We start from the raw sequence: 56,619 nt of genomic DNA, 5'->3' as shown, positions 1-56,619 counted from the left end.
AATGTCAAACAATGTGAGGGGTTGTCGCGCTCGTGCACCCCGCATAGCGGGGCGCCTGGTTAGTGGGGTGGCCTGCTCAGGGGGACTTCTGTGCAATAAATTGCAAACTTCAGGGCTGGCGCTGCAGCAATTTGGGCAGTTGCTGCTGCAGCTGGGCGAGGTTTAGCGGCGCCCGGATGAAGCCCTGCTGGCGGCCGTCCGGGCCGAGCAAGGCCAGGTTGCCGCTGTGGTCCACGGTGTAGTTTTCCTGGCTGCTGTCGCCGGGAATGAAGGGAATGCTCAAGGCGTTGGCCAGTTGCTGGATATCGTCGAGCTGGCCGGTCAGGCCGATATAGTCGGGATCGAAATAGGCCAGGTAGTCGCGCAGCTGCTGGGGGGTATCACGCTGCGGATCGACGCTGACCATCAGCACCTGAACCTGCTGGCGCTGCTCGGCGGGCAGGCTGCCGAGCAGCTGGCGCAACTCGGCCAGGGTGGTCGGGCAGATATCCGGGCAGAAGGTGTAGCCAAAGAACACCAGGGTCCATTTGCCCTGCAGGCGGCTGACCGGCAGCACTTCGCCGTGCTGGTCGAGCAGCGGCAGGTTCGGCCAGGCGCGACTTTGCGGCAGCAGGATGATCCCCGCCGCATTCAGTGCGCCCTTGTCAGGGTGACTGGCGGCCTGGCGGGCGGCCTGAAACAGGGCCAAACCGACCAGCAGGGTCAGCGTGGCGGCAATCACGAGGGCGATCTTATGGGTGCGGGTCATGGTCTGGCTGCGTAATGAACAGGGAAAGTGGCACTTTACCAGCCGACCGGGCTTTGTGCCTGTGGCCTGCTGTCACTGGCCTGATGGCGCGAGCAGGTTATAGCCAGCGCACGCCAGGATAGCGGGCAATTATGACAAAGCTGTCTTTGTCGGCAGGAAAAACCGGCTAAGGTTTAGGGCGACTGCCTATGGTTGGGAGACATGATGAATACCGCTGCCTTGCGTTCGCTGATTGAACAGGCCCTGCTGCTGGAGCAGCGGGATGGCCTGTTGGCCGCTCACCTGCAGGCCTTGCCAGGCCTGCACCGTAGCCTGCGCTGCACGGGCGGCACCGTTCAGGCCCTGCAGGGCTTTGTCGAAGGTTACGTACGCGCAGTACCCGAGCTGCTCGACAGCGTCGCCGAGATGGCCCGGCGGACGGGGCGCAGCGCCGCGCTGGCGCCGCTGTTGTGTGCGGCCAGCCAGTTCTTTGTGCGCCCGCCCGCCTTGATGCAAGGCCAGTCGTTGCTCGCCGAACTGCTCGACGAAGCCTACCTGGCCCATCGGCTGGTCGAAGAGCTGAATGACCGTTACATCGCCTGCTTTGCTGAGCCGTTGCTGACCCTCGATACCACCCGCGCCAACCTGCTGGCCCACCAGTTGATCGGCGAGTCCTTCGCCAACCAGCTGGATGCCTTGCTCGACGAAGTCTTGCCAGGCGTGTTGGCTGGTGCCTTCAGCGCCGCCAGTGAGCCGGGCACGGCACAGGTGGAGTCGGTCTGGCGGCAGTGGCCCTGTTTGCTCCAGCAGCTGGGGCTGGAGATGCAGCTGGCTGCCGCCTGAGCGATCAGCCAGGCTTGTTCAGCTTGGGGTTGGGGAAGAACTGCAGGGTCTGTCCCTGGCTCAAGGGTTTGCTGGGTGCCGGACGACTGACCCGGGTGGGCAGCTCGTTGGGTACCGAATTGCCCTGGGCATCCAGGGTGTCGCTGAAGCCACAGGCCACGCATTCACGGTGCGGTGTGTCGTCCAGCGTCCACATCTTGATGGTGTCCATGGCGCTACAGGCCGGGCATACCGCCCCGGCGATGAACTGTTTCTTGATCTGCGGCTCGTTCATGCGGCTTGCTCCTCCAGCCCACTGTGGCGCAGCAACGCATCGATGCTCGGCTCGCGGCCGCGGAAGTCGACGAACAGCTGCATGGCTTCCCGGGAGCCGCCACGCGCCAGGATCGCCTCGCGGAAGGCGCGACCGGTCTCGGGGTTGAGCACGCCCTGTTCCTCGAACAGCGAGAAGGCGTCGGCCGAGAGCACCTCGGCCCATTTGTAGCTGTAGTAACCCGCCGCGTAACCGCCGGCGAAGATATGCGCGAAGCTGTTGGCGAAGCGGTTGAAGGCCGGCGGGCGCATCACCGCTACCTGATCACGTACGCTCTCCAGCACCTGCAGTACGCTGCGGCCATCGCCGTGCGTGGCATGCAACTCGAAGTCGAACAGCGAGAACTCCAGCTGGCGCACCATCATCAGCCCGGACTGGAAGTTCTTCGCCGCCAGCATTTTGTCCAGCAGGTCCTTGGGCAGCGGCTCGCCCGTTTCGAAGTGGCCGGAGATCAGCGCCAGGCCCTCGGGCTCCCAGCACCAGTTCTCCATGAACTGACTGGGCAACTCGACGGCATCCCAGGCCACGCCGTTGATGCCGGACACACCGGCATGTTCGATACGGGTCAGCAGGTGGTGCAGGCCGTGACCGAACTCATGGAACAGCGTGGTGACCTCGTCGTGGGTCAGCAGCGCCGGCTGGCCTTGCACCGCAGGCGTGAAGTTGCACACCAGGTTGGCCACCGGGCTGATCAGCTCGCCAGCGGCCGAGCGGCGCTTGTCGCGCGCGCCATCCATCCAGGCGCCGCCGCGCTTGTTGGCGCGGGCGTAGAGGTCGAAGAAGAAGCGTCCGACGTGCGCACCGTTCTCGCGGATCTCGAACAGCCGTACATCCGGGTGCCAGCTGTCGAAATCCTTAAGTTCATGAATCTCGATGCCATAGAGCTTCTGCACGATGGCGAACAGGCCGGAGAGTACCTTGTCGATCGGGAACCAGGCGCGCACCTGCTCCTGGGAAAGGCTGTAGCGACTCTGGCGCAGCTTCTCGGCGTAGTAGCCGGTGTCCCAGCTTGCAAGGTCCGCGCAGCCCTGTTCGGCGGCGAAGGCGCGCAGTTCATCGAGGTCGCGCTGGGCGAAGGGCTTGCTGCGCACCGCCAGGTCACGCAGGAAGTGCAGCACCTGCTCGGTGGAGTCGGCCATCTTGCTGGCCAGGGACAGCTCGCCGTAGTGGGCGAAGCCGAGCAGATGCGCCAGCTCCTGGCGCAGGTCGAGGATCTGTTCCATCAGCGGGCCGTTGTCGAACTGCCCGGCATGCGGCCCCTGGTCGGAGGCGCGGGTGCAGTAGGCGGTGTAGACCTCTTCGCGCAGGGCACGGTCGTCGGCGTAGGTCATCACCGCGTAGTAGCTGGGGAATTCCAGGCTGATCAGCCAGCCGTCCAGGCCCTTGGCCTTGGCCGCCTGGGCCATCTGCGCCTTGGCCGAGTCCGGCAGGCCGGCCAGCTGGGCTTCATCGGCGACTGCCTTGGTCCAGGCCTGGGTAGCGTCGAGCAGCTGGTTGGAGAAGCGGCTGGTCAGCTCGGAGAGCTTCATCTGGATCTCGCCGTAGCGCTGCTGTTCGGCCGGCGGTAGGTCGATGCCGGACAGGCGGAAGTCGCGCAGCGTATGTTCGAGGATGGTCTTCTGCGCCACCTCGAAGCCGACTGCCGCGGGGCTGCTCGCCAGTGCCTTGTAGGCTTGGCAGAGCGCCTGGTTCTGGCCCAGCTCGGTCCAGTACTCGGACAGCTTGGGCAGGCAGGCCTCGTAGGCGGCGCGCAGCTCGGCACTGTTGCATACGGCATTGAGGTGGCTGACCGGGCTCCAGGCGCGGCCCAGGCGCGCATGCAGCTCGTCCAGCGCCAGCACCAGGCCGTCCCAGCTCGGCTGGGCCTGCTGGGTTTGCAGCAGGCTGGTGATGGCGGCGCGGTTGTCGGCGAGGATCTGCTCGATGGCCGGCTCGACGTGCTCGGGCTTGATCTGGGAATAGGGCGGCAGGTCGAAGTCTTGCAGCAGCGGGTTGGTCGCAGTCACGATGGCACCTTGAATCGTATCGGCGCAGGGACGCCGGAATCACCGGGAGTTGCCGACAGGCGGCGACAACCGGCCCTGGGAATGCCAGCATCTTATTACAAACCCTGGGTCGACTGACTTTGGAGATCACTATCGTGGCCATCAGAACATTTCAGGACATGACCCCGCAGCTGGGCGAGCGGGTGTTCGTCGACCCCAGCGCGGTGGTGCTGGGCGACGTGGTAATGGGCGATGACTGCTCGGTCTGGCCGCAGGCGGTGATCCGTGGCGACATGCAGCCGATCCGCATTGGAGCGCGCAGCAGCGTGCAGGATGGCAGCGTGCTGCACATCACCCACGCCGGGCCATTCAATCCGCAGGGCTGGCCGCTGCAGGTCGGCGAGGACGTCACGGTCGGCCACAATGTCACCCTGCACGGCTGCACCCTGGGCGACCGGGTGCTGGTGGGCATGGGCGCGATCATCATGGACGGTGCGCAGGTCGAGGACGAGGTGATCATCGCCGCCGGCAGCCTGGTGCCGCCAGGCAAGCGTCTGGTCAGTGGCTTTTTGTACCTGGGTAACCCGGTACGCCAGGCCCGTGCGCTGACCGAGCAGGAGCGCGGCTTCTTCCGCTACAGCGCCAACAATTATGTACGTCTCAAGGACCAGTACCTGCTGGAAGACCTGGGGCGCTAAGGGAGGTGATACGCATGCGGCGTCTTGCCCGGCTGATTGTACCCGCCCTGCTGTTGCAGGCCTGTGCCGCCCCGCTGCCGCCGGCGCTGCCCGGCATGGCCTGGGTCAGCGTAGCGGCACGTCCGGGCGAAGTGCTGATGGCGCAACGCCTGGACGGCCAGCGGGTGGCGGATGGACGCTTTTTCCAACTGTCTCCGGGAGCGCACAGCCTGCTGCTGCGCTTTCAGTTTGAGCAGCACGGTGGCGGCGAGCTGCGTGAGCCACAGTGGCGAACCTGTGAATTGCAGCTGCGCTATGCCGACTTTGCCGCCGACCAGCGCTACCAGGTGCAGGCCTGGCAGCATGGCGGCTATCGCGTAGCCGGCCAGTTACGCGATGCCGATGGCCGGGTGCTGGCGAAGGCCCGCGTGCTGCGCTGCGGGACCTTCTGAGCCGGGGCGCCGCGTGCGTGCAAGCCTGGTCGCTTAGAAGGGCTGGTGGACGTAGAGGATTTCCTTGCTGCCCATTTCGCAGCGGCCGACCACCTGCGCGCCGATCACCGTGCCCTGTGCAACGATTTCCAGGCTGTAGCCGGTGACGCCCTTGGCATCCAGCTTGGCGGCGATTTCCGCCTTGAGTTCTTCGCAGTCCTTGCCGGCGGCGAGGGCCTGGCCAGCGAGCAGGCACAGGCTGCTGGCAATGATCAGTGTGCGCATCGGGTTGCTCCTTGGGTAGGTAATCAGCTGTCGGCCAGTCGGAAGCCAACCTTGAGGGTAACCTGATAATGGCCAACCTTGCCGTCAACGATATGACCGCGGGTTTCCACCACCTCGAACCAGTCCATGTGCCGCACGCTCTTGGCACACTCGGCGAGGGCATTGCCGATGGCGTCCTCGATGCTGAGCTTTGAGCTGCCAACCAGCTCGATCTTCTTGTAGGTGCGATGGTCGGACATGCGGGGCACTCCAGGTAAGGGTTTTTTCAGCGTAGTGGCCTGTGCGGCGAATTCAACCTGTGACAGGGCGTCGCATTCGAATGCATTGCAAATGAGAATAATTATATTTAATCTCGCCATCCGTTATTGATCCTGAAGCGATAACCGCATCCAGGTGCTTTCCCCCAGCCAGCCAGGGTCTGTTGCCCAAGCCAGCCGCGAATCAGTCCTCCCGAGGTTGGATATGCGTAAGCCGGCGTTAACTCTTGCTTGTCTGATGGCGTCCATGGCCCAGGCCGCCCCCGTTACTGAACTCAATCCCCTGGTCGTCACGGCTTCGCGCAGCGAGCACAGCCTGGCCGATGCTCCGGCCTCGGTGAGTGTGATCACCGCCGAGCAGATCAAGGCGCGTGGTGCCGGCAACCTGCTGGAAGCCCTGCGTGGCGTGCCTGGGTTGAGCCTCAACGGGCGCCAGGTGGGCGGGCGCAAGACCCTGAGCATCCGTGGTGCGGAAGACCGGCACACCCTGGTGCTGATCGATGGCCGGCGTATTTCCTCCACCGACGACACCATTGGTCATTCCGACTACCAGTACGGCTGGGTCGCCATGGAGCAGATCGAGCGTATCGAGGTGGTGCGCGGGCCGATGTCAGCGCTCTACGGTTCCGAGGCAGTGGGTGGGGTGATCAATATCATCACGCGCAAGGGTGGCCAGCAGTGGCATGGCGGCGCCAGCGTGCGAGGTGAGCTGGGCGAGGGGCCGGCCGGCGACGGCCATCAGATGTCGGCCAGCGCCAGTGGCCCGCTGGGCGAGTGGTTCGATCTGGCGCTGGGTGTGGAAGACCGACGTCGTGCGCCCACGCCGCGTCCGGAAAACAAGGCGACCAGCGATATCGAGGGGCAGGACCGACAGAGCGGCAACCTGCGCCTGGGCTTTACCCCCGGCGAAGGTCAGCGCCTGCAGCTGGACATGCTGCGCAGCGAGGAAACCCGTCGGCGTCACGAGCAGAATACCCGGCTGCCGGCTCGTCCCTACTACCTGGATACCTACGATCTGCAGCGGCGCCAGGATGCGCTGACCTGGCAGGCCGACTGGTCGCTACTGCGTAGCGAGCTGCGCTACAGCGAGGCGGAGTTCGAGGTGAACAACAAGCGCAGCAACAACATCGCGCCCACTCGCCCGCAGCGTCTGGAAGACCGGGTGTGGGACGGCAACCTGGCGTTTGCCCTGGGCGACAGCCACAGCCTGACGCTGGGTGCCGAGCGTCGCGAAGAGTTTCTGGAAAATGCCGGCCTGACGGGCGGCTCTGACAGCGCTCTGCACAAGGCGCTGTATGTGCAGGACGAAATCGCCCTGGCCGATGACTGGGCGCTGACCCTGGGTACGCGCCTCGATCACCACGCGATCTTTGGCAGCGAGTCCAGCCCGCGTGCTTACCTGGTATGGCGGGCCAGCCCCGAGCTGACTATCAAGGGTGGCTATGGTGAAGCCTTCCGTGCGCCCACCCTCAAGCAAATCTCCCCCAACTATGTCGGTGCCGAAGGCCCGCACACCTTCCTCGGCAATGCCGACATCCAGCCGGAAACCAGTCGCTCCTGGGAGATCGGCGCGGACTGGCGGGATGAGCAGAGTGCCTACACGGCTACGCTGTTCCGCAGCGAGATCAAGGACCTCATCTACTACAACCTGCTGCGTAGGGTCGGGCCGCGCAGCATCTATCAGTACGACAATATTTCCGAGGCGCGTATCGACGGGCTGGAGGTCGCCTTGCGCCGCGCGCTGGGTGGCGGTTTCAGCCTGGCCAGCAGCATGACCTGGCTGGATGCGCGAGATCGTGACAGCGATGACAAGCTCACCGGGCGTCCCGAGTTCAGTGCCACGCCGAGTCTGGCATGGCAGCAGGGGGCCTGGGGCGCCGAGCTGGAATGGCAATACATCGGCCAGCAGACGCTGCAGAATGCGGCCGGCCAGCTCAAGCGTGCTCCCGCCTACAGCCTGGTCAACCTGAGCGGCAGTTACCGGGTCGACGAGCACCTGACCCTGCGCGCCGGGCTGAACAATGCCGGCGACCTGCGCCTGGAGGACAAGTCCGAGCTGTTCGGCTATGTCGAAGACGGGCGTACCTTGTGGCTGGGGCTGGAGGCCAGTTTCTGATGAGCATCCGGCACAGACTTCCGTGGTACCGGGCGATCAGGCGTTCCTGGCTGTGCACGCCGCGCCGCCTCGCCCTGTGCTGGCTGTGCCTGCTGCTGTCCTGCGGGACAGCCGTAGCTGAACAGCGCCTGCTGTTTCTCGCCGCGGCTCCGGTGCAGGCCGGCAAGTTCGAGAAACTGCGCCCGCTGGCCGAGGCGGCGGGTTTGCAGCTCGACTACCGCATGCTCGACGCGCCCGGCCTGCTGCCCAGTCGCGAGGCGCTGGCCGAGTATGACCTGCTGATCATCGATGCGCCCTATGGTGCTTCTCAGGCCCTCGCCCAGCAGCGTGCCGCGCCGCTGCTGGAAGGGCAGGCCTTGCCCTGGCTGTGGTTGCGGCGTGATGGTAGCCGCAGCAACCAGCTGCCTGGCGAACTGGTTGAGCAGCTGGACCGTTACTACAGCAACGGCGGCCCCGGCAATTTTGCCGGCTTCTTCTGTCGCCTGGCGGCGCAGCTGCAGGCACGCACGGCACAGGACTGTGCCGCGCCGGAAATCCACCCGCCGTTTGCCATCTACCACCCGCAGGCCCAGGGACGCCTGTTCACTGACCTGGACAGCTATGCGCGCTGGAAGGGGGTTGGTCTGCAGCCTGCGACGCCGGTGATCGGCGTGCTGTTTCACAAGGCCTACATGGACGCCGGGCTGACCGGCTTCATTGATGCGACGATTGCCCGCCTGGAAGCCGCCGGTGCCCTGGCGGTGCCGATGTACACCAGCGCCATGGGCAATGGCGAGATCAGCCAGTTGCTGGCCTACCAGGGCAAGCCGCGCGGTGATGTGCTGATCAACATGCAGATCATGCTCAATGCCAACGGCCGCAAGGCCGAGTTCGACGCGCTGGGCATGCCGGTTCTGCAGGCCATGCCTTACCGGGCTGGCGAGGAAGCCGACTGGCAGGCCGATGCACAGGGCATCGAGGTGGTCGACATCCCCTTCTACCTGGCACAGGCTGAATACGCCGGGTTGATCGATCCGCTGGTGGCTGCCAGCACGCGCCAGGCGGATGGCGACATCCTGCCCATCGACCGCCAGCTGCAGGCGGTGGTGGACAAGGCGCTGCGCCTGGCACGCCTGCAGCGCCTGGCGCCGGCCGAGGTGCGCAGTGCGTTGTTGTTCTACAACTACCCGCCGGGGGAGAAGAACCTCGGGGCGTCCTTCCTCAATGTGCCGCGCAGCCTGGAGGCTTTGCTGGCCGCCTACGCCGAACGTGGCTACGACGTAAAAACGCTCGACGAGCAACAACTGATCGAAGAACTCAGCGGGTTGCTGGCACCCTTCTATCGCGATGACCAGTTGCCGGGTCTGCTGGCGCGCGACCGCGCCGGGCGCCTGCCGCTGGCCGATTATCGGGCCTGGTTCGCCAGCCTGCCGGCCGCGCTGCAGACGCAGATCGTGCAGCGCTGGGGCGAGCCGGAACAGGCCGGCCTGGTACTGCGCGAGGGCACGCAGGCCTTCTTTGTCATCCCCCGGCTGCAGTTGGGCAAGCACGTGCTGATGCCGCAACCGCCGCGGGGCGAGCGCCTCGACGACCGGGAGCGTGCGCTGTACCACGACACCAAGGCGCCGCCATCGCACAGCTACCTGGCGGCCTACCTGTGGCTGCGTGAGCAGCAGAAGGTCGATGCCCTGGTGCACTTCGGCACCCACGGCAGTGCCGAATGGCAACCGGGCAAGGAGCGCGGCCTGGATGTGCTGGACTATCCCTACCTGGTGCTCGGCGACATTCCGGTGCTCTACCCGTACATCGTCGACAACATCGGTGAGGCCTTGCAGGCCAAGCGCCGTGGGCGAGCGCTGATCCTCAGTCACAACACCCCGTCGTTCGGCCCGGCGGGCCTGCATGGCCGCCTCAACGAGCTGCACGACCTGCTGCACCAGTGGCTGACCATGACGCCGGGCGAAGTGCGTAGCGCCACGGCCGCGCGCATCCGTGCGCTGGCCGGCGAGCTCAAGCTGGACCTCGACCTGGGCGTCGAGCTGAGCGCACCGGGGCTGGACATGCAGGTGCTGGTCGACGATCTGCACCTGCACCTGCACGACCTGGCCCTGCAGCAGCAACCGCTTGGCCTGGCGCGCTTCGGCGTGCCGGCGGACAGCGACCTGCGCCTGTCCACCGTGCAGCAGATGCTCGGCAAGCCCTTGCTGCAGGCCCTGGCGCCAGATGATCCGGAAGAGTTGCTACTGGTCGACTATGCACAGCTCAAGAGCACGCCGCTCTGGCAGGTGTTGGATCGTCATGTGCGCCAGGGCCAGCCATGGACGGGTGACCCGGCGCTTGCTGAGTTGCTCGAGCAGGGCCGCAGGTATTGGCAGCAACTGGCCAACGACCAGGAGTTGCATGGCTACTTCCAGGCCTTGCAGGGCCGGCATATCGCCAGTTCCTATGGTGGCGACCCGATCAAGAACCCCGACAGCCTGCCTACCGGACGTAACCTGTATGGCTTCGATCCGTCGCGTATTCCCACCCGCGAGGCCTGGCAAGCGGGGCAGCTGGCGGCTCAGCGCCTGCTCGACCAGCACCGCCAGAGCCACGGGGAATATCCACGCAAGCTGGCCTTCACGCTGTGGTCGGTGGAAACCATGCGCCACTTCGGCCTGCTGGAAGCCCAGGTGCTGGCGCTGATGGGCTTCCGCCCGCAGTGGGATGCCGGCGGTCGGGTGATTGGTATCGAGCTGATTCCAGCCAGCGAGCTCAAGCGTCCGCGGGTGGATACGGTGATTTCCGCCACCGGCCTGTACCGCGACCAGTTCCCCCAGGTCATGCACTGGCTGGCTCAGGCGGCCGCCCAGGCCAGTGATCTGGACGAACCGGACAACGCCCTGGCAGCCAATAGCGCGGCGATCGAACAGCAGTTGCGCGCGGCCGGCCTGTCGGCCGAGGAAGCGCGCCTGGCGGCGCGTACGCGGATCTTCTCCTCGGAGTCCGGGGCCTATGGCACCGGCCTGGAGGAGGCGACCCTGGCCAGTGACAGCTTTGGCGAACAGTCCGGAGGCGGGCAGGATCGTGCCGGCGGCGACGCCAAGCTGGCGCAGCTGTATCTGGAGCGTATGCAGTTCGCCTACGGCCCGGACAGCGCGCGCTGGGGCGAAAAGGCCCAGGTCAATCTGTATGCCGAGCAGCTGCGCGGTGTCGAGGGCGCCGTGCTGTCACGTTCCTCCAACCTCTACGGCATGCTCACCACCGATGACCCCTTCCAGTACCTGGGCGGTATCGGCCTGGCGGTGCGTCATCTGGATGGCCGCTCACCCGAGCTGTACATCAGCAACCTGCGCGATGCCGACAACCCGCGCAGTGAAACCGCCGGCGCTTTCCTGGCCCGCGACCTGCGTACCCGCTACCTGCATCCCGGCTGGATCAAGCAGGTTCAGGCAGAGGGCTACAGCGGCACCCTGGAAGTGCTGGGCAGCGCCAACAACCTGTGGGGCTGGGAGGTGACGGCGCCGGAAACCGTGCGTGACGACCAGTGGCAGGCCTACAAGGAGGTCTATGTCGACGACACCTACCAGCTGCAGATCAATGAGTGGTTCGAACAGCACAACCCGCAGGCCCAGGCACAGTTGATCGAGCGCCTGCTGGAGGCCGCGCGCAAGGAGTACTGGAGTACCGACGCACAGACCCTGCAGGAACTCGCCGAGCGTTACCAGGCCTTGGCCGAGCGTTATGACGTACGTAGCGATAACGCGCGCTTCAAGGAATACCTCGGCGCGGCGGCCGCGGGTTTCGGCCTGCAGCCTGCGGCGGCTCCGGCAGCCGAGGTAAACGCTGGCGCACAGGCGGAGGCCACCTTGCAAACGGTGCAGGGACCGCGTCTGGAAGAACAGCCGGCTCCCCAGGCGTCGCCCAGTCCGCTGGATTTCACGGCGCTGCTCGGCCTGTTGCTGATTCTGCTGGCCATGGCCGGCGGCGCATTCCGTCAGGCGCACCGTCGCCTGCCAACCCTGACCTACTGACCCCCGGAGACTGTTTAGATGTCCCTGCAACTGATGATCGAGAGTGCGCTGTACAGTGCCAGCCAGCTGTTCATGCTGCCGGTGCTGCTGGCCGTGCTGCTGATGTTTTTCTACGCCTTCTATGCGCTGGGCGCCTTCCTCTGGCAGAGCCGTCAGCGGCGGCGCGGCCAGGCGCCGGCCTTCGACCTGCTGCAGAGCTGGCGAGCCGCACCGACGATGACCGCGGTGGAGCTGGAAACCCTGGCCTTCAAGCGCCTGGAAGCACCGCGTATCGTGACCCGCGTGACGCCGATGCTCGGTCTGGTGGCAACCATGATCCCCATGGGCCCGGCGCTCAAGTCGCTGGCCAGTGGCGAGCTGGCGCAGGTCAGCGACAACCTCACGGTGGCATTTTCCGCGGTGATCCTCTCGCTGCTGGCCGCGTCGCTCACCTACTGGGTCGTCAATGTGCGTCGGCGCTGGTACGCCGAGGAGCTGGTGCTGATCGGCCAGGCGCAGCGCAGCCAGGGCCTGGCCGCCAGCGAGCCGCTGGCCGCGGCAGCCCATGAGCTGGCTACGGAGGCTGCCTGATGAGCCTGCGCCTGCTGGAGGAGGCTGAAGCCGACGATCCGATTCTCTCGGTGGTCAACCTGATCGACGTATTCCTGGTGATCATCGCCGCACTGTTGCTGGCGGTGGCCAACAACCCGGTGAATGCCTTCAGCCAGGATGACTACACGCTGATCAAGAACCCCGGCGAGGCCAACATGGAAGTGCTGATCAAGCAGGGTGAAACCCTGCAGCACTACAAGGCCAGTGGCGAGATCGGCCAGGGCGAAGGTGCCAAGGCCGGGGTGGCCTATCGCCTCAAGGACGGCTCGATGATCTATGTCCCGGAATGACCTGAGGGAAGCCTGCATGCCCGTTACTCGCCAGCGACAACAGTCTACCGCGCTGCGTCAGGCCGAGCCTGTCAACAGCCTGCCGCGTTGCCTGAGCAGCCGTGAGCTGCTCGGCGCGGCGCAGGCGCTGTTGATCGAGCACAACGGCTGCTACTACAGCCTGCGCCTGACCCGGCAGAACAAGCTGATTCTCACCAAGTAGCCGGCGCTGTCAGGCAATGCGCAGCAGCGGCCAGATATCCTGGTAGCTGGGCCGCGGATTGCTGCTGGCCAGGCTCAGTGCCGGGGCTGCCGGGCTGCTCGGTGCGCGGCGGCCCTGGCTGGGCCAGACGCGGCGCGGCGGCTCGATGGCGCACAGGGTGGGCAGGGCGGGGTGCTGGGTTGCGTACATGGGGGTTCTCCTCGATCAGGCCTGCAGGGGTACCAGGCGTGGCGCGATCATGTTTTCCGGGCGCAGGATGTCGGCCAGGGTGGTGTCGTCCAGCAGTTGTTCTGCACGGACCAGTTCCAGCACGCCACGCCCGCTGTCCAGCGCGGTCTTGGCGATGCGTGTGGCGTTTTCATAGCCAATGTAGGGGTTCAGCGCGGTGACCAGGCCGATGGAGTTCTCCATCAGCTCGCGGCAGCGCTGCTCGTTGGCGCTGATGCCGTCGATGCACAGCTCGCGCAGCATGTCCATGGCGCGGGTCAGCAGGCGGATCGAGTCGAGCACCTTGTAGGCGATCAGCGGCTCCATCACGTTCAGCTGCAGCTGGCCGCCCTCGGCGGCCATGGTCAGCGCCAGGTCGTTGCCGATCACTTCGAAGGCGACCATGTTCACCGCCTCGGGGATCACCGGGTTGACCTTGCCGGGCATGATCGAGCTGCCCGGCTGGCGCGCCGGCAGGTTGATTTCGTTGATGCCGGTGCGCGGCCCGCTGGACAGCAGGCGCAGGTCGTTGCAGATCTTCGACAGCTTGACTGCGGTGCGCTTGAGCATGCCGGAGAACAGCACGAAGGCGCCCATGTCGCTGGTGGCTTCGATCAGGTCGGCGGCTGGCTTGACCGGGTGGCCGCTGATCACCGCGAGGCGTTCCACGGCGAGCTTCTGGTAGGCCGGGTCGGCGTTGATGCCGGTGCCGATGGCGGTGCCGCCGAGGTTGACCTCGTGGAGCAGGGTGGGGGCCAGCATCTTCAGGTGCTGCAGGTCTTCGCCAAGGGTGGTGGCAAAGGCGCGGAACTCCTGGCCGAGGGTCATCGGCACGGCGTCCTGCAGCTGGGTGCGGCCCATCTTCAGTACGTGGCCGAATTCCAGGCCCTTGGCGGCCAGTGCCTGGATCAGCTTGTCCAGTGCGTTGAGCAGGCTGTCGTGGCCGAGCAGCAGGCCGACACGAATGGCCGTGGGGTAGGCGTCGTTGGTCGACTGCGCCATGTTCACGTCGTTGTTCGGGTGCAGGTACTGGTATTCGCCCTTGTCATGGCCCATGGCTTCCAGGGCGATGTTGGCGATGACCTCGTTGGCGTTCATGTTGGTCGAGGTGCCGGCGCCGCCCTGGATCATGTCGACCACGAACTGGTCGTGGAACTCGCCCTGGATGATGCGCGCGCAGGCCGTGCTGATTGCCGTGTGCTTGGCCGCCGAAAGGTGGCCAAGGCTGCGGTTGGCGTCAGCGGCGGCCTGCTTGACCATGGCCAGGCCGATCACCAGTTTCGGGTAGTGCGACAGCGGCACGCCGGTCAGGCGGAAGTTGTGCAGGGCGCGCAGGGTCTGGATACCGTAGTAGGCGTCGGCGGGTACTTCGAGGGTGCCGAGCAGGTCTTTTTCAACCCGGCAGGATGCAGCAGAGGACATGATGAGCAAGGCTCTTGAGGGAACGGAAAATGCCGCGATGCCCCATAGGCTAGGGCCTGCAGCGATGCAGGGCCAATGCCGTTATCCGCTGACCCATGCCGAATCGGCATAACGCTGTTGTGACTTGCCGGTTCCCTGTAGCGTGCGCGCCCTGCCCGTGCCGTCCGGCCGCAGACGGGCGTCTACCAGCCACTATCCGGGCCAGCCGGCCGCCGTTGCGAGTGCTGCATGCAAGAGCTGCTCAATGACATTCTCGAGGAAGTCCGTCCGCTGCTTGGCCAGGGACGGGTTGCCGACTACATTCCGGCGCTGGCGGCGGTCGCACCCGGCCAGCTGGGGATTGCCGTGTACAGCAATGACGGCCAGCTGGCGTATGCCGGTGATGCGCAGACGCGCTTTTCCATCCAGAGCATTTCCAAGGTGTTCAGTCTGGTGCAGGCCATCCAGCACAGCGGCGAGGCGATCTGGCAGCGCCTCGGCCACGAACCGTCGGGGCAGCCCTTCAATTCGCTGGTGCAGCTGGAGTTCGAGCGCGGCAAGCCGCGCAATCCGTTCATCAATGCCGGCGCGCTGGTGATCTGCGACATCAACCAGTCGCGCTTTGCTGCGCCGGCGCTGTCCATGCGCGACTTCGTGCGGCGCCTGGCCGGTAACCCACTGGTGCAAGTCGACCCGCGCGTGGCCGAGTCGGAGTACCAGCATCGGGCCCGTAACGCCGCGGCGGCCTACCTGATGCAATCCTTCGGCAATTTTCACAACGAGGTCGAGGCGGTGCTGCGCAGTTACTTCAGCTGCTGTGCGCTAAGCATGAGCTGTGTCGATCTGGCCCGGGCCTTCTGCTTCCTGGCCAACCAGGGATTCTGCAAGCACAGCGGCGAGCAGATCCTCAGTGCCCGCCAGGCACGCCAGGTCAATGCACTGATGGCCACCAGCGGGCTGTACGACGAGGCCGGTAACTTTGCCTACCGCGTCGGCCTGCCCGGCAAGAGTGGGGTGGGTGGTGGTATCGTGGCGGTGGTGCCGGGGCGCTTCAGCGTGTGCGTGTGGTCGCCGGAGCTGAATGCAGCCGGCAACTCGCTGGCCGGCATGCGGGCGCTGGAGTTGCTCAGTGAGCGCATCGGCTGGTCGGTGTTCTAACTGGCCGTGTCGTCGAGGCGTTCGCCACACAGGTCGAGGCTCAGCCAGTGCTCCACGTCGGCCTGGCCGAGGCCGGCGCCGAGCAGGGCGAATAGCTTGCCGAGCGCAGCTTCACGGGTCATGCCGCCGCCGCTGAGCAGGCCGCAGGCGGCCAGCTGGCTGCCGGCGGCATACACGGCGAAGTCGATATGTCCGTGCAGGCACTGGCTGATGGCCAGCAGCACCACGCCGCGAGCGTGTGCTTCGCGCAGCACCTCTAGCAGCAGCGGATCGTCGGCCGGGCCGGTGCCGCTGCCATAGCACTCCAGCACCACGCCGCGCACGCCGTTCTCGAGCAGGGCGCGCAGCAGGCTGGCGTCGAAGCCGGGATGCAGCGGCAATACGGCCAGGCGCACCGGCTGGCGCGGCTGGCGATAACTCAGGCTGGCTGGCCAGGCACTGGCGTGTGCACCCTGGCGCAGGCGTGGCAGTTCGGCAAAGGCATCGAAGGCGTCACTGCTCAGTTTGCTGGCGCGTGCGCCATGCAGCAGGCGATCGTGGAAGTACAGGTAGACCCCTGGTGGGATACCCGCCTGCAGGCGGCGCAGCGCACCAAACAGATTGCCCCAGGCATCGCTGCCGCTGCTGCTGACCGGCAGCATGGCGCCAGTCAACAGCAGCGGTACCGGCAGGCCGAGCAGCAGGAAACTCAGGGCTGCCGCACTGTAGGCCAGGGTGTCGGTGCCGTGCAGCAGCAGCACGCCGTCGCAGCCGTCCTCATCCACCGCCTGGCGCACCGCGTCGGCCAGGGCCAGCCAGTTCGCCTGGGTCATGTTGGCGCTGTCCAGCAGCGGTTGCAGCTCGCGAAAGCGCCAGTGCGGCAACCCGTCATGCTGCTCGGCCAGCCGAGCGCGCAGCAGCGCTTCCAGGCCTGAGGCCGGGGCCAGCCCTTCGGCGGTCATCTGCATGCCGATCGTACCGCCGCTATACAGGACCATGAGATTGTTGCAGGCCATGCTGGATACTCTCTTGCCTTGGGTAATGAACGAAGGGGCCGCAGCCCCTTCGTGATCGCATCGTTTCAGTGTACTGCGCTATCAGTCGGCGTGCCGTGCCGGCCATGCCTGCGGATCGAGATCGAGGTCAGCGAACTGCCGGGGATCCAGCACGGGAGACGGGATGCCGGCACGGATCTGCTGGTCGTAGTCGCGCATCAGGCGCAGGCCGACCTTGAACAGCAGGGCCAGGGCCACCAGGTTGGCGATGGCCAACAGGCCCATGGTCACGTCGGCAAAGGCGAAGACTGTGCCGAGGTCCTGTACCGAGCCCCATAGCACCAGCAGCACGACCAGCACGCGATAAACGATGATGGGTGTGCGCTGCTGGCTGAAGAAACCCAGCGCGTTCTCGCCCAGGTAGTAGTTGTAGATCAGCGTGGTGAAGACGAACAGCAGCAGCGCCAGGCTGACGAATACCCGGCCCCACTCGCCGACCACACTGGCCATGGCGGTCTGCGTCAGGACCACGCCGGCGACCTCGGTACCTGGCTGGAACACCCCGGAGAGCAGGATGATCAGCGCCGTGCAGCTGCACAGCACGATGGTGTCGATGAAGACGCTGAGCGATTGCACGATGCCCTGGGCGACCGGGTGCTTGACCTCGGCCACGGCCGCCACGTTGGGCGCACTGCCCAGCCCGGCCTCATTGGAGAACAGCCCGCGCTTGACGCCCATCAGGATGGCCGCGCCAATGCCGCCGGCAAATGCCGGCTCCAGGCCAAAGGCACTGTTGAAGATCAGCGCGAAGGCCTGCGGAATGGCATCAAAGCGGCTGACGATGACGAACAGGGCCATGCCCAGGTAGGACAGTGCCATCAGCGGGACCAGTACGTCCGCCCATTTGGCGATGCGGCGAATGCCGCCGAAGATGATCAGACCGATCACGGCGGTCAGCGCCAGGCCGCTGGCCAGGGTCGGTACACCGAAGGTGTCGTGCAGCGAGGTAGCCACGGTATAGGACTGTACGGCGTTGAAGCCGAAGCCGAAGGTCACCAGCAGCAGGATCGACACCAGGATGCCCAGCCAGCGCTGACCCAGGCCGTGCTGGATGTAGAAAGCCGGGCCGCCGCGATAGGTGCCGTCTGCTTCGCGGCGCTTGTACAGCTGGGCCAGCGAACATTCGAAGTAGCTGGTGGCCATGCCCACCAGGGCGACCACCCACATCCAGAAGATGGCGCCCGGGCCGCCCAGCATGATGGCCACGGAAACGCCGGCAATGTTGCCGGCACCTACCCGTCCGGCGACCGAGAGCATCAGCGCCTGGAACGAGCTGAGCTGGCCACGCTGGCGCTGAAAGGCTTCGGCGAAGATATGAAACATGCTGCCGAAGTAGCGGAACTGTACGAAGCGTGAGGCGAGGGTGAAATACAGACCAAGGCCGATCAGCATGACGATCAGCAGCTTGCTCCAGATCAGGTCGTTGAGAATGTCGAGCATGGCGGGTGAGTCTCTCTTGTTGTTGTGTGGTAGGGCGTACGGCGCCAACCGCAATGGTTGGCCAGGCGGTGGGCGCCCGGCAATTTCGCGGGTTGCGGCGCGATGATGCGAGTTGATGCTAGAGTCGCATCATGTGCATCACTTTTCTGCCGCATGCCACGGGAGCCACGCCATGTCCGAATACCTGGGCAGCAATCTCAAGCTGTTGTGCAGCCACTACCGCTCGATTGCCGAGGTGTGCCGCAAGCTGGCCATCAATCGCGCCCAGTTCAATCGCTACCTGGCCGGACACAGCCAGCCGACGGCGCACAACCTCAAGCGTATCTGCGATTTCTTCGGCGTCGAGCCTTACGAGCTGGGGCTGCCGGGCGAGCAGTTCGCGGCGCTGCTCGGCGTGCGCCATGGCCAGGTCGGCAAGGCACCGCGCGACCCCCTGCTGGAGCTGCTGCAACCGTTGAGCGAACTGGGCGGCGACCTGTCGCGCTACTGTGGCTACTACTTCGAATACGCCCACTGCATGTCGGTGCCGGGACGCATCCTGCTGTCGCTGGTGCAGCTGCGCGAGGAGCGTGGGCGTTTCCTGTTCGAGCGCCAGGAGCGCCAGGCACCCTCGCGGGCCAGCGATGAGCAGAACGACGAGTGGGTGCGTTGTCGCTACCTGGGTGCCGCGTTCTACCTGCAGGACCGCCTGTTTCTCATGGACTACGAATCGCTGACTGGCAACGAAATGAGCCAGACCATCCTCATACCCAGCTTCAAGAGTCGGATCACCCGGCTCAATGGCCTGAAAACCGGCGTGTCCAGCGGCGACCGGCGTACCCCGGCCTGCACCCGGGTGGTCTGGGAGTACCTTGGGCCGCAGATCAACCGGGTCAATGCCTATCGCCAGGTGATGCTCTATGCGCCGGACGATCCACGCATCGACGACGACATCCGTCAGCGCCTGGCCGGTGCGCAGATCCGCCACGGGCTGTTCGAGATCGAATAGTGCTCTCGCGCCGTTTAACGGCGCAGGTATTCGCGCAGGCGGTACCAGCTCATGCCCAGCGCCAGCAGGGGCGAGCGCAGCAGCTTGCCGCCAGGGAAGGTGATGTGCGGTACCCGGTTGAACAGCTGGAAGTCGCTGTCGTCTTCGCCGGCGATCGCCTGGGCGAGCAGCTTGCCGGCCAGGTGGGTGGCGTTCAGGCCGTGCCCGGCATACGCCTGGGCGTAGAACAGGTTGCGCTGCTGCGGGTGGCAGCCGATCTGTGGCAGGCGGTTGGCGCCGATGCCGATCATGCCGCCCCAGTGGTAGTCGATGGCCACGTCGGCGAGCTGCGGGAAGACCTTGAGCATCTTCGGCCGCATGTAGTCGCTGAGGTTGGCCGGGTCGCGGCCGGAGTAGTGGCAGGCGCCGCCGAACAGCAGGCGGCGGTCGGCGGACAGCCGGTAATAGTCGAGGGCCACGCGCTGGTCGCACAACGCCATGTTCTGCGGGATCAGCTCGCGGGCCAGGGCTTCCGGCAGCGGCTCGGTGGCGATCACATAGCTGCCGGCGGGCAGCACCTTGCCGCCCAGGTAGGGTTCCAGGTCATTGAGGTAGGCATTGCAGGCAATGATCAGCTGGCGTGCGCGGACCTCGCCGCGGGTGCAGTGCACGCGTACCTCGCTGCCGGGCTCGATACGGGTTACCGGCGACTGCTCGAACAGGCGCACCCCCAGGCTGGCGGCAGCGGCGGCTTCGCCCAGGGCCAGGTTGAGCGGATGCAGATGGCCGGAGCCCATGTCGATCAGTCCGCCGCAGTAACGGGTCGAGCCGACCACCTCGTGCATCTCGTGCGCTTGCAGCAGGCGCAGGTTGTGCCGGTAGCCGAGGCTGTGCAGGTGTTCGTAGTCCTCGACGAAACCGGCCAGGTCGGCCGGGGTGTTGGCCAGGTCGCAATAGCCCCAGGTCAGGTCGCAGTCGATGGCAAACTCCGCGACCCGCTGGCGCACCAGCTCTACAGCCTCCAGACCGAGCTGCTGCAGGCGGCGCACACCGTCGCTGCCCAGCACATCGTTGAATTGTTCGAGGCCGTGGCCGACGCCGCGAATCAGCTGTCCACCGTTGCGTCCGCTGGCGCCCCAGCCGATCTGCCGGGCTTCCAGCAGCACCACCGAGAGGCCGCGCTTGGCCAGTTCGATGGCGCTGTTGAGGCCGGAGAAGCCACCGCCGATGATGCACACGTCGGCTTCTTCGCGACCTTCTAGTGTCGGCAATACCAGCTGGCGGTTGGCCGTGGCAGCGTAGTAGGAGGCGGCGTGGTGGGCGCTGTGCACGGGTTGCGGGGACGGCTGGCGAACGGGGCGCATGTGCATAATCCTGATTTTATTGTTTTGAAAAACGAACGAAGCATAGGCGCAGCCCGCCCTCCTCGACAAGCGGCCAGGGCAGGTAGTGCTTCAATGATCCTCTAGTCGGCAATCGGCAGGCTGAGCGACTCCTTGACCTCTTCCATGACGATGTAGCTCTTCGACTCGCGCACGTGCGGCAGCTTGAGCAGGATGTCGCCGAGCAGCTTGCGATAACTGGCCATCTCGTTGATACGCGCCTTGACCAGGTAATCGAAGTCGCCGGATACCAGGTGGCACTCCAGCACATGGGGCAGCTTGAGTACGGCGCGGCGGAACTCCTCGAAGGTGTCGCCGGACTTGTAGTCCAGGCTGATCTCCACGAACACCAGCAGGCTGGCCTTGAGCTGTTGCGGGTTGAGCCGGGCGTGGTAGCCCATGATGATGCCTTCGCGCTCCAGGCGGCGGACCCGCTCGGTGCAGGGGGTGGTGGACAGGCCGACCCGCTCGCCCAGCTCGGTGAAGCTGATGCGTCCGTCCTGCTGGAGAATGCGCAGGATGTTGCGGTCGATCTTGTCCAGTTCGCGGCGACTCTGGTGCTGGGTACGCATGGGCTCGTGCTCCTGGCCCTGCGACAGGCTGGCGCAGGGTGCTGTTTAAACAAGAAAATCCACTGGCTCGGAAGCCATTTTTACCGGAAATGGCCTGTTTCTGCTGAGGTGAAAAGGCTTATCTGGCGGATTTAATCGCAAAAGGCCCGCGTTAAACAGTGAAAATCCCTGCCTGCGCTTTCCTATACTGCCCTCACGTGCAAAATAACAAACGTCAGCCCGCACGCGGGGCCGACGGGGAGGCAGTCATGCGGGTGCTCGTTCTGGGTGGTGGAGTGATCGGTACGGCCAGCGCCTATTACCTGGCGCGTGCCGGGTTTCAGGTCAGCGTGCTGGAACGGCAGCCGGGGGTGGCGCTGGAGACCAGCTACGCCAACGCCGGCCAGGTATCGCCGGGCTATGCCTCGCCCTGGGCGGCCCCGGGTATTCCGCTGAAAGCCATCAAGTGGCTCCTGCAGCGCCACGCACCGCTGGCCATCAAGCTGACTGGCGATCCGCAGCAGTACTTCTGGATGCTGCAGATGCTGCGCAACTGCACGGCCGCCCGCTATGCGGTGAACAAGGAGCGCATGGTGCGTCTGTCCGAGTACAGCCGCGACTGCCTCGACGAACTGCGTGCCGATACCGGCATCGATTACGAAGGCCGCCAGCTGGGCACCACCCAGCTGTTCCGTACCCAGGCGCAACTGGATGCGGCGGCCAAGGACATCGCCGTGCTGGAGCGCTCCGGTGTGCCCTATGAGGTGCTGGACCGCGCTGGCATTGCCCGCGTCGAGCCGGCCCTGGCCGGTGTCGCAGACAAGCTGGCCGGAGCCTTGCGCCTGCCCAACGACCAGACCGGCGATTGCCAGCTGTTCACCAGCAAGCTGGCGCAGATGGCCAGGGAGCTCGGCGTGGAGTTTCGCTTTGGCTGCACGATCGAGCGCCTGGATATCGCCGGTGACCGTATCAACGGCGTGTGGGTGGATGGTCAGCTGGAAACCGCCGACCGCTACGTGATGGCGCTGGGCAGCTACAGCCCGCAACTGCTCAGGCCGCTGGGCATCAAGGCGCCGGTCTACCCGCTGAAGGGTTATTCGCTGACCGTACCAATCCGCAATCCGGCCATGGCCCCGACCTCGACCATCCTTGATGAAACCTACAAGGTAGCCATTACCCGCTTCGACCAGCGCATCCGTGTGGGTGGCATGGCCGAGATCGCTGGTTTCGACCTGTCGCTCAACCCGCGTCGTCGCGAAACCCTGGAGATGATCACCAACGATCTCTACCCGCAGGGCGGCGACCTGGCGCAAGCCGAGTTCTGGGCCGGCCTGCGCCCGGCGACCCCGGACGGCACGCCGATTGTTGGTGCCACGCCCTATCGCAACCTGTTCCTCAACACCGGACACGGTACCCTTGGCTGGACCATGGCCTGCGGCTGTGGACGCTTCCTCGCCGACCTGATGGCCAGCAAGCGTCCGCAAATCAGCCCCGACGGCCTGGATATCTTCCGTTACGGCCACAGCAAGGAGAACACCCGGCATGTCCATCCAGCGCCTGCACACTGAAAAGCGCTACAGCGAAATCGTCATCCACAACGGCACGGTGTACCTCGCCGGGCAACTGGCGGATGACTATGCCGGCGATATCCGCCAGCAAACCCGTGAAACCCTGGCCAACATCGACCGACTATTGGCCGAGGCTGGTAGCGACAAGTCGAAGATCCTCGGCCTGACCATCTTCCTGCGTGACATGGCCGACTATGCGGCGATGAACGAGGAGTGGGATGCCTGGGTGGCCGAAGGCGCCGCCCCGGCGCGTGCCTGTGTCGAGGCGCGGCTTTACGACCCGCGTGTGCGCGTGGAAATGACCCTGACCGCCGCGCTGTAGCGCGGCCCTGCCTGGAAAGCCTGCCGCCATGCGTCCCGCTCGTGCGCTGATCGATCTCCAAGCCCTGCGCCACAACTACCGGCTGGCCCGTGAACTGAGCGGTGCGCGGGCCCTGGCGGTGATCAAGGCCGATGCCTATGGGCATGGCGCGTTGCGTTGTGCCGAGGCGCTGGCCGGGTTGGCCGACGGCTATGCGGTGGCCTGTATTGAAGAAGCCCTGGAGTTGCGCAACGCGGGCATCAGCGCGCCGATCCTGCTGCTCGAGGGCTTTTTCGACAGCAGCGAGCTGGCCCTGATTGACCAGCATCGCTTGTGGTGCGTGGTGCATGCCCCCTGGCAGTTGGCGATCATCGAGCAGGCGCGTCTGCAACAGCCGCTCAACGTATGGCTCAAGCTGGACAGTGGCATGCACCGCGTCGGCCTGCATGCCGCCGAGTACGCGGCGGCCTATCGTCGCCTCAAGGCCTGCGGGCAGGTCGGTGAGGTGGTGTTGATGAGCCACCTGGCGCGTGCCGATGAGCTGGACTGTTCGCGCACCGAGGAGCAGCTGGCGCTGTTCAACCAGGCGCGCAGCGGCTTGCCCGGCGCGATCAGCCTGTGCAACTCGCCGGCCATCCTCGGCTGGCCGCAGCTGCCCAGCGACTGGGTGCGCCCCGGCATCATGCTCTACGGCGCCACGCCATTTACCGGGGCACAGCCTCAGGCGGCACAACTGCGCCCGGTGATGACCCTGGAGTCGCGGATCATCAGCGTACGCGAGCTGCCTGCCGGCGAGCCGGTGGGCTATGGCGCACGCTTCGTCTGCCCGCGCGCGACGCGGATTGGCGTAGTGGCCATGGGGTATGCCGATGGCTATCCGCGTCACGCCCCGGACGGTACGCCAATCCGCGTCGATGGGCAGCCGGCGCGCCTGGCCGGCAGGGTCTCCATGGACATGCTCTGCGTGGATATCAGCGACCTGCCGCAGGCCGGCCTGGGCAGCCGGGTTGAACTGTGGGGCGGGGCGGTTGCCGCCAGCGAAGTGGCCCAGCTCAGTGGCAGCATTCCCTACCAGCTGTTCTGTAACCTCAAGCGGGTGCCACGTGTCTATTGCGGGGCCTGACGGCTGGGCGTGGCGGTAACGGCGGCGATCATGCCGGCAAGCATGTTGTAAATACTGAACACTGTTGCCATCATACTTGCAATGCACGCATTCCTGCCGAGGAGGAAACCCGCATTGGACGTTGGTGTTCGACTGCAAACCATCCGTAAACTCAAGGGGCTGTCGCAACGTGAGCTGGCCAAGCGGGCCGGTGTCACCAACAGCACCATTTCCATGATCGAGAAGAACAGCGTCAGCCCGTCGATCAGCTCGCTGAAAAAGGTGCTGGCCGGCATTCCCATGTCCTTGGTGGAGTTCTTTTCCCTGGATGTCGATGATGAGCAGCCCACCCAGGTGGTCTATCGCGCCGATGAGCTGACCGATCTGTCCAGTGGGGCGGTGAGCATGAAGCTGGTCGGGCGGGCCCTGCCGGGACGGCATATCGCCTTTCTCGACGAAACCTATCCGCCGGGCTCGGATACCGGTGCCGAGATGTATAGCCACGAGGGTGAGGAAGCCGGCCTGCTGGTCGAGGGGCGGCTGGAGCTGACGGTGGGCGAAGAAGTGTTCGTGCTCGAGGCGGGTGACAGCTACTACTTCGACAGCACGCGTCCGCACCGTTTCCGCAATCCGTTCGAGGTGCCAGCGCGGCTGATCAGCGCCACCACGCCGGCCAACTTCTGATCGCCTGCTGCGCGGCGCTGCAGCGTGTTGGTATGCTTTTCGGTATACTGCGCGACGCTCCGGCAAGCCGTGGCCGCGAGCGATACTAGCCACGATGAGGGTTTAAGGGTGAAGCTGACTAACAAGATGCTGGTAGCCAAGGCTGCCGTATTGGCCCTGTGGGCTATGGGCGCCCAGGCGACTACCGATGAAGCCGTTGCCGAGCGCATCAAGCCGGTCGGTCAGGTGTGTGTCGCGGGCCAGGAGTGCGCCGGTGTAGCCGCCGCGGCTACGGCGTCTGCCGGTGCTGCAGCGCGTAGCGGTGACGATATCGTTGCCAAGCACTGCAACGCTTGCCATGGCACGGGCCTGCTGAACGCGCCGAAAGTGGGTGACAGCGCCGACTGGAAAGCCCGCGCCGATGCCAAGGGCGGCCTGGACGGCATCCTCGCCACCGCCATTTCCGGTATCAACGCCATGCCGCCGAAAGGCACCTGCTCGGACTGCTCGGATGACGAGCTGAAGGCTGCGATCAAGGTCATGTCTGGCCTGTAAGCACCTGGCTTGCCCACAAAAAAACCGCCTTCGGGCGGTTTTTTTGTGCCTGCCATTGGCTGTGCGGGCTGCGGTTTATTGTCGCAGTCGGTCGAGCAGGCGCGCCAGCGGGCCGGACTGGCGGCGCTGCGCCAGCAGTCCCTCGGCGCGTTCGCGGGCGCCGGCGACACCCGCGTCGAGTGCCTTGCGCAGCCACTCCAGCGCCTGTTCCTGGTCGGCCTCGTTGCCGAGCAGTAACTCGGCCAGGTCCAGATAGGCGTCCTCGTACTGCTCGGCGCAGGCCTGCTGCAGGTGCTCGCGGGCCTTGCCCGGATCGGCTTTGCCGCCCAGGCCATGCAGGTACTGGCGGCCCAGGCGCCAGTGCGCGTAGCCGTCGCCATTGCGCAGGCTGTGCTGGTAGTAGCGCCGCGCCTGGGCATAGTCCTCGCGCTGCTCATGCAACCAGCCCAGGTAGTTGGCGCTGGCATCCTTGTCGCCGTAGCGCCAGGCGGCCGTGAAGTGCTGCAGGGCCAGGTCGTAGTCGGCTTCCTCGTCGAGCAGCAGCTGGGCCAGCTCCAGGTGGGCCGGGCGGTGGCTGCGCTCGGTGGCCAGCTGCAGGTAGTGGCGCGCCAGCGCCCGGTCCTGGGTGCAGCCGCGGCCCTGGCGGTAGCAGTCGCCCAGGTTGCGCGCGGCCAGCGCCGAGCCGGCATCGCTGCCGCGCTGGAAACAGGCGAGGGCGCCGGCATGGTCCTGGTCGGCATGGTCCAGCAGGCAGCCGAGGTCATTGAGTGCATCACTGTTGCCGAGCTCCACGGCGCGCAGCAGTAGTGGCCGGGCCTTCTCGTAGTCCTGCGCTTCGAGGGCGGTCACGCCGCGGCGGTGTGCGTCTAGGGCCAGCCAGAGATCGCCGGCGCTGCGCTGCAGGCAGGCCTGCTGCACCTCGCTGAGGCCGAACTGGGCGTAGCGGTCGACGATCTGCAGGGCGCGCTCGGCCGCCAGCGGCTGGCTGCTGCCGTCTGCCTGAAGGAGCCAGGCGCGGTCGTCGCGGAACACCAGCGCACGCTCCTCGCTCTGCACGAAGCGGTGCTCGGCACGCGCCTGGTCGAGTGGCTCGCGCAGCCACTGGCCGTCGCTGTCGAGGATGCCCCAGCGGCCTTCCAGGCAGGCGCTGAAATACTGGTCGTAGAGGCTTTCCAGGCGCTCGAAGCGTGGCTGCGCGCTCCAGCCGGGCTGCGCGCCGCCGCGATACAGGCCCCAGTGCTGACCCTCCTGGACCCGGCAGTAGTAGCTGCCGTCGGCGCTCCGGCAACCGAGCTGCAGCTCGATCCGGGTGTAGGCGCAGGGCAGCAGCCAGCGCTGTTGCTGATGGCGATAGAGGCCGTACAGACGGTTGTCGCGCACCAACCAGGCCTGCATGTCGTGCAGGTAGTCGAGCGCCTGGTACTCGCCGGGCAGCAGCGCCTGGCCCTGATCGTCGAGCGCGCGCCAGCGCCACTGCTGGCCGTCGCGGCGACGAATCAGATAGGTCTCGCGGCTATCCAGGTCGAAGCTCTGCAGGTTGTCGATGCCGATGGCGCCGAGGTCGTGGAAGCGCGTGGTGAACAGGTGCTGCGGGCCCTTCGCCGGTCTGGCGGCGTAGTAGCCCTCGTACGCCTGGATCTGCCGGTACTGTGCGGGCAGCAGCCAGTTGCCCTGCGGGTCGATCACCCCCCACAGCTCGCCCTGTTGCACGGCCCAGGTGGCACCGGTGTGATCCAGTGGCTCGCCGGCTTCGAACTGGCAGGGCACGGTCAGCCGCCCCTGCAGGTCGATCAGGCCGAACTTGCCGCTCTCGGCGACCAGCGCGTGGCCGCCGGCGAAGTCGAAGGCGTCCTCGAACTGGCAGGCGATCACCTCGTGGCCCCGGCGGTCGACATAGCCGAAACGCCCGTCCAGATGTACGCAGGCCCTGTCGCTGAGCCGGTCGAAGTCGAAGAAGGCCTGATAGCGGGGCTCGATCAGCACCCGGCCGTCTGCCGCACGCAGGCCGTAAAGCTGGTTCTCGCAGAAGATCTGTGGCGCATCTTCATCCTGCACCGGCAGCATCGAGCCGAGCGGTTCCCAGCCGTAGTCGTAGCCGCTGTGGTTGAGCAATGCCCGGAAACTGCCGGCCCAGGGCGCATCGACGGCGGGACAGTTGTCCAGCAGCAGCGGATTGTCGTTGTCGATGGCCTCGCGGATGCAGGCGTTGTTGCGCGCGATCTCCTCCAGCAGGGCGTCGGCCTGGGCGCGGCGGTCGTCGTCGCGCATGTTGAACAGGTCCCAGGCGTCCAGGTGGAACCAGGCATGTCGGGCGCGGCCGTCGAGCAGCTGGAAGATTCTCTCGCGGGCGTTGCGGAAGGCCTCGACATCGTCCAGCAGGCTGCCGGCGTGGCGCTCGATGAAGGCATAGAAGGCACGTAGCGCCTCGATGCCGGCGGGCGCCTCGGCGTACAGGCCTTCTTCGCTGTGCGGGTCGTTGTAGCAGTTGTGTCCGACGCAGCCGCCTTGGGCGAACAGCGGATGCAGCAACAGGGGCAGCTCGTAGCTCCACTCCATCAGCGCCAGGCAGTCATCCTCGCTGCTGCCGATTTCGGCTTTATTGTACAGGTACAGGCGATGGGACATGGTGCGCTTCCTTGCGAGACGACGGAAGCGCGCAGTCTAGCCGGGAAGCCGCTTTGCGGCTGTGCGCTTGGTCAGCGCTTGAGCAGGGCGCGCATGCTGGCCAGGGCGTCGTTGCCGCGTGCTGTCTTGACCTCCACCGGGGTGTCTTCCTGGCCTTCCCAGACTAGGTCTTCTGGCGGCAGTTCGTCGAGGAAGCGGCTCGGCGTGCAGTCGATGACTTCACCGTACTGCTTGCGCTTGGCGGCGAAGGTCAGGGTCAGATTGCGCTTGGCGCGGGTGATGCCGACATAGGCCAGGCGACGCTCCTCCTCGATGGTGTCGGCCTCGATGCTGGAGCGGTGTGGCAGAATCTCTTCCTCGAAGCCGATGATGTACACCGAGGGGAATTCCAGGCCCTTGGAGGCATGCATGGTCATCATTTGCACGCCTTCGGCGCCTTCTTCCTCTTCCTGCTGACGCTCGAGCATGTCGCGCAGCACCAGCTTGCCGATGGCGTCCTCGATGGTCATGTCGCCTTCCTCGTCCTTGTCGAGGGTGTTCTTCAGCGCTTCGACGAGGAACCACACGTTACCCATGCGCGCCTCGGCGACCTTGTCGCTGGAGGCGTTCTGGCGCAGCCAGTTTTCGTAGTCGATATCCATGATCATGCTGCGAATGGCGCCGATCGGGTCGTTGCCGGCGCAGAGTTCGCGGATCTTGTCGATGTAGCGTTTGAACCGCGAAAGGCGCTCTGTGTAGCGGCTGTCCAGATGCTCGGCCAGGCCTAGCTCGTCGCTGGCGGCATACAGGCTGATCTTGCGCTCGCTGGCGTAGTTGCCGAGCTTCTCCAGGGTGGTCGAGCCGATCTCCCGGCGTGGTACGTTGATCACCCGCAGGTAGGCGTTGTCGTCATCCGGATTGACCAGCAGGCGGAAGTAACTCATCAGATCCTTCACTTCCTGGCGGGCGAAGAAGCTGGTACCGCCGGACAGGCGATAGGGAATCTGATGGTGCTGCAGCTTCAGCTCCATCAGCTTGGCCTGGTAGTTGCCGCGGTAGAGGATGGCGAAGTCGCTGTACGGGCGCTGGGTGCGCAGGTGTTCGGTGAGGATTTCCAGGGCCACCCGCTCGCATTCGGCTTCCTCGTTGCGCGTACGGATCACGCGGATCTCGTCGCCGTGGCCCATCTCCGACCAGAGCTGTTTCTCGAATACGTGCGGGTTGTTGGCAATCAGCACGTTGGCGCACTTGAGGATGCGGCTGGTGGAGCGGTAGTTCTGCTCGAGCATCACCACCTTCAACGAGGGGTAGTCTTCCTTCAGACGCATCAGGTTTTCCGGGCGCGCGCCACGCCAGGCGTAGATCGACTGGTCGTCGTCGCCAACCACGGTGAACTGGCAGCGCTGTCCGACCAGCTGTTTGACCAGCAGGTACTGGCTGGTGTTGGTGTCCTGGTATTCGTCGACCAGCAGGTAGCGGATGCGCTGTTGCCATTTTTCCAGGATGTCGGCGTGCTCCTGGAACAGCTTGACCGGCAGCAGGATCAGGTCGTTGAAGTCCACCGCGTTGTACGCCTTGAGCGTGCGCTGATAGTGCAGGTAGACGATGGCGGCGGTCTGTTCCTTTGGGTTGCGGGCGCCGGCCAGGGCTTCCTCGGGCAGGATCAGGTCGTTCTTCCAGCTGTCGATGTACTGCTTGATTTCGTCGACGCCGTCATCGCCAGCGTATTCCTTTTGCATGATGTCGGTGAGCAGGGCCTTGATATCGCCGTCATCGAAGATCGAGAAGCCGGGCTTGTAGCCCAGCCGTGCGTATTCCTTGCGGATGATGTTCATGCCCAGGTTGTGGAAGGTCGACACCGTCAGGCCGCGTGCCGCAGCACCCTTGAGCAGGCTGCCGACGCGTTCTTTCATCTCCCGTGCAGCCTTGTTGGTAAAGGTCATGGCGACGATGTGGCGGGCCTGGATGCCGCAGTGCTGCACCAGATAGGCGATCTTGCGGGTGATCACGCTGGTCTTGCCGGAGCCGGCACCAGCCAGCACCAGCAGCGGGCCACTGATGTAGTTGACGGCTTCCTGCTGACGGGGATTGAGTCGGGACATGCGCTTACCTCACAACGGGGCGGCATTCTAACAGGCTGGCTGGCTGGGCGGCGGCGCTGCGCGGCGGGGTGGCACTGCGCCAGCCTTGGCGAATGCGCAGAATCCGGTAGGCTTGTGCGGCCTGCCGCGAGGTGGCGGGCCGGGCCGCACCGGATGAGTTGCCCGCATAGACGCCGCAAAACGGCGCGTACAGGCCGAGGAATGGCACTTTTTTGCTGTAGTCCCCGGGGAAGGTTCAGGTGCTGGCTCGCGACTATCCACTGCGTGTGCTGCTGCTGGCCAGTGAAGATCACTGGCTGGTGTCGCTGCGTGCCTGCGTGCAGGCGTTGCAGGGGCAGGTGCAGCTGATCAGTGCGCCGTCCTGGAGTGCCGCCTGTGCCCTGTGCGTGGACGAAGACCTGTCGCCGCTGGCGCAGGTACTGTTGGCCACCCCCGCGCTGCAACCGCCTGCCGGCCGCTGCAGCTTGCCGCTGATTCAGTTGCTGGAGGCTGACCAGCCGCCACCTGTGCAGGGCGACTGGTTGTACCGCAAGGAGCTGAGCGCCAGCCTGTTGCAGCGCAGCCTGCAGCACGTGGTGGAGCGCCACGCGCTGAGCCGGCGTTTGCAACAGCTCACCGAGCAGGATGCGCTAACCGGGATTGCCAACCGCCAGGGCTTTCATCGCCTGTTGGGGCTGCGCTTGGCGGCGGCGCCGGGCCAGGTGCTGTTGGGCTTTCTCGATCTGGACAATTTCCGCTATGCCAATGACAGCCTGGGCCAGCAAGCCGGTGACCGGCTGATCCAGCAGGTGGTGGCACGCCTGAGCAGCCAGTTGCAGCCGGGCGAGCAACTGGCGCGGCTCGGCGGTGACGAATTTGCCCTGTTGCTGCAGGGGGGGGCGGATAGTCAGCGTGCCCAGCAACTCGCTGAGCAGATCACCGCACAACTGGCCGAACCCTACTGGCTGGATGGCGAGACCCTGTTGCTTGGCTGCAGCCTGGGCCTGGCCCAGGCGCGCGCCGGACAAAGTGCCGATCAGCTGCTCTGGCATGCCCAGCTGGCCATGCAGCAGGCCAAGGCCAGCCAGGGCTGTACCTACCAGCTGTATGACGAGCGCAGTGTGCTGGGGCGGCGCAGCCAGGCCGAGCGTGAAAGCGAATTGCGCCGAGCCCTGCGGCGTGACGAACTGCAGCTGCATTACCAGCCGCGCCTGTGCCTGCACAGTCAGCAGGTGGTGGGTCTGGAGGCGCTGGTGCGCTGGCAGCACCCGGAGCTGGGCCTGCTCGGCCCCGACCAGTTCGTGCCGCTGGCCGAAGAAAGCGGCATGATCGTGCCGCTCGGCTACTGGGTGATGGCTCGCGCCATGCGCGACATGCAGTGGCTGTTGGGGCGCGGCCTGGCGCCGTTGCACATGGCGGTCAATCTGTCGTTCCGCCAGTTTCAGGACAGCCAGCTGCTGGCCACCCTGCGCCGCCTGCTCGATGAGCGTGGCGTGGATGCGCGCTGGCTGGAGTTCGAACTGACCGAGACCGCGGTGATGCGCCGCAGTGATCAGGTGCGGCAGACCATGGATGCCCTGGGCGAGCTGGGCGTGCGCTTTGCCCTGGATGACTTCGGCACCGGTTTCTCGTCCTTCCAGCATCTGGCCAGCCTGCCGATTGCCCTGCTGAAGATCGACAAGGGCTTTGTTGCCGGGCTGCAGGAGCATGCGGAAAAGCGCCGCCTGCTGCAGGCGATGATCAACCTGGCGCATAACCTCGACCTGCAGGTGGTCGCCGAAGGTGTCGAGCTGCCGGCGCAACTGGAGTTGTTGCGCCAGTTTGGCTGCGATCAGGTGCAGGGCTATCTGATCAGTCGCGCCTTGCCGCTGGCTGAGCTGGCGCGCTTCCTGGTGTTTCGACCGCGCCAGGGGCTGGCGTCAGTCTGACAGCGGCGCGCTGCGCCGCGGCAGCGCCGCCGGCAGGTACAGGCCCAGATAGGCTTCAAACACCCGCATGCCCTCGCTGGCCAGGCGCGGAGTGATCTGCCCGTGCAGTTGTACCGAGCGTGCATACACACGGTCACCCAGCTCCATGGCTAGGGCGAACACATCCACCTCATCGGGTAGCTGGGGCAGCGGGAAGTGACGGTTGAACAACGCCTGCAGGCGTTGGCCCAGCTCCAGGTCGTGCTGCTGGTCAGCCAGGGTCAGTTCGGCCAGGCCGTGCTGGGTGAGGATCAGCTGTCGCGCGGCGCTGTCGGTCGCATAGATGGCCAGCATGCGCTGCTCGATGATGCGCGCCAGGTCATGCCAGCTGTGCAGTGTGTCATGCGCCACGGGCTGTTCCAGGCAGTTGCGAAAGGCTGCATGCACCTCGCGGGTCAATGCTTCGAGGAGCGCCGGTACGCTGGCGAAGAAGTGGTACACCGAGGAGGGTGGGATGCCCGCACGCTCGGCCACGGCATAGATGGTCAGCGCCGCCACGCCCTGCTCGGCGAGCAGGCTGCGGGCTGCGTTGAGGATCGTGGCGATGCGCGCCTGGCTGCTGGCGCGCGGCTTGCGTGGTGAGCTGGAACGGGACATGCAAGGCTCCGGGGCAACGGCCTGCTATTGGACGCCAGGCCGGTGCCACAGGGCAAGTCACCCTATACGGTGTGCAGGTACCAGTTGTACTCGAGGTCGGAGATGGTGGTCTCGAACTCCTGCAGTTCGGCTTCCTTGCAGGCGACGAAGATATCAATGTACTTCGGGTCGATGTACTGGTTGAGCACTTCGCTGTCGTCCAGTTCGCGCAAGGCATCACGCAGGTTGTTGGGCAGGCTCTGTTCCAGCTGCTCGTAGGAGTTGCCCTCGATCGGTTCACCCGGGTCGATTTGCCGGGTCAGGCCGTGGTGCACGCCAGCGAGGATAGCCGCCATCATCAGGTAGGGGTTGGCATCGGCGCCGGCCACGCGGTGCTCCAGGCGAATGGCATCGGCACTGCCGGTCGGTACGCGTAGGGCTACGGTGCGGTTGTCCAGGCCCCAGCTCGGCGCGTTGGGTACGTAGAACTGCGCGCCGAAGCGGCGGTAGGAGTTGACGTTGGGACAGAGGAAGGCCATCGAGGCGGGTAGGGTCTCCAGCACACCGCCGATGGCATGCCGCAACGCGGCGTTGTGCTGGGGATCCTCACTGGCAAAGATGTTCTTGCCGGTCTTCTTGTCGATCAGCGAGATATGCACATGCAGGCCATTACCGGCCTGGCCCGGGTAGGGCTTGGCCATGAAGGTAGTATCCATTTCATGGTCGTAGGCGATGTTCTTGATCAGGCGCTTGAGGAGCAGGGCGTGGTCGCAGGCCTTGATGGCATCCGGCACGTGGTGCAGGTTGACCTCGAACTGCGCCGGAGCACTTTCCTTGACGATGGCGTCAGCCGGGATGCCTTGTTCCTTGGCGGCTTCGAGGATGTCCTGCAGGCAGTCGGCATATTCATCGAGGTCGTCGATCAGGTACACCTGGGTTGACTGCGGGCGCTTGCCCGACAGCGGTGAGCGTGGCGGCTGCGGACGGCCGTTCACGTTCTCCTGGTCGATCAGGTAGAACTCGATTTCGAAGGCGGCGCAGATGGTCAGGCCCAGCGCGTCGAACTTCTCGACAACCTGGCGGAGCACTTCGCGCGGGTCGGCGAAGAAGGGTGTGCCATCCAGTTCGTGCATGGTCATCAGCAGCTGGGCGGTCGGACGCTTCTGCCAGGGTTCGTTGCTCAGGGTGTTGGGGATGGGAAAGCAGACCCGGTCGGCATCGCCGATGTCCAGGCCCAGTCCGGTGCTTTCTACTGTAGAACCATTGATGTCGAGGGCAAAGATCGAGGCGGGCAGGTTGATGCCCTTGGCATATACCTTGTGCAGGCTGGCGCGTTCGATGCGCTTGCCGCGCACCACGCCGTTCATGTCTGCAATAAGCAGGTCGACGAACTGCACCTCAGGATGTTCCTTAAGGAACTCGTTCGCTTCATTGAGCGTAACGGCACTCGGGGGTACCGACATGATGCAACACCTTTCTTGTTAAAAATATCAATCACGCACTGCTGATGCAGTGAGTCAATCTTAAAGCCCCTAGGCTGTCAATAGCGCCCTGTTTTGCTCTTTTTTGGTGCGTTGCGGCCTTTTATGGGGCGTCCAGGGTCGTGCAAAGGCGGCTGTCATGCGTTGCTCAGTGGCCTGTGTTTGATTTTTTACAGCCCTATTGTGTAAAAAAATGAACAAGGCTACTCTCGGTCGCAGCCCATAACAGCAATAAAACGGGTAAAGCCCATGGCCGTCATGCCAGTCATCGGGGTCGTCGCCTGCATTCGCCAGGTCGGCCTGCACCCCTACCATATCGCCGGCGACAAGTACCTGCAGGCCATTCTCGCGGTCGGCGGACTGCCGTTGATTCTGCCGGCCCTGGGGCATGCCGTGAGTAGCGAAAGCCTGTTGGCGCAGGTGGATGGCCTGCTGCTCACCGGCTCGCCGAGCAATATCGAACCCCATCACTATAGCGGGCCTGCCGACAGCGCGCAGGGCTGCAGCGATCCGGCCCGCGACCACACCACCTTGCCCTTGATCCGTGCGGCCTGTGCCGCTGGTGTGCCGCTGCTGGGTATCTGCCGTGGTTTCCAGGAAATCAACGTGGCGCTGGGCGGCAGTCTGCATCCCGCCCTGTATCGGCTGCCTGGGCTGCTCGAGCACCGTGAGCCGGCCGAGGCAGATGCGGCGCTGCAGTACGCCGCGCGTCATGCGCTGCAGGTGCAGCCGGGCGGGCTGTTGGCTAGCCTGGGATTGCCTGCGGAATTTCCGGTCAATTCGCTGCACGGCCAGGGTATCGACCGCCTGGCGCCCGCGCTGCGGATTGAGGGGCGTGCTCCGGACGGCCTGATCGAGGCCGTGGCGCTGGATCCGACGCAGGGCTTTTTGCTCGGCGTACAGTGGCACCTGGAATGGCAAATGCAGTCCAATCCGCAGTCCCTGGCTATTTTTCAGGCGTTTGCCGAGGCCTGCCGGATGCGTCAGAAACAACGCTGAGGAACCGCGCAGGGCGGTTTCTCTTTCCAACCGAGGTTTGTATGAGCGCCAAGCTTGACCAGCTGACCAGCTGGCTGAAAGAACGCAAGATCACCGAAGTCGAGTGCCTGATCAGCGACCTGACCGGGATTGCCCGCGGCAAGATCTCGCCCACCAACAAGTTCCTCGACGAGAAGGGCATGCGCCTGCCGGAGAGTGTGCTGCTGCAGACGGTGACCGGCGACTACGTGGAGGACGACATCTACTACGACCTGCTCGATGAAGCCGACATCGACATGTTCTGTCGGCCTGATCCGGCGGCCGTATTCCTGGTGCCCTGGGCGGTGGAGCCGACCGCCATGGTCATTCACGACACCTTCGACAAGCAGGGCAACCCCATCGAGCTGTCGCCGCGCAACATCCTCAAGAACGTGCTCAAGCTGTATGCCGACAAGGGCTGGAAGCCGATTGTCGCGCCGGAAATGGAGTTCTACCTGACCAAGCGCTGCGCCGACCCGGATTTCCCGCTGGAGGCGCCGGTGGGCCGTTCCGGGCGTCCGGAAACCGGCCGGCAGAGTTTTTCCATCGATGCCGCCAACGAGTTCGACCCGCTGTTCGAGGACATGTACGACTGGTGCGAGCTGCAGGGCCTGGATCTGGATACGCTGATCCACGAGGAAGGTCCGGCGCAGATGGAGATCAACTTCCGGCATGGTGATGCACTGCACCTGGCCGATCAGATCCTGGTATTCAAGCGCACCATGCGCGAGGCGGCGCTCAAGCACGACGTGGCGGCGACCTTCATGGCCAAGCCAATCACCGATCAGCCCGGCAGTGCCATGCATATCCACCAGAGCGTGGTGGACCTGAAAACCGGCAAGAACATCTTCTCCAATGACGACGGCAGCATGAGTGAGCTGTTCCTCAACCATATCGGTGGTCTGCAGAAGTACATTCCCGAGTTGTTGCCGCTGTTCGCCCCCAACGTCAACTCGTTCCGCCGCTTCCTGCCCGACACCTCGGCACCGGTGAACGTCGAGTGGGGCGAAGAGAACCGCACCGTAGGCCTGCGTGTGCCCGAAGCCAACCCGCAGAACCGCCGGGTGGAAAACCGCCTGGCCGGGGCCGATGCCAACCCTTATCTGGTGCTCGCCGCCACCCTGCTGTGTGGCTACATCGGCATGGTCGAGGGTGTGCGCCCCAGTGCGCCGGTCAAGGGGCGCGGCTACGAGCGGCGCAACCTGCGCCTGCCGCTGACCATCGAGCAGGCCCTGGAACGCATGGAAGCCTGCAAGGATGCCGAGAAGTACCTCGGCGAGAAGTTCCTGCGTGGCTATGTAGCGGTCAAGCGCGCCGAGCACGAGAACTTCAAGCGGGTCATCAGCTCATGGGAGCGTGAATTCCTCCTGTTGTCGGTGTAACGCGCCAGCCATTCCAACCGCGGGCCACAGGGCCTCAGTCGTATAGGTGCCACAAGCATGCAAGCGAGCAATTCCCAGCAAACCCAGGCGTGGCAGGCCATGAGCCGTGCCCATCACCTGGCTCCGTTCAGCGACTACCAGCAGCTGGCCGAAAAGGGCCCGCGCATCATCACCAAGGCCGATGGTGTGTACCTGTGGGATAGCGAGGGTCACAAGATCCTCGATGGCATGGCCGGGCTGTGGTGCGTAGCGGTCGGCTACGGGCGCGAGGAACTGGTCGAGGCGGCCGCCGCGCAGATGCGCGAGCTGCCTTTCTACAACACCTTTTTCCAGACGGCCCACCCGCCGGTACTGGAGTTGGCCAAGGCGATTGCCGAGATTGCCCCGCCGGGCATGAACCATGTGTTCTTCACGGGGGGCGGTTCGGAAGGCAACGACACCATGCTGCGTCTGGTGCGCCATTACTGGGCAGCCAAGGGCCAGCCGCAGAAGAAGGTAATCATTGCCCGCGAGAACGCCTACCACGGCTCCACCGTGGCGGGGGCCAGCCTGGGCGGTATGAAGTACATGCATGAGCAGGGTGACCTGCCGATTCCCGGCATCGTGCATATCCCGCAGCCTTACTGGTTCGGCGAGGGCGGCGAGATGACCCCGGATGAGTTCGGCATCTGGGCCGCCGACCAGCTGGAGAAGAAGATTCTCGAAGTAGGTGAGGACAAGGTCGCCGCCTTTATCGCCGAGCCGGTGCAGGGCGCGGGTGGCGTGATCATTCCACCGGACAGCTACTGGCCGCGTATCCGCGAGGTGTTGGCGCGCTACGACATCCTGTTCGTTGCCGACGAGGTGATCTGTGGGTTTGGTCGGACTGGCGAATGGTTCGGCAGCGACTACTACGGCAACCAGCCCGATTTGATGACCATCGCCAAGGGCCTGACCTCCGGCTATGTGCCGATGGGCGGGTTGATCGTCAGCGACAAGGTATTCGAAGTCATCAACCAGGCCGGTGATTTCAACCATGGCTTTACCTACTCCGGGCATCCCGTGGCGGCGGCGGTGGCCTTGGCCAACCTGCGCATTCTCCGTGACGAGGGGGTAGTGGCCCGGGTCAAGGCAGAAACGGCACCGTATTTGCAAGCTCGTTTGCGTGAGCTTGCCGACCATCCGCTGGTGGGTGAGGTGCGTGGTTTGGGCCTGCTCGGTGCCATCGAGCTGGTGCAGGACAAGGCGCAGCGTAAGCGTTACCCGGCGGACTGGGCAGTGGGCATGATCTGTCGTGGGCATTGTTTCGCCAATGGCCTGATCATGCGCGCCGTAGGCGACACCATGATCATTGCCCCGCCGCTGGTGATCAGCCCGGCGGAAATCGATGAACTGGTGGCCAAGGCGCGCCTGTGCCTGGATCTGACCTTGGCCGAGGTGCAGGCGCGGGCTTGAGTGGGCGGGCATTGCTTGCCAGACTTGACCCCGTGCCTTGGCTAGGCTCACCGGAGGGTGTGTCGCCATCTGGCGCACCCCTGGATACTTCCAATGACAATGGAGCTACCCCGCATGACCAAGACTTTTGCTAAGACCCTGCTGGCCCTCGGCCTGGCGGCTGGTGTCAGTGCCATGGCGCAGGCCGATGGCAAGGTGCTGCACGTATACAACTGGTCCGACTACATCGCCCCGGACACCCTGAGCAAGTTCGAGAAGCAGAGCGGCATCAAGGTGGTCTACGACGTCTTTGACAGCAATGAGGTGCTGGAAGCCAAGCTGCTCGCCGGTAGCTCCGGCTATGACCTGGTAGTGCCGTCCAACCCCTTCCTGGCCAAGCAGATCAAGGCCGGTGTGTTCCAGAAGCTCGATCGCAGCAAGCTGGCGAACTGGAAGAACCTTGACGAGAACCTGCTCAAGGCGCTGGAGCCCAGCGATCCGGGTAACCAGTACTCGATCCCCTACATGTGGGGCACCATCGGCATTGGTTACAACGTCGATAAGGTCAAGGCCGTGCTGGGCGACAGCGCGCCGGTGGATTCCTGGGACCTGGTGTTCAAGCCGGAAAACATGGCCAAGCTGAAGGAATGTGGGGTGTCCTTCCTCGACTCGCCGACCGAAATCCTCCCGGCGGCTCTGAACTACCTGGGTTACAGCCCGACCAGCGAGAAACCGGCCGAGCTGAAGAAGGCCGAGGAGCTGTTCCTCTCCATCCGCAAGGACACCGCCTACTTCCACAGCTCCAAGTACATCGGCGACCTGGCCAACGGCAACATCTGCGTAGCGATTGGCTATTCGGGTGACCTCTATCAGTCCAAGTCGCGCGCCGAGGAGGCCAAGAACGGCGTGAACATCCAGTATGTGATTCCCAAGGAAGGTGCCGGCAGCTTCTTTGACATGCTGGCCATCCCCGCCGATGCCAAGAATGTCGCGGGCGCACATGCCTTCCTCGATTTCCTGATGCAGCCGGAAATCATGGCCGAGATCACCAACTACGTGCAGTTCCCCAACGGCAATGCCGCGGCGACCCCGCTGCTTGACGAGGCGATCCGCAACGACCCGGGCATCTACCCGGATGCGGCAACCATGGCCAAGATCTACACCTTCCCGGACCTGCCGGCCAAGGTGCAGCGCCAAATGACCCGTAGCTGGACCACCATCAAGTCCGGCAAGTAACCCGCGACAGGCCTGGCGGGTCTGTCCCGCCAGGGACAACCCGCACGGCCCGGGGTTAGCCCGGGCCGAGGAGGCCGCATGCTGCAGTCCATCCGTCTGGATACCGCCCGTGCGTGGCGGCAGGCCGGTCTGTTGCCGCGGTTTTCCCCGTATTCCTACAACAAGAGGGCAACTCCATGACCACTCGTATCGGCAAGCAACTGCTGGGGTTGCTGACAGGCCTCGGCCTGGCAGTCGGCGCACAGGCAGCCTCCAGCGTGCATGTGTACAACTGGAGCGACTATATCGGCGAGACCACCCTGGAGGACTTCGAAAAGGCCACCGGGATCAAGCCGGTATACGACGTGTTCGACTCCAACGAAACCCTGGAAGGCAAGTTGCTGGCTGGCCGCAGTGGTTATGACGTGGTGGTGCCCTCTAACCATTTCCTCGGCAAGCAGATCAAAGCGGGTGCCTTCCAGGCGCTCGACCGCAGTCTGCTGCCCAACTGGCAGCATCTCGATCCGCAGTTGCTCAAGCAGCTGCAGGTCAATGACCCGGACAACCGCTATGCGGTGCCCTATTTGTGGGGAACCAATGGCATTGGCTACAACGTGGCCAAGGTCAAGGAAGTCCTCGGTGTCGACGAAATTGATTCCTGGGCGGTGGTCTTCGACCCGGCGAATATGGCCAAGCTGGCCAGTTGCGGCGTGTCCTTCCTCGATTCCGCCGACGAGATGATTCCCGCAGCGCTCAACTACCTGGGGCTGGACCCCAACAGCCACGCCGCTGCCGACCATGCACGGGCTGAGCAGTTGCTGCTGGCTGTACGTCCGCATGTGCGCTATTTCCACAGCTCCAAGTACATCGCCGACCTGGCCAACGGCAACATCTGCGTAGCCGTCGGCTTCTCCGGTGACGTGTTGCAGGCCGCCGACCGCGCCGAGGAGGCCGGCAAGGGCGTGGAGATTGCTTTCAGTATCCCCCGCGAAGGCGCCAACCTGTGGTTCGACCTGCTGGCCATTCCGGCGGATGCCAGCAACGTGGCCGAGGCCCATGCCTTTCTCAATTACCTGCTGGAACCCAAGGTGATTGCCCAGGTGAGCGACTATGTCGGCTATGCCAACCCCAACCTGGCTGCCGGGGAGTTCATGGATCCGCAGCTGAAAAGCAACGAGTCCGTTTACCCTCCGCAAGCGGTGCTGGATAATTTGTACATCTCCGCCGAGCTACCGCCCAAGGTACAGCGCCAGATGACCCGCGCCTGGACCAAGGTCAAGTCGGGCAAGTGACAGTGTTGCCCGGCCATGGCCGGGCCGTATTTCTTCGGGAGTTCCAATTCATGGCTGTTGCCTCCAGTGCCTACAAGAAAGCCCTCGAGGGCGCCCAGCAACCCAAGGAGGTGCTGGTCAAGATCGAGCGGGTGACCAAGAAGTTCGACGAGACGGTGGCCGTCGAGGAAGTCTCGCTGACCATCAACAAGGGCGAGATCTTTGCGCTGCTGGGTGGCTCGGGTTCAGGCAAGTCGACCCTGCTGCGCATGCTGGCCGGCTTCGAACGCCCTACCGAGGGACGTATTTTCCTTGATGGCGAGGACATTACCGATCTGCCGCCCTATGAGCGGCCGATCAACATGATGTTCCAGTCCTATGCGCTGTTCCCGCATATGAGTGTGGCGCAGAACATTGCCTTCGGCCTCAAGCAGGACAAGCTGCCACAGGCCGAGATCGATGCGCGCGTGGCGGAGATGCTCAAGCTGGTGCACATGACCCAGTACGCCAAGCGCAAGCCGCACCAGCTGTCCGGCGGCCAGCGTCAGCGCGTGGCCCTGGCCCGCTCGCTGGCCAAGCGCCCCAAGCTGCTGCTGCTCGATGAGCCGATGGGCGCGCTGGACAAGAAGCTGCGCTCGCAGATGCAGCTGGAGCTGGTGGAGATCATCGAGCGGGTCGGCGTGACCTGCGTGATGGTGACCCACGATCAGGAAGAAGCCATGACCATGGCCCAGCGTATCGCCATCATGCACCACGGCTGGATTGCGCAGATCGGCAGCCCGGTGGATATCTACGAGACACCGGCCAGCCGGCTGGTTTGCGAATTCATCGGCAACGTCAACCTGTTCGAAGGGGAGATCACCACCGACGATGCGGACCACGCGATCATCAACTGCCCCCAGTTGGACCAGCCGATCTATATCGGCCATGGTATTTCCACGCGTGCCGAAGACCGGCATCTCACCTATGCCCTGCGCCCGGAAAAACTGCTGATGGCCACCAGCTTGCCGGCTGAGCATGAGCATCCGCAGTACAACTGGTGCGCGGGCCACGTGCACGATATCGCCTACCTGGGCGGCCACTCGGTGTACTTCGTCAAGCTGGGCTCGGGTCAGGTCGTGCAGTGCTTCATCGCCAATGCCGAGCGACGTGGCAAGCGTCCGACCTGGGATGATCCGGTGGTGGTGTACTGGGAAGACGACAGCGGCGTGGTACTGCAATCATGAAACTGAGCAAGCTCAAGCGCTATCTGCCCAAGGGGCGGCATGCGGTGATCGGCGTGCCCTTCGTCTGGCTGTTCCTGTTCTTTCTGCTGCCGTTCTTCATCGTCCTGAAGATCAGCTTTGCCGAAGCAGATGTGGCCATTCCCCCCTATACCGACGTGTTCAGCTGGGCCGATAACCAGCTGACCATCCTGCTCAACTTCGGCAACTACGTATTCCTCAGCGAGGACGCACTGTATCTGGCAGCCTACCTGGGATCGCTGAAGATTGCCTTCGTCAGCACCCTGCTCTGCCTGTTGATCGGCTACCCGATGGCCTATGCCATTGCCCGGGCGCCCAAGGAAATGCAGACCGTCTACCTGTTGCTGATCATGATGCCGACCTGGACGGCCATCCTGATCCGTGTCTACGCCTGGATGGGCATTCTCAGCAATAACGGCCTGCTCAACAGCCTGTTGATGGGCTTGGGACTGATCAGCGAACCGCTGCAGATCCTCAATACCAACCTGGCCGTGTATATCGGCATTGTCTACTCGTACCTGCCGTTCATGGTGTTGCCGCTGTATGCCAACCTGGTCAAGCATGACCAGAGCCTGCTGGAGGCGGCGGCTGATCTCGGTTCGCGCAACTTCAACAGTTTTTGGCGTATCACCGTGCCGCTATCGAAGAACGGCATCATCGCCGGCTGCATGCTGGTGTTCATCCCGGTGGTGGGTGAGTTCGTCATCCCCGAGCTGCTTGGTGGGCCGGAGACGCTGATGATCGGCAAGGTACTGTGGCAGGAGTTCTTCAACAACCGCGACTGGCCGGTGGCATCCGCCCTGGCGGTGGTCATGCTGGCGATCCTGCTGGTGCCGATCATCCTGTTCAACCGTAACCAGGCCAAGGAAATGGAGGGCAGAGCATGACTGCCATGAAGTCGCCGTACCGTAGCCTCGGTTCAACCGGCTCTCAATCCTCACGCCGGGCCAAGGACATGGAGGAGCGCGCATGAAACGCTGGAGCTTCTCCTCCACCATGCTGTGGGTCGGGTTGCTGTTCATCTACCTGCCCATGCTGATCATGGTCATCTACTCGTTCAACGCCTCCAAGCTGGTGACCGTGTGGGGTGGCTGGTCGATGAAGTGGTACTTCGGCCTGCTCGACAACAGCCAGTTGATCGGCTCGGTGTTGCGCTCGCTGGAAGTGGCCCTGTACACGGCTATCGCCGCTACCGCGCTGGGCACCCTGGCAGCCTTCGTGCTGACCCGGGTGACCCGCTTCAAGGGCCGCACGCTGTTCGGCGGCCTGGTCACCGCACCGCTGGTCATGCCGGAAGTGATCACCGGTCTGTCGCTGCTGCTGCTCTTCGTGGCCATGGCGCAACTGATCGGCTGGCCGGCGCAGCGTGGCCTGCTGACCATCTGGATTGCCCACACCACCTTCTGCTCGGCGTATGTCGCGGTGATCGTCTCGGCGCGCCTGCGCGAGCTGGACCTGTCGATCGAGGAAGCGGCCATGGACCTCGGTGCCAAGCCGTGGAAAGTGTTCTTCCTGATCACCATTCCGATGATCGCGCCATCGCTGGCGGCCGGGGCCATGATGTCCTTTGCCCTGTCGCTGGATGACCTGGTGCTGGCCAGCTTCGTGTCCGGCCCTGGTGCCACTACCCTGCCGATGGAGGTGTTCTCTGCCGTGCGTCTGGGGGTCAAGCCGGAGATCAACGCGGTGGCTAGTCTCATCCTGCTCTCGGTTTCGCTGTTCACCTTCGTGGCCTGGTACTTCACCCGGCGCGCCGAGGAGCGCCGCAAGCGCGCTATCCAGCAAGCCATGGCGGAAGAGGCGGTGTGAGTCATGCCGTCCTGGGCGATGCAAGGTCGCCCAGGACTGCTCTACGACTGAGGCAGGGTTCAGTTTGCCGCTGCCTGACCGTTACAGTGGTGTCTATGCTTAGCAGGCCCGGGTGTTGATCGTTGCCGGGCTGCTTGCGTTCCTGGCACTGCGAGGTATCCGATGCGTTCGGCGTTTGTCCGCTACCCCTGGTCCTGCCTGATTCATGCCCTGGCTCTGGCTGGGTTGATGCTGCTTTACCTGCAGTTCCAGTTGCCCTGGTATGTCAGCCTGCCGTCCTACCTGCTGCTGGCCCTGTGGCCCTGGCTCGGGCCCTGGCAGCGTCATGAGGAGGGATGTGTCGAGACGCCGGTACCGGCCGAAGAGGGTGCCCTGCAGCAGCTCAGTCGCAGCCTGTCGCAGAGCACCAGCCGCAATGCCCTGGCGGCCGCGGAACTGGCTTTTATTGCCAAGCAGCTGGCGGTGCGCAGCCAGCAACAGGTGCAGCAGGCCAGCGAGGCCAGTGGTGTGGCCGATCTACTGTCCCAGAGCGGCCTGTTGCAGGCAGATAATGCGGCCACGGCGGCGCGCCAGGTTGAGCAGGTCAGCCAGCAGAGTGATGCGGCCCGTCAGCTGTTGCAGCAGGCCAGCCAGAGCATGCAGCACCTGGCCAGCCAGAGCGGGCAGAGTGAAGGATTGATTGGCGAGCTGACCGAGCGTAGCGGGCAAATTCGTGAGCTCACTGCACGGATCGGCGCGATAGCCAGCCAGACCAACCTGCTGGCGCTGAATGCGGCCATCGAGGCGGCCCGGGCCGGTGACCTGGGGCGTGGCTTCGCCGTGGTGGCGGACGAGGTGCGTAGCCTGGCCGGGCATACCAGCGCTGCCAGTGCCGAGGTGGCCCGCATGAGTGCGGCGATGAGTGAGCAGAGTGCGGCAGTGGCCGCGCATATCCAGGCGCAGGGTAGTGCTTTGTCGCAGGCGGCGCAGGAGGTAGGTGTGGCCAGCCAGCAATTGCTGGAAATAGCCGAGCACGGCCAGGCGCTGCAAGGTGAAGTGGCCGGTATCGCGCAGGCCAGCGCGGATAGCCAGCGGCGCCTGCAGGAACAGGGGGAAAACCTCCGCCTGTTGCGCGAGGACAGCACTGCCAGCCGAACCCAGATCAGCCAGTTGGCCGAGGCGGCGCAGCGCTTGCTGGATGCTGCCGAGCAGAGCAGTGAACAGTTGGCAGCGGTGGCCCTGGATGACTATCACCAGGGCATGCTGGAGCTGGCCGAACAGGCTGCCCGAGCCATCGCAACACGCTTCGAGGCTGATCTGGCGAGTGGTCGGATCAGTGCGGCGGAGCTGTTTGATCGCCAGCTACAAGCAATTCCCGGTAGCCAGCCGACCCGCTTCCACAGTCGTTTCGATGCCTATACCGATGAGGTGCTGCCTGCCTTGCAGGAGCCGTTGCTGGATCGCCATCCGGCGCTGGTCTATGCCATCGCCACGACGCCAGAAGGCTATGTGCCGACCCATAACCAGGCCTTTGCCCAGCCACCAACCGGTGACCTGGCGCAGGATATGCTGCGTTGTCGGAGCAAGCGCCTGTTCAATGACCGAACCGGACGACGCTGCGGCAGCCACCAGCAGCGTCTGCTCCTGCAGACCTACAGCCGCGATACGGGCGAGCTGATGCACGATCTGTCGGTGCCGCTGTGGGTCAACGGGCGTCACTGGGGCGGCGTGCGCCTCGGCTATCGGCCGCAGAGCGCCGGTTAGTTACAAGGCCAGCGGCAGGTTGGGCGGGGCGCTGGCAAAACGTTGCGCCAGGCGTTGCTGGAATTCTGCCGGGTCTTTGACCAGCACCGCCTCGCTCCTGGGTTGCTCCGCAGCCAGCAGACGGGAGAGCCAGAAACGCAGGCAGGCCAGGCGCAGCATGCGCGGCCAGTACGTGACCTCGTCGGTGTGCAGGGGCCGTACAGCGGCATAGCCGGCCAGCAGGGCCTGGCTCAGGGCGTGATCGAGGCTGCCGTCGGCGCGACTGCACCAGTCATTCAGGGCGATGGCCAGGTCGTAAAGCATCGGGCCGCTGCAGGCGTTGTAGAAATCGATAACCCCGGACAGCTGGTTGCCGTCGAACAACACGTTGTCGCGGAACAGATCGGCATGCAGGTTGGCCTGCGGCAGTTCATCCAGCACGCTGGCCAGGCCCGGTAGTTCGGCCAGGCTGTCTTGCAGCAGTGAGCGGGCCTGGCCTGACAGCTGTGGTAGCCGCTGCAGGCCTGCTGCGTGCATCCAGTTCAGGTCGCGGTCGCTGGGTTTGTGCAGCGGCGCTGTGGCAGTAGCCAGGTGCAGGCGTGCGAGAAAACCACCGATTTCCCTGCAGTGCTGGGCATTGGCCTGTTGCACGTGGCGTCCCGGTAGGCGTGGCTGGAGCAAGGCCGGCTTGCCGGCCAGTTCGCGCAGAGCCTGGCCGTCAGCGGCAGGGATGGCAAAAGCTACTGGCAGATGTGCCTGGTGCAGGCGGGCGAGCAGCGCGACCACGAAGGGCAGATCGTGCTGCTCGCCGCGCTCGACCAGAGTCAGCACGTATTCGCCGGCCTCCAGGCTGACGAAGAAATTGCTGTTCTCGGTGCCTTCGGCGATACCGCGGAACGCTTTCAGCCGGCCAAGCCGGTAGGGCGCGAGAAACGCTTCCAGCACATCACGCTGCAGGGGGGTGTAAACCGACATGCGCCATTACCAGCTGAAGATTTCCCATTGCGGGATCAGCATGTCCGGCTTGTCCGAGCGCATCCAGTGTGCTTCACCATCGGCGCGTACCAGGAAATAGGGCTTGCCGCCTTTCGGCGTGACCTTGATGGCGTAGAGGAAGCCATTGACCCGGTATTCCTGGATGGTCTTGTCGCCTTCCTGGCGGATGGTGACCTCCGGCTCGCCGCTGGGGGCGTCTTCGGCGAGCAGCGGCAGCGTGCTGCAGGCCAGCAGGGCGGCGAGAGTCAGGCGGTGGAGTGTGCGCATGGTAACCTTGTCCCTTTCTGTGGCTGATATGCTGATTCTAGCGCCAAGCCCCTGCCAATAGGTTGATTCTTCGCATGTCCCACGCTCCGCTTGTTCTGGTCGACGGCTCCTCCTACCTGTACCGCGCCTTCCACGCCCTGCCGCCACTGGCCAACTCCAAGGGCCTGCAAACCGGCGCGGTGAAGGGCGTGCTGAACATGCTCAAGAGCCTGCGCAAGCAGTACCCGGACAGCCCCTTCGCCGTGGTGTTCGACGCCAAGGGTCCGACCTTCCGCGACGCGATGTTCGAGCACTACAAGGCGCATCGCCCGCCGATGCCCGAGGAGCTGCGCGGCCAGGTCGAGCCGCTGCATGCCGCTGTACGCGCCCTCGGTTACCCGCTGCTGTGCGTGGAAGGTGTGGAGGCCGACGACGTGATCGGCACCCTGGCCCGGCAGACCGCCGCGCTGGGCCGTGACGTGGTGATTTCCACCGGCGACAAGGACATGGCCCAGCTGGTCTGCCCGCATGTCACCCTGGTCAACACCATGACTGGCAGCGTCTACGACATCGCGGGTGTGCGCGAGAAATTCGGCGTCGGCCCCGAGCTGATCATCGACTACCTGGCCCTGATGGGCGACAAGGTCGACAACATCCCCGGTGTGCCGGGTGTCGGCGAGAAGACCGCGTTGGGCCTGCTGGTCGGCGTCGGCGGCGGCCTCGACGTGCTCTACGCCAGCCTGGACAAGGTCCCCGAGCTGCCGATCCGCGGCGCCAAGACGCTGCCGGCCAAGCTCGCCGAGCACAAGGAGATGGCCTTCCTCTCCTACCAACTGGCGACCATCAAGACCGATGTCGAACTGGACGTCGGCGTCGACGACCTGCATCCCGGCGAGCCGGACCGTGCGGCGCTGGTCGCCCTGTATAGCGAGCTGGAATTCAAGGGCTGGCTCGACGAGCTGCAGCGCCAGCAGCCCAAGGCCCGCCCGGCCACGGTGCCGGCGCCGAGCGGCGGTCTGTTCGATGCGCCCGAGCCTGCTGCGGCTGAGAGCTTCGTGGCACCGGCCAGCGAGTCGCGCTATGAGACGGTGCTGGAGCAGGCCCGCTTCGACGCCTGGCTGAAGAAGCTGGAAGCCGCCGAGCTGATCGCCTTCGACACCGAGACCACCAGTCTCGATCCGCAGCAGGCCCAGGTGGTCGGCGTGTCCTTTGCCGTCGAGGCTGGCGAGGCCGCCTACGTGCCGCTGGCCCACTCCTACATGGGCGTGCCGGCGCAGCTGGACCGCGACGCCGTGCTGCGCGCGCTCAAGCCGATTCTCGAAGACCCGGCCAAGGCCAAGGTCGGCCAGCACGCCAAGTACGACATCAATGTACTGGCCCACGCGACCACGCCGATCGAGGTGCAGGGCGTGGCTTTCGACACCATGCTCGAATCCTATGTGCTCGACGCCACGGCGACCCGTCACGATATGGACAGCCTGGCGAAGAAGTACCTGGCGCACAGCACCATCCGCTTCGAGGACATTGCCGGCAAGGGTGCCAAGCAGCTGACCTTCGACCAGATCGCCCTGGAACAGGCTGGGCCCTATGCGGCAGAAGATGCCGACGTGACCCTGCGCCTGCACCAGACGCTGTGGCAAAAGCTGCAGGCCACGCCAAGCCTGAGCAAGGTGCTCAAGGACATCGAGATGCCGCTGGTGCCGGTGCTGGCGCGTATCGAGCGCAACGGTGCGTTGGTGGATGCCCGGCTGCTTGGCGAGCACAGCGTCGAGTTGGGCGAGCGCCTGGTAGCCCTGGAACGTGAGGCCTTTGATCTGGCTGGCCAGGAGTTCAACCTCGGCTCACCCAAGCAGCTCGGCGCGATCCTCTACGACAAGCTCGGCCTGCCGGTGCTGAGCAAGACTGCCACCGGGCAGCCATCCACCGCCGAGGCGGTACTTGCCGAGTTGGCCGAGCAGGAGCACGCCTTGCCCAAGCTGCTGATGGAGTATCGCTCCCTGAGCAAGCTGAAGAGCACCTACACCGACCGCCTACCGGAGCAGATCAACCCGCGCACCGGGCGCATCCACACCAGCTACCACCAGGCGGTTACGGCCACTGGGCGCCTGTCATCCAGCGACCCGAACCTGCAGAACATCCCCATCCGCACCGCCGAGGGGCGGCGCATCCGCCAGGCCTTCGTCGCGCCCAAGGGCTACAAGCTGCTGGCCGCCGACTACTCGCAGATCGAGCTGCGCATCATGGCTCACCTGGCGCAGGATGAAGGCCTGCTGGATGCCTTCCGGCATGGCCGCGACGTGCACAAGGCGACCGCCGCCGAGGTGTTTGGCGTGCCGCTGGAGCAGGTCAGCAGTGACCAGCGGCGCAGTGCCAAGGCGATCAACTTCGGTCTGATCTACGGCATGAGCGCCTTCGGCCTGGCCAAGCAGATCGGCTGCGACCGCAAGCAGGCGCAGGCTTATATCGACGTGTATTTCCACCGCTATCCCGGCGTACTGGCCTATATGGAGCGCACCCGCGAGCAGGCCAGCCAGCAGGGCTATGTCGAGACCCTGTTCGGCCGTCGCCTGTACCTGCCGGACATCCAGGCGAAGAACCCGGCACTGCGCAAAGGCGCCGAGCGTACGGCGATCAATGCACCCATGCAGGGCACCGCGGCGGACATCATGAAGCGTGCGATGGTCGCCGTGGACAGTTGGCTGGGCTCCTCTGGGCTGGATGCCAAGGTGATCCTGCAGGTACACGATGAGCTGGTGCTGGAGGTGCGCGAAGATCAGGTCGAGGCGCTCAGGGCTGGCCTGCTACCGCTGATGAGCGGTGCAGCGGAGCTTGACGTGCCGTTGCTGGTCGAGGCCGGGGTGGGCGACAACTGGGACGAGGCACACTGAAAACGCCTCTTTGCATAGGGTGCGGATGTTTAATAACCAATTGATTTAAACATTCGCTGAACCAATGCGTTGTCAGGCCGTCTGATTCACTGAATGCCTTTGGTGAAGGCCTTCGATGCTCCTGGCAGTGTTTTTAGTGTTGGCAGAATCTGGGCCACGCCCTAGCGGTCCAGAGTTAAACCCCGAGCTTCCCTCTCCCCATAGAAGCTTGGGGTTTTTTTTGCCTGCCTGAAACAGACAGCCCGCCGGACGGCGGGCTGGAGACTGGCTGGCTTGCAACGGTCTGTTAGTAGCCGTTGTTGGCAAGCACCGGTTGCAGGCTGAGCCACTGGTTGGTCAGCGAGCGGGCATGGCGGTCAACCACCATGGGGGCGAAGGGCCGTCCGGAGCTGCTCACCAGGGCGTTGCTCTGGCTATTCATGTCGCCCAGGGCGTTCTTCAGGAAGTGCCAGCGGGTCTTCAGCTTGGCGACTGCCGGATTGCTCTTGGCATCCAGTTCAGCCAATTCGTTTTCGATGGCTGGCAGCAGTACGCGCTCATCCTGGCCGAGGTAGTTATCCGGTTGCTCGCGGGCAATTTCAAAGTTACCCAGGTAGGCACGGCTTAGGTACTGCACGGCCAGGTATTCGACCTTGATGGCGGCTTCCGGTGGGGTGCCATCCACATATTGACTGCGGGTGGCGGTGAGGAAACCACGCAGGGCTCCGGCCAGTTCTTCCGGATAACGCCAGGGCATATCATCTTCGCTGTGGCCAAAGGAAACACCGCGGCGTAATTGGGTAACAAGTTCCTGATGGCTGGCACGCAGTGCCTGGGGCTGTTCAGGGAGCGCGGAAAGAGCCCGAGTGAGGGCGTTGAGGTCTTCTTCCATGCGCTGGGCGTGTTCCTTCTGGAAGCCTTCGCCGCGGTACAGCAGCAGACTGCTGGTGGCGCGGCAGGCATTCACCTGCATCAGTTCCAGCGTGCCGTTGTTGCTGGCAAAGGCTTGTCCCAGACCGCCTAGCAGGGCGATGCCAAGCCATAGCAGGGGGCGGGTGAAGGTAGACAATTGCATGCCGCGTTACTCCTGTGCGTTCCATGTTCTGCGGAGGTTGGGGCAGTCACCGCAGTAGGCTTTGGACCGTGTGGCAGCCACCGCAAAGGGGGGTACTGCATCGAACGGTTCGTTTCATGCTGCGATTTCTGTGCCAATAGCCTATCTCCGGCAAATTGCCAGGCCATGACACTAAAGAGTGATTTGTTGTGCGCCGGGCACGTTCAGCGTGTGCAGTGCGCCACGTCGGCGCTGTTGACCAGTTGACTAGCCGGCAGGGGGCGACTGAACAGGTAGCCCTGGCCGATGTCGCAGCCGAGTTGCTGGAGGAACAGGCGCTGGCCGGTGGTTTCCACGCCTTCGGCGACTACCTTGAGTCCCAGGCTGCGGCCCAAGGCAATCACGGCGCTGGCAATCGCCGCGTCGTCTGCGTCTTCCGGCAGGCCACGAATGAAGCTCTGGTCGATCTTCAGCTTGTGTACCGGAAGGTTTTTCAGGCGCTGCAGCGATGAATAGCCGGTGCCGAAGTCGTCGATAGCCAGTTGCACGCCCAGTGCGCGCAAGCGCTGCAACATCTGCAGCGCCTGGTCCGGATCGTCCATGACGGCGCTCTCGGTGACCTCCAGTTCCAGGCAATGTGGTGCCAGGCCGGTGCGCTGCAACACCTGGGCGACCCGTTGGTCGAGGGAGCCGCGACTGAACAGCCGGCTGGATACGTTGACGGCAATGAAGGCGGGTGCCACGCCTTCGGCCTGCCATTGGCACATCTGCTGGCAGGCGTGTTCCAGTACCCAGGCATCGATGCTGCCGATCAGGCCGCTGTCCTCGGCTACCGGGATGAACTCGCCGGGGGGTACCAAGCCACGCTGCGGGTGCTGCCAGCGTACCAGTGCCTCTACACCCAGGCGCGCACCGCTGTCCAGGTCGTGCAGTGGCTGGTAGTGCAGGCACAGCTGGTTGCTCTGCAGGGCCAGCTGCAGGGCCGCGACCAGCTCGATGCGATGCTGCGCCTGTTCGGTGAGCTCCTGGCTGTAGAAGGAATAGGTTTCACGACCGCTGCCCTTGGCCTTGGACAGCGCCGAGTCGGCGTTGCGCAGGACTTGTTCGACATTCTCGGCATCGCCGGGGAACAGGCTGATGCCGAAGCTGGCGCTGATGCTGATGCGTTGCCCCTGCAACTCGAAGGGCTGGCTCAGCTCGGCGATCAGCTGACGGGCCAGCAAGGCTGCGCCAGCGGCCTGGATGTTGTCCTCGACCAGTACACCAAACTCATCCCCTCCGAGGCGGGCCAGGGTCATGCCGGCACGCAGGCTGCCGAGCAGGCGCATGGCCACTTCCTTGAGCAGCTGGTCGCCAAAGGTGTGGCTGAAGCTCTCGTTGATGTACTTGAAGTGATCAAGGTCGAGCAGCAGCACGGCGGCGTGGCTGTTTTCGCGCTGGCAGCGTTCCAGCGCCTGGCGGGTCCGCTCGCTGAACAGCAAACGGTTGGGTAGCTGGCACAGCGGGTCGTAGTGGGCCATGTGGTCCAGCTCGCTTTGCGAGCGTTTCAGCGCGCTGATGTCGGAAAACACGGCGACGTAGTGGCTGATCAGACCGTTTTCATCGAATACGCTGCGGATACTTTGCCACTGCGGGTAGATCTCGCCGTTCTTGCGGCGGTTCCACACTTCGCCGCTCCAGCTGCCGCGCTTTTCCAGTGCCTGCTGCAGGCTCTGGTAGAACTCCATGCCATGCCGACCTGACTTCAGCAGGCGAGGTGTTTGCCCCAGCACTTCGCTTTCGCTGTAGCCAGTGATACGTGTGAAGGCTGGATTGACGTGAACGATACGTTGCTCGGTGTCGGTGACCAGTACGCCTTCCTGAGTGCTGTCGAACACCGCAGCTGCCTGGCGCAGGCTCTCTTCGTCGGCGCGCCGCTGGGTGATGTCGCGTGCCGTGCCAATGAAACGTTGCGGCTTGCCCTGTTCATCCACCAGTAGGTGGCCGCGACTGAAGATCCAGCGGTAGCTGCCGTCTGCGTGGCGCATGCGATAGGTGGCTTCGTAGCGACGCTCTGCGCCGCTGAGCAGGCGTTCCAGACGGCTGCAGGCCGCACGCAGGTCGGCCGGGTGCAGGCGGGTTTGCCAGGCCTGGCGGGTGTTGCCGAAGTGCGCCTGGGCGTAACCGAGCATGGCGCTGTAGCCGGGTGAGAAAAATACCTGCTGGCTACCCAGATCCCAGTCCCACAGGCCTTCCTGTGCAGCATCCAGGGCCAGGTCGAGCCGTTCGCGGCTAGCGCGCAGATCGCGGCGCAAGCGTCGCTGGATATTCTCATGAAGCAACAGCAACGCCAGCAGCAGGAGGCTGCTGAACAACACAAAGCCCAGCCCCTTGTAGAGCTGGTAGTGCGCCAGTTGCTGGACATCGCCGACCAGGGCCTGCAGGGCCAGATCGCTGCCCAGCACCCAGCCGCCGGCCAGCAGCAGGTAGGCCAGAGTGTAGGCGGTGGCGCAGCGCAATGAGGTCATGAAGGGCAGGCAGTGATGGCAAAGAGCCGCATGCTACTACAGTGGGCGATGCGCGCCATCTTGCCGAAAAATGTGATGGGGTTAACTGATTTGGATCAGGATTCGCCTGGCTCAGCGGGCAGATGCTGACCGGTTATTCAGGTCGAGAGGTGAAGTGCAGGGCGTTGGCTTGCCAATCATTATATTTAAATATATATTGTTTAAAAGTAGATTGAGGCGCGCGCATGAATCCTCCTGTGAACGAAGGCCTGGCGCTGGATATCCAGCAGCTGCGAGACAACGCCGCTGCTGCCGGCCAGTTGCTGAAGACCCTGGGCAATCCGGATCGCCTGCTGCTGTTGTGCCAGCTGGCTCAGGGGGAACGGCATGTCAGCGAGCTTGAGGCGTTGCTGGGGATTACCCAGCCGACGCTGTCGCAGCAGTTGGCGGTGCTGCGCCGCGAGGGGCTGGTGGATACCCGGCGCGAAGGCAAGCAGATCTATTACCGGATCAGCAGTCATGAGGCACTGGCGGTAATCCAGACGCTTTACCAGCTGTTTTGTGCGAAGGAGGTCTGAATGAGCATTGATTGGTTGCATTTCACGCCCTGGTCGGCGCTGGCAGGCGGCGCGTTGATCGGCCTGGCGGCCAGCCTGCTGATTGCCCTCAACGGACGTATCGCCGGTATCAGCGGTTTGCTGGCCGGTGCCCTGGAGGGCGGCGAGGGACGTGGCGAGAAGGCGCTGTTCATCCTGGGGCTGCTGCTGGCACCGCTGCTCTGGCAGGGCTTTGCCGAGTTGCCGGCCGTGCAGCTCGACAGTTCCGCTGTGCTGCTTGGTCTGGCCGGCCTGCTGGTCGGCTTTGGCAGTCGCTATGGCGCCGGCTGCACCAGTGGCCACGGCGTGTGCGGCCTGGCACGGCTGTCGCCGCGCTCGCTGTTGGCGACCTTGTGCTTCATGGCCAGTGGCTTCGTCACGGTGTTCATCCTGCGACATGTCTGGGGAGTTTGATGATGCGTGGACTGACAGCGTTTCTGGCGGGCCTGTTGTTCGGTATGGGCCTGCTGCTGGCCGGCATGGCCAACCCGGCCAAGGTGCAGGCCTTTCTCGACCTGGCGGGAGCCTGGGATCCCTCGCTGGCGCTGGTCATGGTCGGCGCGATCGCTGTTGCCCTGTTGCCCATGCAGTGGGCCCGAGGCCAGTCGCAGGCGCTGCTCGGCGGAGCCATGTGCCTGCCAGGCAAGCGTGCGATCGACCGCCCGCTGATCGTCGGTAGCCTGCTGTTCGGCATGGGCTGGGGGCTGGCGGGTATCTGCCCGGGGCCCGCGCTGGCCCTGTTGCTCACCGGTCAAGCCGGCATTTTCCTGTTCATTGCGGCCATGTTGGCCGGAATGGCGCTGCATACCTTGCTGCAACGGCAGCCCAACTGACCTGGAGGTCATCATGAAAGCCAATGTAGGTACTCTCGACCGCGCCCTGCGCATCGCTGCCGGCTTGCTGCTGCTCGGCCTGACCCTGGCCGGTGTCATCGGCGTCTGGGGCTGGATCGGCCTGCTGCCGCTGGCTACCGGCCTGTTCCGCTTCTGTCCGGCCTATCCCCTACTGGGGATCAGCACCTGCGGACGCGCGGATAGCTGTTGTGGCAAGGACAGCTGCAAGAAATAAGGCTTGGTTTACCGGCAAGAGGATGTCTCGATGCAACCCTTGGTTCAGGCGTTTTTCGACGCGGCGAGCAATACCTTCAGCTACGTGATGCGCGACCCACAGAGCAGTGCCTGCGCGCTGATCGACCCGGTGCTGGACTATGATCCGGCCTCCGGGCGCACTGCCACCCTGGGTGCCGACCGGCTGATCGACTACGTGCGCACGCATGACCTGACGGTGCAGTGGTTGCTGGAAACCCATGTGCATGCCGACCACCTGTCTGCTGCGGCCTATCTGCAGCGGCAGCTGGGCGGGCGCCTGGGCATCGGCGCGCAGATTACCCAGGTGCAGCAGACCTTTGCGCGCCTGTTCAATGTCGAGCCGGCCTTCATCTGCGATGGCAGCCAGTTCGACCACTTGTTCAACGATGGCGAGCGTTTTCAGATCGGTAGCCTGCAGGCGCAGGCCCTGCATACTCCGGGGCATACGCCGGCCTGCATGAGCTACCTGATCGGTGATGCGCTGTTTGTTGGCGACACGCTGTTCATGCCGGACTACGGTACGGCGCGCTGTGACTTCCCTGGCGGCGATGCGCACAGCCTGTATCGTTCCATCCAGCGCCTGTTCAGCCTGCCGGATGCGACACGGGTATTTCTTTGCCACGACTACCTGCCTGCCGGACGTAGCCAATATCAGTACATGACCACCCTGGGCGAGCAGCGGGCGCATAACGTACATGTCCATCAGGGCGTTGCGGAGGCACAGTTTGTCAGCCTGCGTCAGGCGCGGGATGCCACGCTGGGCATGCCGACCCTGCTCCTGCCTTCGGTACAGGTCAACATGCGGGCGGGGTGCTTGCCGCCTGCCGAAGACAATGGCGTGCGCTACCTGAAGATTCCGCTGGACGCGCTCTGATGCCGGCCTGGCTGCGCGGCTACAACCGCCGGCTGGCTGCCGCCGATGGACTGGCGGCGCTGATCGTCAGCCTGTTGCTGGTGCCGCAGAGCCTGGCCTACGCGATGCTGGCGGGCTTGCCGGCGGTGCATGGCTTGTACGCGAGCATCCTGCCTTTGCTCGCCTATGCGTTGTTCGGGTCGAGCCCCAGCCTGGCGGTCGGTCCGGTGGCGGTGTTGTCGCTGATGACCGCTGCCAGCCTCGGCCCGTTGTTTGCGGCCGGTAGTGCCGAGTATGCCAATGCCGCCCTGCTGCTGGCGCTGCTCAGTGGCTTGCTGTTATTGGGCATGGCCCTGCTGCGCCTGGGTTTTCTTGCCAACTTCCTCAGTCATCCGGTGATCTCCGGCTTTATCAGCGGCTCTGCGCTGCTGATTTGCCTTGGCCAGCTGCCGGCCCTGTTGGGGTTCTCGGCGGGTGGTGGCACCTTGCCGGCACAGGTACAGGCTTTGTTCCGGCAGTGGCCGGACAGTCACCTGGCAACCCTGGCCCTGGGTTTGGCCAGCCTGTTCTGGTTGTGGTGGGCGCGGCGCAGCCTGGCCGGCCTGCTGCGGCGCCTTGGCCTGGCAGATCACTGGGCAGACAACCTGGCGCGGACGGCGCCGCTATTGGCCGTGCTGGTCAGTAGTGCAGTGGTGGCCTTTGCACAGTTGGATCAGGCCGGCGTTCGGGTGCTGGGCCCGCTGCCGGTCGGGCTGCCCAGCCTGGCGCTGCCGCACGCTGACGGGTCCCTGTTACGCCAGCTGTTGCCAGCGGCCTTGCTATTGGCCCTGGTAGGCTTTGTCGAGTCGGTGTCGGTGGGACAGACGCTGGCGGCACGCCAACGCCAGCGTATTCGCGTCGAACGGGAGTTGCTCGGCCTGGGGGCTGCCAACCTGGCAGCGGCATGCAGTGGCGGATTGCCGGTGACCGGCGGATTTGCCCGCTCGGTAGTCAACCAGCAGGCGGGCGCACGCACGCCAATGGCTGGGGTGTTCAGCGCCGTATTGATTGCCTTGTGTGCACTGTATTGCACGCCCTGGCTGTACTACCTGCCCCAGGCGGTGCTGGCCGCGACCATCCTGGTGGCGGTGTGGGGCCTGATCGATCTGCGGGCGCTACAGCGCACCTGGCGCTATTCCATACAGGACGGCCTGGCGCAGGGTGCGACATTGCTCGGTGTGCTGCTGTTGGGCGTGGAGGCCGGCATCCTGCTGGGGGTTGCCTTGTCACTGCTGCTGTTCCTCTGGCGCACCAGTCGCCCGCACCTGGCCGTTGTTGGCCAGCTGCCGGGTAGCGAACACTTTCGCAATGTGCAGCGTTTTGCCGTGGTGCAGAGCGAGACGGTGCTGTCGTTACGTGTCGATGAGAGCCTGTACTTCCCCAATGCGCGTTATCTGGAGGAGCGTATCGCCGGGCTGGTGGCCGAGCGTCCGGCGGTGCGCCATCTGGTGTTGATGTGTTCCGGGGTCAACCTGATCGACGCCAGTGCCCTGGAGTCACTGCAGGCGATTGCCGAGCGTCTGCGCGCAGCCGGGGTGTGCCTGCACCTGTCGGAGGTCAAGGGGCCGGTGATG

The 56,619-nt window shown here is 64.6% G+C and carries 51 protein-coding genes (1 of these 51 only partly in view); 32 read left to right on the top strand and 19 right to left on the bottom strand.

Features of this window, described 5'->3' with window-relative positions:
* Window positions 1-109 precede the first annotated feature (109 nt).
* Window positions 110-748 carry an SCO family protein gene (locus CW360_RS11030; protein WP_093986537.1) on the bottom strand — a complete coding sequence of 213 codons (639 nt, stop codon included), beginning with the start codon at window positions 746-748 and terminating at the stop codon, window positions 110-112.
* A 204-nt stretch (window positions 749-952) separates the two neighbouring features.
* Here CW360_RS11030 and CW360_RS11025 point away from each other — a divergent pair, with 204 nt between their 5' ends.
* Window positions 953-1,570, top strand: a complete 618-nt coding sequence (locus CW360_RS11025; protein WP_101193738.1) for a hypothetical protein — start codon at window positions 953-955, stop codon at window positions 1,568-1,570.
* Between the two features lie 4 nt (window positions 1,571-1,574).
* Here the strand turns inward: CW360_RS11025 and CW360_RS11020 are convergent, their stop codons facing one another.
* Window positions 1,575-1,844 (bottom strand): YheV family putative zinc ribbon protein, encoded by a 270-nt coding sequence (locus CW360_RS11020; protein WP_101193737.1) that lies wholly within the window; start codon window positions 1,842-1,844, stop codon window positions 1,575-1,577.
* Complete coding sequence (gene prlC / locus CW360_RS11015) at window positions 1,841-3,889, bottom strand: oligopeptidase A (protein ID WP_101193736.1); 2,049 nt, start codon at window positions 3,887-3,889, stop codon at window positions 1,841-1,843. Before prlC ends, CW360_RS11020 begins: the two co-directional genes overlap by 4 nt.
* Before the next feature lie 134 nt (window positions 3,890-4,023).
* On the opposite strand from prlC, the gene CW360_RS11010 reads away from it, so the two are divergent.
* Window positions 4,024-4,566 (top strand): gamma carbonic anhydrase family protein, encoded by a 543-nt coding sequence (locus CW360_RS11010; RefSeq protein ID WP_101193735.1) that lies wholly within the window; start codon window positions 4,024-4,026, stop codon window positions 4,564-4,566.
* Window positions 4,567-4,580: 14 nt separating this feature from the next.
* Entirely contained in the window at window positions 4,581-4,997 is a 417-nt protein-coding gene (locus CW360_RS11005) for a PA0061/PA0062 family lipoprotein (RefSeq protein WP_101193734.1), read from the top strand.
* 33 nt (window positions 4,998-5,030) lie between these two features.
* Here CW360_RS11005 and CW360_RS11000 read toward each other — a convergent pair whose 3' ends face one another.
* Window positions 5,031-5,261 carry a DUF1161 domain-containing protein gene (locus CW360_RS11000; RefSeq protein ID WP_101193733.1) on the bottom strand — a complete coding sequence of 77 codons (231 nt, stop codon included), beginning with the start codon at window positions 5,259-5,261 and terminating at the stop codon, window positions 5,031-5,033.
* 23 nt (window positions 5,262-5,284) lie between these two features.
* Window positions 5,285-5,500 carry a dodecin gene (locus CW360_RS10995; protein ID WP_101193732.1) on the bottom strand — a complete coding sequence of 72 codons (216 nt, stop codon included), beginning with the start codon at window positions 5,498-5,500 and terminating at the stop codon, window positions 5,285-5,287.
* A gap of 265 nt (window positions 5,501-5,765) precedes the next feature.
* Here CW360_RS10995 and CW360_RS10990 point away from each other — a divergent pair, with 265 nt between their 5' ends.
* Genes CW360_RS10990 through hemP form a run of 5 tightly spaced genes read left to right on the top strand, consistent with a single transcriptional unit; the run spans window position 5,766 to window position 12,709 of the window.
* On the top strand, window positions 5,766-7,634 hold the full coding sequence (locus CW360_RS10990) for a TonB-dependent receptor plug domain-containing protein (RefSeq protein ID WP_245874698.1): 1,869 nt from the start codon (window positions 5,766-5,768) through the stop codon (window positions 7,632-7,634).
* On the top strand, window positions 7,634-11,626 hold the full coding sequence (cobN, locus tag CW360_RS10985; RefSeq protein WP_101193730.1) for a cobaltochelatase subunit CobN: 3,993 nt from the start codon (window positions 7,634-7,636) through the stop codon (window positions 11,624-11,626). The genes CW360_RS10990 and cobN overlap by 1 nt, the downstream gene beginning before the upstream one ends.
* An 18-nt stretch (window positions 11,627-11,644) precedes the next feature.
* Window positions 11,645-12,196, top strand: a complete 552-nt coding sequence (locus CW360_RS10980) for a MotA/TolQ/ExbB proton channel family protein (protein WP_093986546.1) — start codon at window positions 11,645-11,647, stop codon at window positions 12,194-12,196.
* Window positions 12,197-12,201: 5 nt separating this feature from the next.
* On the top strand, window positions 12,202-12,507 hold the full coding sequence (locus CW360_RS10975; protein WP_207759394.1) for a DUF2149 domain-containing protein: 306 nt from the start codon (window positions 12,202-12,204) through the stop codon (window positions 12,505-12,507).
* A gap of 16 nt (window positions 12,508-12,523) precedes the next feature.
* Window positions 12,524-12,709: a hemin uptake protein HemP gene (gene hemP / locus CW360_RS10970; RefSeq protein WP_101193729.1), complete on the top strand. Its 186-nt coding sequence runs from the start codon at window positions 12,524-12,526 to the stop codon at window positions 12,707-12,709.
* A gap of 9 nt (window positions 12,710-12,718) precedes the next feature.
* Here the strand turns inward: hemP and CW360_RS10965 are convergent, their stop codons facing one another.
* Together CW360_RS10965 and CW360_RS10960 are read right to left on the bottom strand one after the other, a co-directional pair.
* Window positions 12,719-12,898, bottom strand: coding sequence for a hypothetical protein (locus CW360_RS10965; protein ID WP_101193728.1), 180 nt, complete (start codon window positions 12,896-12,898; stop codon window positions 12,719-12,721).
* A 15-nt stretch (window positions 12,899-12,913) separates the two neighbouring features.
* Window positions 12,914-14,338, bottom strand: a complete 1,425-nt coding sequence (locus CW360_RS10960) for an aspartate ammonia-lyase (protein ID WP_101193727.1) — start codon at window positions 14,336-14,338, stop codon at window positions 12,914-12,916.
* Window positions 14,339-14,566: 228 nt separating this feature from the next.
* Here CW360_RS10960 and glsB point away from each other — a divergent pair, with 228 nt between their 5' ends.
* Window positions 14,567-15,475 (top strand): glutaminase B, encoded by a 909-nt coding sequence (gene glsB / locus CW360_RS10955; protein ID WP_101193726.1) that lies wholly within the window; start codon window positions 14,567-14,569, stop codon window positions 15,473-15,475.
* Here the strand turns inward: glsB and CW360_RS10950 are convergent.
* Both CW360_RS10950 and CW360_RS10945 read right to left on the bottom strand, forming a co-directional pair.
* Window positions 15,472-16,470 (bottom strand): asparaginase, encoded by a 999-nt coding sequence (locus CW360_RS10950; RefSeq protein WP_101193725.1) that lies wholly within the window; start codon window positions 16,468-16,470, stop codon window positions 15,472-15,474. The two genes, glsB and CW360_RS10950, sit on opposite strands and share 4 nt — an antisense overlap.
* An 81-nt stretch (window positions 16,471-16,551) precedes the next feature.
* On the bottom strand, window positions 16,552-17,949 hold the full coding sequence (locus tag CW360_RS10945; protein ID WP_101193724.1) for an alanine/glycine:cation symporter family protein: 1,398 nt from the start codon (window positions 17,947-17,949) through the stop codon (window positions 16,552-16,554).
* A 172-nt stretch (window positions 17,950-18,121) separates the two neighbouring features.
* On the opposite strand from CW360_RS10945, the gene CW360_RS10940 reads away from it, so the two are divergent.
* On the top strand, window positions 18,122-18,937 hold the full coding sequence (locus CW360_RS10940) for a helix-turn-helix domain-containing protein (protein WP_093984418.1): 816 nt from the start codon (window positions 18,122-18,124) through the stop codon (window positions 18,935-18,937).
* 14 nt (window positions 18,938-18,951) lie between these two features.
* Here CW360_RS10940 and CW360_RS10935 read toward each other — a convergent pair whose 3' ends face one another.
* A complete protein-coding gene (locus CW360_RS10935; RefSeq protein WP_101193723.1) occupies window positions 18,952-20,280 on the bottom strand; it encodes an NAD(P)/FAD-dependent oxidoreductase in 1,329 nt (442 codons plus the stop codon).
* A gap of 101 nt (window positions 20,281-20,381) precedes the next feature.
* On the bottom strand, window positions 20,382-20,870 hold the full coding sequence (locus CW360_RS10930) for a winged helix-turn-helix transcriptional regulator (protein ID WP_101193722.1): 489 nt from the start codon (window positions 20,868-20,870) through the stop codon (window positions 20,382-20,384).
* A 248-nt stretch (window positions 20,871-21,118) separates the two neighbouring features.
* On the opposite strand from CW360_RS10930, the gene dadA reads away from it, so the two are divergent.
* The 5 genes from dadA to CW360_RS10905 all read left to right on the top strand — a co-directional run bounded on the left by dadA (window position 21,119) and on the right by CW360_RS10905 (window position 25,038).
* A complete protein-coding gene (gene dadA, locus CW360_RS10925; protein ID WP_101193721.1) occupies window positions 21,119-22,417 on the top strand; it encodes a D-amino acid dehydrogenase in 1,299 nt (432 codons plus the stop codon).
* Window positions 22,392-22,739 (top strand): RidA family protein, encoded by a 348-nt coding sequence (locus tag CW360_RS10920; RefSeq protein ID WP_093984423.1) that lies wholly within the window; start codon window positions 22,392-22,394, stop codon window positions 22,737-22,739. Before dadA ends, CW360_RS10920 begins: the two co-directional genes overlap by 26 nt.
* A gap of 28 nt (window positions 22,740-22,767) precedes the next feature.
* Window positions 22,768-23,841 (top strand): alanine racemase, encoded by a 1,074-nt coding sequence (alr, locus tag CW360_RS10915; protein ID WP_101193720.1) that lies wholly within the window; start codon window positions 22,768-22,770, stop codon window positions 23,839-23,841.
* 114 nt (window positions 23,842-23,955) lie between these two features.
* On the top strand, window positions 23,956-24,504 hold the full coding sequence (locus CW360_RS10910) for a cupin domain-containing protein (RefSeq protein WP_101193719.1): 549 nt from the start codon (window positions 23,956-23,958) through the stop codon (window positions 24,502-24,504).
* Between the two features lie 108 nt (window positions 24,505-24,612).
* The gene (locus CW360_RS10905) at window positions 24,613-25,038 is read left to right on the top strand and encodes a c-type cytochrome (protein ID WP_093984426.1); all 426 of its coding nucleotides are present in this window, start codon (window positions 24,613-24,615) and stop codon (window positions 25,036-25,038) included.
* Window positions 25,039-25,113: 75 nt separating this feature from the next.
* Here CW360_RS10905 and CW360_RS10900 read toward each other — a convergent pair whose 3' ends face one another.
* Together CW360_RS10900 and rep are read right to left on the bottom strand one after the other, a co-directional pair.
* The gene (locus CW360_RS10900) at window positions 25,114-27,663 is read right to left on the bottom strand and encodes a WG repeat-containing protein (protein ID WP_101193718.1); all 2,550 of its coding nucleotides are present in this window, start codon (window positions 27,661-27,663) and stop codon (window positions 25,114-25,116) included.
* Between the two features lie 71 nt (window positions 27,664-27,734).
* Window positions 27,735-29,744: a DNA helicase Rep gene (gene rep / locus CW360_RS10895; RefSeq protein WP_101193717.1), complete on the bottom strand. Its 2,010-nt coding sequence runs from the start codon at window positions 29,742-29,744 to the stop codon at window positions 27,735-27,737.
* Between the two features lie 239 nt (window positions 29,745-29,983).
* Here rep and CW360_RS10890 point away from each other — a divergent pair, with 239 nt between their 5' ends.
* Window positions 29,984-31,651 carry a putative bifunctional diguanylate cyclase/phosphodiesterase gene (locus tag CW360_RS10890; RefSeq protein WP_392527823.1) on the top strand — a complete coding sequence of 556 codons (1,668 nt, stop codon included), beginning with the start codon at window positions 29,984-29,986 and terminating at the stop codon, window positions 31,649-31,651.
* Here the strand turns inward: CW360_RS10890 and CW360_RS10885 are convergent.
* Both CW360_RS10885 and CW360_RS10880 read right to left on the bottom strand, forming a co-directional pair.
* Window positions 31,643-32,287, bottom strand: coding sequence for a TetR/AcrR family transcriptional regulator (locus CW360_RS10885; protein ID WP_101193716.1), 645 nt, complete (start codon window positions 32,285-32,287; stop codon window positions 31,643-31,645). The genes CW360_RS10890 and CW360_RS10885 overlap by 9 nt on opposite strands.
* Window positions 32,288-32,349: 62 nt before the next feature.
* Window positions 32,350-33,729 carry a glutamine synthetase family protein gene (locus CW360_RS10880; protein ID WP_101193715.1) on the bottom strand — a complete coding sequence of 460 codons (1,380 nt, stop codon included), beginning with the start codon at window positions 33,727-33,729 and terminating at the stop codon, window positions 32,350-32,352.
* 267 nt (window positions 33,730-33,996) lie between these two features.
* Between CW360_RS10880 and CW360_RS10875 the strand changes: the two genes are divergently transcribed.
* From CW360_RS10875 to CW360_RS10835, 9 genes are all read left to right on the top strand, one after another.
* Window positions 33,997-34,746 (top strand): gamma-glutamyl-gamma-aminobutyrate hydrolase family protein, encoded by a 750-nt coding sequence (locus CW360_RS10875; protein ID WP_101193714.1) that lies wholly within the window; start codon window positions 33,997-33,999, stop codon window positions 34,744-34,746.
* A 41-nt stretch (window positions 34,747-34,787) separates the two neighbouring features.
* Entirely contained in the window at window positions 34,788-36,146 is a 1,359-nt protein-coding gene (locus CW360_RS10870; RefSeq protein WP_093984432.1) for a glutamine synthetase family protein, read from the top strand.
* 57 nt (window positions 36,147-36,203) lie between these two features.
* Complete coding sequence (locus tag CW360_RS10865; RefSeq protein WP_093984433.1) at window positions 36,204-37,580, top strand: aspartate aminotransferase family protein; 1,377 nt, start codon at window positions 36,204-36,206, stop codon at window positions 37,578-37,580.
* A gap of 114 nt (window positions 37,581-37,694) precedes the next feature.
* Window positions 37,695-38,795: a polyamine ABC transporter substrate-binding protein gene (locus CW360_RS10860; RefSeq protein ID WP_093984434.1), complete on the top strand. Its 1,101-nt coding sequence runs from the start codon at window positions 37,695-37,697 to the stop codon at window positions 38,793-38,795.
* A gap of 176 nt (window positions 38,796-38,971) precedes the next feature.
* The gene (locus CW360_RS10855; RefSeq protein ID WP_101193713.1) at window positions 38,972-40,066 is read left to right on the top strand and encodes a polyamine ABC transporter substrate-binding protein; all 1,095 of its coding nucleotides are present in this window, start codon (window positions 38,972-38,974) and stop codon (window positions 40,064-40,066) included.
* 50 nt (window positions 40,067-40,116) lie between these two features.
* Complete coding sequence (potA, locus tag CW360_RS10850) at window positions 40,117-41,271, top strand: polyamine ABC transporter ATP-binding protein (protein WP_093984436.1); 1,155 nt, start codon at window positions 40,117-40,119, stop codon at window positions 41,269-41,271.
* 23 nt (window positions 41,272-41,294) lie between these two features.
* Window positions 41,295-42,176 carry an ABC transporter permease subunit gene (locus CW360_RS10845; protein ID WP_165765286.1) on the top strand — a complete coding sequence of 294 codons (882 nt, stop codon included), beginning with the start codon at window positions 41,295-41,297 and terminating at the stop codon, window positions 42,174-42,176.
* Between the two features lie 82 nt (window positions 42,177-42,258).
* Window positions 42,259-43,098, top strand: a complete 840-nt coding sequence (locus CW360_RS10840) for an ABC transporter permease subunit (protein WP_101193712.1) — start codon at window positions 42,259-42,261, stop codon at window positions 43,096-43,098.
* Between the two features lie 162 nt (window positions 43,099-43,260).
* Complete coding sequence (locus tag CW360_RS10835; protein WP_170307383.1) at window positions 43,261-44,841, top strand: methyl-accepting chemotaxis protein; 1,581 nt, start codon at window positions 43,261-43,263, stop codon at window positions 44,839-44,841.
* Here CW360_RS10835 and CW360_RS10830 read toward each other — a convergent pair whose 3' ends face one another.
* Both CW360_RS10830 and CW360_RS10825 read right to left on the bottom strand, forming a co-directional pair.
* Window positions 44,842-45,795 carry a homoserine kinase gene (locus tag CW360_RS10830; protein WP_101193711.1) on the bottom strand — a complete coding sequence of 318 codons (954 nt, stop codon included), beginning with the start codon at window positions 45,793-45,795 and terminating at the stop codon, window positions 44,842-44,844.
* 6 nt (window positions 45,796-45,801) lie between these two features.
* Window positions 45,802-46,083, bottom strand: coding sequence for a DUF2782 domain-containing protein (locus CW360_RS10825; protein ID WP_101193710.1), 282 nt, complete (start codon window positions 46,081-46,083; stop codon window positions 45,802-45,804).
* Between the two features lie 74 nt (window positions 46,084-46,157).
* Here CW360_RS10825 and polA point away from each other — a divergent pair, with 74 nt between their 5' ends.
* Window positions 46,158-48,950, top strand: coding sequence for a DNA polymerase I (polA, locus tag CW360_RS10820; protein ID WP_101193709.1), 2,793 nt, complete (start codon window positions 46,158-46,160; stop codon window positions 48,948-48,950).
* 286 nt (window positions 48,951-49,236) lie between these two features.
* On the opposite strand, the gene CW360_RS10815 is transcribed toward polA, so the two are convergent.
* Together CW360_RS10815 and CW360_RS10810 are read right to left on the bottom strand one after the other, a co-directional pair.
* The gene (locus tag CW360_RS10815) at window positions 49,237-50,004 is read right to left on the bottom strand and encodes a hypothetical protein (protein WP_392527818.1); all 768 of its coding nucleotides are present in this window, start codon (window positions 50,002-50,004) and stop codon (window positions 49,237-49,239) included.
* A gap of 203 nt (window positions 50,005-50,207) precedes the next feature.
* Window positions 50,208-52,490 carry a putative bifunctional diguanylate cyclase/phosphodiesterase gene (locus CW360_RS10810; protein ID WP_101193708.1) on the bottom strand — a complete coding sequence of 761 codons (2,283 nt, stop codon included), beginning with the start codon at window positions 52,488-52,490 and terminating at the stop codon, window positions 50,208-50,210.
* A gap of 224 nt (window positions 52,491-52,714) precedes the next feature.
* On the opposite strand from CW360_RS10810, the gene CW360_RS10805 reads away from it, so the two are divergent.
* The 6 genes in view from CW360_RS10805 to CW360_RS10780 are tightly spaced (at most 30 nt apart) and all read left to right on the top strand, a layout consistent with a single transcriptional unit that may run on beyond the window.
* On the top strand, window positions 52,715-53,047 hold the full coding sequence (locus CW360_RS10805; RefSeq protein ID WP_101193707.1) for an ArsR/SmtB family transcription factor: 333 nt from the start codon (window positions 52,715-52,717) through the stop codon (window positions 53,045-53,047).
* Complete coding sequence (locus CW360_RS10800) at window positions 53,048-53,479, top strand: YeeE/YedE family protein (protein ID WP_093984444.1); 432 nt, start codon at window positions 53,048-53,050, stop codon at window positions 53,477-53,479.
* A 2-nt stretch (window positions 53,480-53,481) separates the two neighbouring features.
* On the top strand, window positions 53,482-53,898 hold the full coding sequence (locus CW360_RS10795) for a DUF6691 family protein (RefSeq protein WP_093984445.1): 417 nt from the start codon (window positions 53,482-53,484) through the stop codon (window positions 53,896-53,898).
* Between the two features lie 13 nt (window positions 53,899-53,911).
* The gene (locus CW360_RS10790; protein WP_093984446.1) at window positions 53,912-54,133 is read left to right on the top strand and encodes a YgaP family membrane protein; all 222 of its coding nucleotides are present in this window, start codon (window positions 53,912-53,914) and stop codon (window positions 54,131-54,133) included.
* Window positions 54,134-54,163: 30 nt separating this feature from the next.
* Entirely contained in the window at window positions 54,164-55,027 is an 864-nt protein-coding gene (locus tag CW360_RS10785) for an MBL fold metallo-hydrolase (protein ID WP_101193706.1), read from the top strand.
* Window positions 55,027-56,619: the 5' portion of a SulP family inorganic anion transporter gene (locus tag CW360_RS10780; RefSeq protein ID WP_093984448.1), read on the top strand. It continues 138 nt past the right edge of the window; the window shows 1,593 of its 1,731 coding nt (coding positions 1-1,593); its start codon is at window positions 55,027-55,029; the stop codon falls past the right edge of the window. Before CW360_RS10785 ends, CW360_RS10780 begins: the two co-directional genes overlap by 1 nt.

Origin of the sequence: Pseudomonas fluvialis, assembly GCF_002835605.1 — a bacterium.
GTDB classification, from domain to species: domain Bacteria; phylum Pseudomonadota; class Gammaproteobacteria; order Pseudomonadales; family Pseudomonadaceae; genus Aquipseudomonas; species Aquipseudomonas fluvialis.
This window is presented reverse-complemented; position numbering and strand designations above follow the sequence as displayed.

Coding starts and splice junctions, on each gene's coding strand:
- CW360_RS11030 (WP_093986537.1), bottom strand. CDS start 748: ATGACCCGCACCCATAAGATCGCCCTCGTGATTGCCGCCACGCTGACC.
- CW360_RS11025 (WP_101193738.1), top strand. CDS start 953: ATGAATACCGCTGCCTTGCGTTCGCTGATTGAACAGGCCCTGCTGCTG.
- CW360_RS11020 (WP_101193737.1), bottom strand. CDS start 1,844: ATGAACGAGCCGCAGATCAAGAAACAGTTCATCGCCGGGGCGGTATGC.
- CW360_RS11005 (WP_101193734.1), top strand. CDS start 4,581: ATGCGGCGTCTTGCCCGGCTGATTGTACCCGCCCTGCTGTTGCAGGCC.
- CW360_RS11000 (WP_101193733.1), bottom strand. CDS start 5,261: ATGCGCACACTGATCATTGCCAGCAGCCTGTGCCTGCTCGCTGGCCAG.
- CW360_RS10995 (WP_101193732.1), bottom strand. CDS start 5,500: ATGTCCGACCATCGCACCTACAAGAAGATCGAGCTGGTTGGCAGCTCA.
- CW360_RS10990 (WP_245874698.1), top strand. CDS start 5,766: ATGGCCCAGGCCGCCCCCGTTACTGAACTCAATCCCCTGGTCGTCACG.
- cobN (WP_101193730.1), top strand. CDS start 7,634: ATGAGCATCCGGCACAGACTTCCGTGGTACCGGGCGATCAGGCGTTCC.
- CW360_RS10980 (WP_093986546.1), top strand. CDS start 11,645: ATGTCCCTGCAACTGATGATCGAGAGTGCGCTGTACAGTGCCAGCCAG.
- hemP (WP_101193729.1), top strand. CDS start 12,524: ATGCCCGTTACTCGCCAGCGACAACAGTCTACCGCGCTGCGTCAGGCC.
- CW360_RS10965 (WP_101193728.1), bottom strand. CDS start 12,898: ATGTACGCAACCCAGCACCCCGCCCTGCCCACCCTGTGCGCCATCGAG.
- CW360_RS10960 (WP_101193727.1), bottom strand. CDS start 14,338: ATGTCCTCTGCTGCATCCTGCCGGGTTGAAAAAGACCTGCTCGGCACC.
- glsB (WP_101193726.1), top strand. CDS start 14,567: ATGCAAGAGCTGCTCAATGACATTCTCGAGGAAGTCCGTCCGCTGCTT.
- CW360_RS10950 (WP_101193725.1), bottom strand. CDS start 16,470: ATGGCCTGCAACAATCTCATGGTCCTGTATAGCGGCGGTACGATCGGC.
- CW360_RS10945 (WP_101193724.1), bottom strand. CDS start 17,949: ATGCTCGACATTCTCAACGACCTGATCTGGAGCAAGCTGCTGATCGTC.
- CW360_RS10940 (WP_093984418.1), top strand. CDS start 18,122: ATGTCCGAATACCTGGGCAGCAATCTCAAGCTGTTGTGCAGCCACTAC.
- CW360_RS10935 (WP_101193723.1), bottom strand. CDS start 20,280: ATGCGCCCCGTTCGCCAGCCGTCCCCGCAACCCGTGCACAGCGCCCAC.
- CW360_RS10930 (WP_101193722.1), bottom strand. CDS start 20,870: ATGCGTACCCAGCACCAGAGTCGCCGCGAACTGGACAAGATCGACCGC.
- dadA (WP_101193721.1), top strand. CDS start 21,119: ATGCGGGTGCTCGTTCTGGGTGGTGGAGTGATCGGTACGGCCAGCGCC.
- CW360_RS10920 (WP_093984423.1), top strand. CDS start 22,392: ATGTCCATCCAGCGCCTGCACACTGAAAAGCGCTACAGCGAAATCGTC.
- alr (WP_101193720.1), top strand. CDS start 22,768: ATGCGTCCCGCTCGTGCGCTGATCGATCTCCAAGCCCTGCGCCACAAC.
- CW360_RS10900 (WP_101193718.1), bottom strand. CDS start 27,663: ATGTCCCATCGCCTGTACCTGTACAATAAAGCCGAAATCGGCAGCAGC.
- rep (WP_101193717.1), bottom strand. CDS start 29,744: ATGTCCCGACTCAATCCCCGTCAGCAGGAAGCCGTCAACTACATCAGT.
- CW360_RS10885 (WP_101193716.1), bottom strand. CDS start 32,287: ATGTCCCGTTCCAGCTCACCACGCAAGCCGCGCGCCAGCAGCCAGGCG.
- CW360_RS10880 (WP_101193715.1), bottom strand. CDS start 33,729: ATGTCGGTACCCCCGAGTGCCGTTACGCTCAATGAAGCGAACGAGTTC.
- CW360_RS10875 (WP_101193714.1), top strand. CDS start 33,997: ATGGCCGTCATGCCAGTCATCGGGGTCGTCGCCTGCATTCGCCAGGTC.
- CW360_RS10870 (WP_093984432.1), top strand. CDS start 34,788: ATGAGCGCCAAGCTTGACCAGCTGACCAGCTGGCTGAAAGAACGCAAG.
- CW360_RS10865 (WP_093984433.1), top strand. CDS start 36,204: ATGCAAGCGAGCAATTCCCAGCAAACCCAGGCGTGGCAGGCCATGAGC.
- CW360_RS10860 (WP_093984434.1), top strand. CDS start 37,695: ATGACCAAGACTTTTGCTAAGACCCTGCTGGCCCTCGGCCTGGCGGCT.
- CW360_RS10855 (WP_101193713.1), top strand. CDS start 38,972: ATGACCACTCGTATCGGCAAGCAACTGCTGGGGTTGCTGACAGGCCTC.
- potA (WP_093984436.1), top strand. CDS start 40,117: ATGGCTGTTGCCTCCAGTGCCTACAAGAAAGCCCTCGAGGGCGCCCAG.
- CW360_RS10840 (WP_101193712.1), top strand. CDS start 42,259: ATGAAACGCTGGAGCTTCTCCTCCACCATGCTGTGGGTCGGGTTGCTG.
- CW360_RS10835 (WP_170307383.1), top strand. CDS start 43,261: ATGCGTTCGGCGTTTGTCCGCTACCCCTGGTCCTGCCTGATTCATGCC.
- CW360_RS10830 (WP_101193711.1), bottom strand. CDS start 45,795: ATGTCGGTTTACACCCCCCTGCAGCGTGATGTGCTGGAAGCGTTTCTC.
- CW360_RS10825 (WP_101193710.1), bottom strand. CDS start 46,083: ATGCGCACACTCCACCGCCTGACTCTCGCCGCCCTGCTGGCCTGCAGC.
- polA (WP_101193709.1), top strand. CDS start 46,158: ATGTCCCACGCTCCGCTTGTTCTGGTCGACGGCTCCTCCTACCTGTAC.
- CW360_RS10815 (WP_392527818.1), bottom strand. CDS start 50,004: ATGCAATTGTCTACCTTCACCCGCCCCCTGCTATGGCTTGGCATCGCC.
- CW360_RS10810 (WP_101193708.1), bottom strand. CDS start 52,490: ATGACCTCATTGCGCTGCGCCACCGCCTACACTCTGGCCTACCTGCTG.
- CW360_RS10805 (WP_101193707.1), top strand. CDS start 52,715: ATGAATCCTCCTGTGAACGAAGGCCTGGCGCTGGATATCCAGCAGCTG.
- CW360_RS10800 (WP_093984444.1), top strand. CDS start 53,048: ATGAGCATTGATTGGTTGCATTTCACGCCCTGGTCGGCGCTGGCAGGC.
- CW360_RS10795 (WP_093984445.1), top strand. CDS start 53,482: ATGCGTGGACTGACAGCGTTTCTGGCGGGCCTGTTGTTCGGTATGGGC.
- CW360_RS10790 (WP_093984446.1), top strand. CDS start 53,912: ATGAAAGCCAATGTAGGTACTCTCGACCGCGCCCTGCGCATCGCTGCC.
- CW360_RS10785 (WP_101193706.1), top strand. CDS start 54,164: ATGCAACCCTTGGTTCAGGCGTTTTTCGACGCGGCGAGCAATACCTTC.